56 protein-coding genes (2 of these 56 running past the window's edge) are annotated in these 55,920 nt (G+C 63.8%); 34 read left to right on the forward strand and 22 right to left on the reverse strand.

The window, feature by feature from the left end:
• From V2L18_RS11250 to V2L18_RS11310, 13 genes are all read right to left on the reverse strand, one after another.
• On the reverse strand, positions 1–1,002 hold the 5' portion of the coding sequence (locus tag V2L18_RS11250) for a D-alanyl-D-alanine carboxypeptidase family protein (RefSeq protein ID WP_336178343.1). 180 nt of this gene lie to the left of the window's left edge; the window shows 1,002 of its 1,182 coding nt (coding positions 1–1,002); the start codon lies at positions 1,000–1,002; the stop codon falls past the left edge of the window.
• Positions 1,003–1,231: 229 nt separating this feature from the next.
• The gene (locus tag V2L18_RS11255; RefSeq protein WP_336178726.1) at positions 1,232–2,200 is read right to left on the reverse strand and encodes a septal ring lytic transglycosylase RlpA family protein; all 969 of its coding nucleotides are present in this window, start codon (positions 2,198–2,200) and stop codon (positions 1,232–1,234) included.
• 587 nt (positions 2,201–2,787) lie between these two features.
• Positions 2,788–3,327, reverse strand: coding sequence for an SRPBCC family protein (locus tag V2L18_RS11260; RefSeq protein ID WP_336178344.1), 540 nt, complete (start codon positions 3,325–3,327; stop codon positions 2,788–2,790).
• Positions 3,328–3,351: 24 nt separating this feature from the next.
• Positions 3,352–4,344 (reverse strand): VWA domain-containing protein, encoded by a 993-nt coding sequence (locus V2L18_RS11265; RefSeq protein ID WP_336178345.1) that lies wholly within the window; start codon positions 4,342–4,344, stop codon positions 3,352–3,354.
• Positions 4,341–4,856: a hypothetical protein gene (locus V2L18_RS11270; RefSeq protein ID WP_336178346.1), complete on the reverse strand. Its 516-nt coding sequence runs from the start codon at positions 4,854–4,856 to the stop codon at positions 4,341–4,343. Before V2L18_RS11270 ends, V2L18_RS11265 begins: the two co-directional genes overlap by 4 nt.
• An 86-nt stretch (positions 4,857–4,942) precedes the next feature.
• Positions 4,943–5,980, reverse strand: a complete 1,038-nt coding sequence (locus V2L18_RS11275; RefSeq protein WP_336178347.1) for a vWA domain-containing protein — start codon at positions 5,978–5,980, stop codon at positions 4,943–4,945.
• The gene (locus V2L18_RS11280; RefSeq protein ID WP_336178348.1) at positions 5,977–6,897 is read right to left on the reverse strand and encodes a hypothetical protein; all 921 of its coding nucleotides are present in this window, start codon (positions 6,895–6,897) and stop codon (positions 5,977–5,979) included. Before V2L18_RS11280 ends, V2L18_RS11275 begins: the two co-directional genes overlap by 4 nt.
• Positions 6,894–7,760 (reverse strand): hypothetical protein, encoded by an 867-nt coding sequence (locus tag V2L18_RS11285; RefSeq protein WP_336178350.1) that lies wholly within the window; start codon positions 7,758–7,760, stop codon positions 6,894–6,896. The genes V2L18_RS11280 and V2L18_RS11285 overlap by 4 nt, the downstream gene beginning before the upstream one ends.
• Positions 7,757–8,779: a MoxR family ATPase gene (locus V2L18_RS11290; protein ID WP_336178727.1), complete on the reverse strand. Its 1,023-nt coding sequence runs from the start codon at positions 8,777–8,779 to the stop codon at positions 7,757–7,759. The genes V2L18_RS11285 and V2L18_RS11290 overlap by 4 nt, the downstream gene beginning before the upstream one ends.
• A gap of 147 nt (positions 8,780–8,926) precedes the next feature.
• Complete coding sequence (locus V2L18_RS11295) at positions 8,927–9,238, reverse strand: methanol dehydrogenase [cytochrome c] subunit (RefSeq protein ID WP_336178351.1); 312 nt, start codon at positions 9,236–9,238, stop codon at positions 8,927–8,929.
• Between the two features lie 69 nt (positions 9,239–9,307).
• Positions 9,308–9,835, reverse strand: coding sequence for a cytochrome c(L), periplasmic (gene moxG, locus V2L18_RS11300; protein WP_336178352.1), 528 nt, complete (start codon positions 9,833–9,835; stop codon positions 9,308–9,310).
• Between the two features lie 28 nt (positions 9,836–9,863).
• Complete coding sequence (gene moxJ / locus V2L18_RS11305; protein ID WP_336178353.1) at positions 9,864–10,718, reverse strand: methanol oxidation system protein MoxJ; 855 nt, start codon at positions 10,716–10,718, stop codon at positions 9,864–9,866.
• Positions 10,719–10,797: 79 nt separating this feature from the next.
• Complete coding sequence (locus V2L18_RS11310; RefSeq protein ID WP_336178728.1) at positions 10,798–12,642, reverse strand: methanol/ethanol family PQQ-dependent dehydrogenase; 1,845 nt, start codon at positions 12,640–12,642, stop codon at positions 10,798–10,800.
• Positions 12,643–13,140: 498 nt separating this feature from the next.
• Here V2L18_RS11310 and V2L18_RS11315 point away from each other — a divergent pair, with 498 nt between their 5' ends.
• Genes V2L18_RS11315 through V2L18_RS11325 form a run of 3 tightly spaced genes read left to right on the forward strand, consistent with a single transcriptional unit; the run spans position 13,141 to position 15,745 of the window.
• The gene (locus V2L18_RS11315) at positions 13,141–13,665 is read left to right on the forward strand and encodes a hypothetical protein (RefSeq protein WP_336178354.1); all 525 of its coding nucleotides are present in this window, start codon (positions 13,141–13,143) and stop codon (positions 13,663–13,665) included.
• Positions 13,662–15,080: a LapD/MoxY N-terminal periplasmic domain-containing protein gene (locus V2L18_RS11320; RefSeq protein ID WP_336178355.1), complete on the forward strand. Its 1,419-nt coding sequence runs from the start codon at positions 13,662–13,664 to the stop codon at positions 15,078–15,080. The genes V2L18_RS11315 and V2L18_RS11320 overlap by 4 nt, the downstream gene beginning before the upstream one ends.
• 41 nt (positions 15,081–15,121) lie before the next feature.
• Entirely contained in the window at positions 15,122–15,745 is a 624-nt protein-coding gene (locus tag V2L18_RS11325; RefSeq protein ID WP_336178356.1) for a response regulator transcription factor, read from the forward strand.
• Between the two features lie 46 nt (positions 15,746–15,791).
• Here V2L18_RS11325 and V2L18_RS11330 read toward each other — a convergent pair whose 3' ends face one another.
• From V2L18_RS11330 to V2L18_RS11345, 4 genes are all read right to left on the reverse strand, one after another.
• Entirely contained in the window at positions 15,792–16,445 is a 654-nt protein-coding gene (locus V2L18_RS11330; RefSeq protein ID WP_336178357.1) for an HAD family phosphatase, read from the reverse strand.
• Positions 16,442–17,926: an FGGY-family carbohydrate kinase gene (locus V2L18_RS11335; RefSeq protein ID WP_336178358.1), complete on the reverse strand. Its 1,485-nt coding sequence runs from the start codon at positions 17,924–17,926 to the stop codon at positions 16,442–16,444. Before V2L18_RS11335 ends, V2L18_RS11330 begins: the two co-directional genes overlap by 4 nt.
• A gap of 354 nt (positions 17,927–18,280) precedes the next feature.
• A complete protein-coding gene (locus V2L18_RS11340; RefSeq protein WP_336178359.1) occupies positions 18,281–19,081 on the reverse strand; it encodes a BtpA/SgcQ family protein in 801 nt (266 codons plus the stop codon).
• Positions 19,082–19,135: 54 nt separating this feature from the next.
• On the reverse strand, positions 19,136–19,909 hold the full coding sequence (locus V2L18_RS11345; RefSeq protein WP_336178360.1) for a DeoR/GlpR family DNA-binding transcription regulator: 774 nt from the start codon (positions 19,907–19,909) through the stop codon (positions 19,136–19,138).
• 202 nt (positions 19,910–20,111) lie between these two features.
• On the opposite strand from V2L18_RS11345, the gene V2L18_RS11350 reads away from it, so the two are divergent.
• The 14 genes from V2L18_RS11350 to V2L18_RS11415 all read left to right on the forward strand — a co-directional run bounded on the left by V2L18_RS11350 (position 20,112) and on the right by V2L18_RS11415 (position 34,062).
• Positions 20,112–20,912, forward strand: a complete 801-nt coding sequence (locus tag V2L18_RS11350) for an SDR family oxidoreductase (protein ID WP_336178361.1) — start codon at positions 20,112–20,114, stop codon at positions 20,910–20,912.
• A gap of 91 nt (positions 20,913–21,003) precedes the next feature.
• The gene (gene ugpC / locus V2L18_RS11355) at positions 21,004–22,134 is read left to right on the forward strand and encodes a sn-glycerol-3-phosphate ABC transporter ATP-binding protein UgpC (protein WP_336178362.1); all 1,131 of its coding nucleotides are present in this window, start codon (positions 21,004–21,006) and stop codon (positions 22,132–22,134) included.
• 4 nt (positions 22,135–22,138) lie between these two features.
• Positions 22,139–22,936 carry a carbohydrate ABC transporter permease gene (locus tag V2L18_RS11360; RefSeq protein ID WP_336178363.1) on the forward strand — a complete coding sequence of 266 codons (798 nt, stop codon included), beginning with the start codon at positions 22,139–22,141 and terminating at the stop codon, positions 22,934–22,936.
• A gap of 59 nt (positions 22,937–22,995) precedes the next feature.
• A complete protein-coding gene (locus V2L18_RS11365; protein ID WP_336178364.1) occupies positions 22,996–24,264 on the forward strand; it encodes an extracellular solute-binding protein in 1,269 nt (422 codons plus the stop codon).
• A gap of 88 nt (positions 24,265–24,352) precedes the next feature.
• On the forward strand, positions 24,353–25,234 hold the full coding sequence (locus tag V2L18_RS11370; RefSeq protein ID WP_336178365.1) for a sugar ABC transporter permease: 882 nt from the start codon (positions 24,353–24,355) through the stop codon (positions 25,232–25,234).
• Between the two features lie 205 nt (positions 25,235–25,439).
• A complete protein-coding gene (locus tag V2L18_RS11375; protein WP_336178366.1) occupies positions 25,440–26,348 on the forward strand; it encodes a LysR family transcriptional regulator in 909 nt (302 codons plus the stop codon).
• A 164-nt stretch (positions 26,349–26,512) separates the two neighbouring features.
• Positions 26,513–27,718, forward strand: coding sequence for a pyridoxal phosphate-dependent aminotransferase (locus V2L18_RS11380; RefSeq protein WP_336178367.1), 1,206 nt, complete (start codon positions 26,513–26,515; stop codon positions 27,716–27,718).
• Between the two features lie 20 nt (positions 27,719–27,738).
• A complete protein-coding gene (locus tag V2L18_RS11385; RefSeq protein ID WP_107990496.1) occupies positions 27,739–28,365 on the forward strand; it encodes an RraA family protein in 627 nt (208 codons plus the stop codon).
• An 89-nt stretch (positions 28,366–28,454) separates the two neighbouring features.
• Positions 28,455–29,111, forward strand: a complete 657-nt coding sequence (gene pxpB / locus V2L18_RS11390) for a 5-oxoprolinase subunit PxpB (RefSeq protein WP_336178368.1) — start codon at positions 28,455–28,457, stop codon at positions 29,109–29,111.
• Positions 29,108–30,052: a biotin-dependent carboxyltransferase family protein gene (locus V2L18_RS11395; protein ID WP_336178369.1), complete on the forward strand. Its 945-nt coding sequence runs from the start codon at positions 29,108–29,110 to the stop codon at positions 30,050–30,052. The genes pxpB and V2L18_RS11395 overlap by 4 nt, the downstream gene beginning before the upstream one ends.
• 52 nt (positions 30,053–30,104) lie before the next feature.
• Positions 30,105–30,866: a 5-oxoprolinase subunit PxpA gene (locus V2L18_RS11400; protein WP_336178371.1), complete on the forward strand. Its 762-nt coding sequence runs from the start codon at positions 30,105–30,107 to the stop codon at positions 30,864–30,866.
• A 293-nt stretch (positions 30,867–31,159) separates the two neighbouring features.
• Complete coding sequence (locus V2L18_RS11405) at positions 31,160–32,137, forward strand: TRAP transporter substrate-binding protein (RefSeq protein WP_336178372.1); 978 nt, start codon at positions 31,160–31,162, stop codon at positions 32,135–32,137.
• Positions 32,138–32,236: 99 nt separating this feature from the next.
• On the forward strand, positions 32,237–32,758 hold the full coding sequence (locus tag V2L18_RS11410) for a TRAP transporter small permease subunit (protein WP_336178373.1): 522 nt from the start codon (positions 32,237–32,239) through the stop codon (positions 32,756–32,758).
• A gap of 8 nt (positions 32,759–32,766) precedes the next feature.
• Positions 32,767–34,062: a TRAP transporter large permease subunit gene (locus V2L18_RS11415; protein WP_336178374.1), complete on the forward strand. Its 1,296-nt coding sequence runs from the start codon at positions 32,767–32,769 to the stop codon at positions 34,060–34,062.
• Between the two features lie 63 nt (positions 34,063–34,125).
• Here the strand turns inward: V2L18_RS11415 and V2L18_RS11420 are convergent, their stop codons facing one another.
• The gene (locus V2L18_RS11420; RefSeq protein ID WP_336178375.1) at positions 34,126–34,746 is read right to left on the reverse strand and encodes a GntR family transcriptional regulator; all 621 of its coding nucleotides are present in this window, start codon (positions 34,744–34,746) and stop codon (positions 34,126–34,128) included.
• 217 nt (positions 34,747–34,963) lie between these two features.
• Here V2L18_RS11420 and V2L18_RS11425 point away from each other — a divergent pair, with 217 nt between their 5' ends.
• The 12 genes from V2L18_RS11425 to V2L18_RS11480 all read left to right on the forward strand — a co-directional run bounded on the left by V2L18_RS11425 (position 34,964) and on the right by V2L18_RS11480 (position 47,771).
• Positions 34,964–36,391: an amidohydrolase gene (locus tag V2L18_RS11425; protein WP_336178376.1), complete on the forward strand. Its 1,428-nt coding sequence runs from the start codon at positions 34,964–34,966 to the stop codon at positions 36,389–36,391.
• A 128-nt stretch (positions 36,392–36,519) separates the two neighbouring features.
• Positions 36,520–37,236: an ABC transporter permease subunit gene (locus tag V2L18_RS11430; protein ID WP_336178377.1), complete on the forward strand. Its 717-nt coding sequence runs from the start codon at positions 36,520–36,522 to the stop codon at positions 37,234–37,236.
• 4 nt (positions 37,237–37,240) lie between these two features.
• A complete protein-coding gene (locus tag V2L18_RS11435) occupies positions 37,241–37,996 on the forward strand; it encodes an ABC transporter permease (RefSeq protein ID WP_336178378.1) in 756 nt (251 codons plus the stop codon).
• Entirely contained in the window at positions 37,993–38,754 is a 762-nt protein-coding gene (locus tag V2L18_RS11440) for an ATP-binding cassette domain-containing protein (RefSeq protein WP_336178379.1), read from the forward strand. Before V2L18_RS11435 ends, V2L18_RS11440 begins: the two co-directional genes overlap by 4 nt.
• Before the next feature lie 44 nt (positions 38,755–38,798).
• Positions 38,799–39,641 (forward strand): transporter substrate-binding domain-containing protein, encoded by an 843-nt coding sequence (locus V2L18_RS11445; protein ID WP_336178380.1) that lies wholly within the window; start codon positions 38,799–38,801, stop codon positions 39,639–39,641.
• A 161-nt stretch (positions 39,642–39,802) separates the two neighbouring features.
• Positions 39,803–41,200 carry a guanine deaminase gene (gene guaD, locus V2L18_RS11450; protein ID WP_336178381.1) on the forward strand — a complete coding sequence of 466 codons (1,398 nt, stop codon included), beginning with the start codon at positions 39,803–39,805 and terminating at the stop codon, positions 41,198–41,200.
• A 528-nt stretch (positions 41,201–41,728) separates the two neighbouring features.
• On the forward strand, positions 41,729–42,625 hold the full coding sequence (locus V2L18_RS11455) for a fumarylacetoacetate hydrolase family protein (RefSeq protein ID WP_336178382.1): 897 nt from the start codon (positions 41,729–41,731) through the stop codon (positions 42,623–42,625).
• Between the two features lie 9 nt (positions 42,626–42,634).
• Entirely contained in the window at positions 42,635–43,810 is a 1,176-nt protein-coding gene (locus tag V2L18_RS11460; protein WP_336178383.1) for a hypothetical protein, read from the forward strand.
• 73 nt (positions 43,811–43,883) lie between these two features.
• Positions 43,884–44,657, forward strand: coding sequence for an SDR family oxidoreductase (locus V2L18_RS11465; RefSeq protein ID WP_336178384.1), 774 nt, complete (start codon positions 43,884–43,886; stop codon positions 44,655–44,657).
• A gap of 130 nt (positions 44,658–44,787) precedes the next feature.
• Positions 44,788–45,588, forward strand: a complete 801-nt coding sequence (locus V2L18_RS11470; protein ID WP_336178385.1) for a crotonase/enoyl-CoA hydratase family protein — start codon at positions 44,788–44,790, stop codon at positions 45,586–45,588.
• A gap of 1 nt (position 45,589) precedes the next feature.
• Positions 45,590–46,369: an enoyl-CoA hydratase-related protein gene (locus tag V2L18_RS11475; RefSeq protein WP_336178386.1), complete on the forward strand. Its 780-nt coding sequence runs from the start codon at positions 45,590–45,592 to the stop codon at positions 46,367–46,369.
• A gap of 70 nt (positions 46,370–46,439) precedes the next feature.
• Complete coding sequence (locus V2L18_RS11480; RefSeq protein ID WP_336178387.1) at positions 46,440–47,771, forward strand: MFS transporter; 1,332 nt, start codon at positions 46,440–46,442, stop codon at positions 47,769–47,771.
• A 139-nt stretch (positions 47,772–47,910) separates the two neighbouring features.
• On the opposite strand, the gene V2L18_RS11485 is transcribed toward V2L18_RS11480, so the two are convergent.
• The 3 genes from V2L18_RS11485 to V2L18_RS11495 form a co-directional block, all read right to left on the reverse strand.
• Positions 47,911–48,849 (reverse strand): LysR family transcriptional regulator, encoded by a 939-nt coding sequence (locus tag V2L18_RS11485; RefSeq protein WP_336178388.1) that lies wholly within the window; start codon positions 48,847–48,849, stop codon positions 47,911–47,913.
• A gap of 211 nt (positions 48,850–49,060) precedes the next feature.
• On the reverse strand, positions 49,061–49,699 hold the full coding sequence (catB, locus tag V2L18_RS11490; RefSeq protein ID WP_336178389.1) for a type B chloramphenicol O-acetyltransferase: 639 nt from the start codon (positions 49,697–49,699) through the stop codon (positions 49,061–49,063).
• A gap of 287 nt (positions 49,700–49,986) precedes the next feature.
• Positions 49,987–50,487, reverse strand: coding sequence for a MarR family transcriptional regulator (locus V2L18_RS11495; RefSeq protein ID WP_336178390.1), 501 nt, complete (start codon positions 50,485–50,487; stop codon positions 49,987–49,989).
• A 103-nt stretch (positions 50,488–50,590) separates the two neighbouring features.
• On the opposite strand from V2L18_RS11495, the gene V2L18_RS11500 reads away from it, so the two are divergent.
• Both V2L18_RS11500 and V2L18_RS11505 read left to right on the forward strand, forming a co-directional pair.
• Positions 50,591–51,502 (forward strand): DMT family transporter, encoded by a 912-nt coding sequence (locus tag V2L18_RS11500; RefSeq protein WP_336178391.1) that lies wholly within the window; start codon positions 50,591–50,593, stop codon positions 51,500–51,502.
• On the forward strand, positions 51,502–52,650 hold the full coding sequence (locus V2L18_RS11505) for an MFS transporter (protein WP_336178392.1): 1,149 nt from the start codon (positions 51,502–51,504) through the stop codon (positions 52,648–52,650). Before V2L18_RS11500 ends, V2L18_RS11505 begins: the two co-directional genes overlap by 1 nt.
• Before the next feature lie 46 nt (positions 52,651–52,696).
• On the opposite strand, the gene V2L18_RS11510 is transcribed toward V2L18_RS11505, so the two are convergent.
• Entirely contained in the window at positions 52,697–53,446 is a 750-nt protein-coding gene (locus V2L18_RS11510) for a substrate-binding domain-containing protein (RefSeq protein ID WP_336178394.1), read from the reverse strand.
• Positions 53,447–53,779: 333 nt separating this feature from the next.
• Here V2L18_RS11510 and V2L18_RS11515 point away from each other — a divergent pair, with 333 nt between their 5' ends.
• The 3 genes in view from V2L18_RS11515 to V2L18_RS11525 are tightly spaced (at most 4 nt apart) and all read left to right on the forward strand, a layout consistent with a single transcriptional unit that may run on beyond the window.
• Entirely contained in the window at positions 53,780–54,844 is a 1,065-nt protein-coding gene (locus tag V2L18_RS11515; RefSeq protein ID WP_336178395.1) for an ABC transporter substrate-binding protein, read from the forward strand.
• 4 nt (positions 54,845–54,848) lie between these two features.
• Positions 54,849–55,898 carry an iron ABC transporter permease gene (locus V2L18_RS11520; protein WP_336178396.1) on the forward strand — a complete coding sequence of 350 codons (1,050 nt, stop codon included), beginning with the start codon at positions 54,849–54,851 and terminating at the stop codon, positions 55,896–55,898.
• A protein-coding gene (locus V2L18_RS11525) for an ABC transporter ATP-binding protein (protein WP_336178397.1) crosses the window boundary here: on the forward strand, positions 55,895–55,920 show its beginning. The gene runs 793 nt beyond the window's last position; 26 of the gene's 819 nt are visible here — the first part of the coding sequence; its start codon is at positions 55,895–55,897; the stop codon falls past the right edge of the window. The genes V2L18_RS11520 and V2L18_RS11525 overlap by 4 nt, the downstream gene beginning before the upstream one ends.

The following is a 55,920-nucleotide window of genomic DNA, read 5'->3' on the forward strand; positions in this document are numbered from 1 at the left end:
GACCACGCGCATCCGGTACGCTTCTCGTCCGTCGCGGGGCAGCGTCATCTCGACGGGGGCATAGGAGACAAGCGGGACATAGCCGTCGCTGCCGCCGAAAACGCGGGCCTCCGCAACCGTCTCGTTCGCGGCGAATATGGTGACTGTCTCGAATTGCTCATAGCCGTCGCGAAGCAGATTCACGGCGGCCGCATCGCGCTCTTCAGCGTCGGACAACCCGGAGACGACGGCCACCAGCCTGCGCCCGCCATTGAGCGAGGAGGAGACGAGGCCGTGGCCCGCGCCTTCGGCGAAGCCGTCCTTCAGGCCATCGATGCCAAGGGAATTGCCCAGCAGCGGTGTACGGTTGCGCTGATAGATCCGATTCCAGGTGAAGGCTTCTTCGGAGAAGATCTTGTAGAGCTGCGGATGCGCCTTGACGATGTGAGCCGCAAGGATCGAGAGATCGCGTGCGGTGGTCTGCGTCTCGGCGCCCGGCAATCCAGTGGAATTGCCGAATTTCGAGTGGGTCATTCCCAGTTCTCGCGCGCGCGCGTTCATCGCGGAGGCGAAGGCTTCTTCCGATCCCGCCAGTCCTTCGGCGACGATGATGCAGGCGTCGTTGGCATTCTGGATCATGATGCCGCGGATAAGGTCGGCAACCGGAACCTCGGAATTGAGAGCCGCGAACATGGTCGTCGTGCGCGCCGGAGCCCCGCCCGTTCGCCACGCATGCTCGGAAACCGGAAAGGTCGTCTCCAGCGACACGGCGCCCTTGTCGAGCGCCTCGAACAGCACCTCCAGTGTCATCAGCTTGGCCATCGAGCCCGGCTCGAAGGGGATATCGGCCGCCTTCTCGAAAAGCACGGTGCCGCTGGCAAGGTCGGTCAGGATCGCTCGCTTGGCCTTCGTCTCCACCGCGGCCAGCGCCGGCGTGCAGACGAGCGAGGAAAGAACCGCGCCCAATACCAGCAGGAATGCCGTGGTATGGAAGACTCGGGCCGCGATTGCCCTCTTCATCATGAGCTGGTTCCCGAACAACCGATTCCCGCCAGGCGGACGATCCGCGGCGTCTCGTTTTGCGAAAGGACGCAAGAAGACCGCGCGTTTTCCCGATCCTCGGCGAAAATACGGCAACGTCCGGCCGATTGGAAACGGCCGCGCCATCAAAAACGCTACATATGTTCATAAATCGAGAGGCGCGTGGTATCGGGGTCACGCAAATCCGTGCGCGACCTCCGATCGCTTCTCGTCAGCGCCGGTCTTGCGCGACAGCCGCAAGCTGGCGGGGCGACACGCCGCCCTGCATCTGCGTCAGAACACCGTAGGCCGCATCGATTCGATGCTCAGGTGCAAAGGATGCCTTCGCTGAGCTCGGCACCGGCGGCAGGATTTCCGTCTTGTAGGACGCGGGCTGGACGAGGGACTGATAGCCCATCATCGTCTGCGCGCCACCCTGGATCCGCGGTTCGAATGTTCCGCCCGTGCCATAAGGACCGCTGTTGGCGGCCAGTGTGACATTCGCATCCGCCGTCTCGTAGGACTGGGCCGGATCGAACGCGACCTCGAAGCTCTCCGGGCCCGTCAGCATGGGACGATCGGGGGGAAGCGGCGCTGAGCCGACAATCGCGGCCGGCTGCTGTGCCATCGCCAGCATCGTGCCCGGCATCGTGGCGCCCGGCGACACGGCACCCGGCCCGCTGTAGGAGGCAAGCAGGTATTGCTGGTCGTGTCCGTCCATCCGCGCCCGACCGACGTACTGAACGCGCACCTTGGCCGTACCGGAGGACTTGAAGTCCAGCATGTCCGCCACGCGGCTGGAAAGGTCGATCACCCGGTTACCGTGGAACGGACCGCGATCGTTGACACGCACGATCATCGAACGGCCGTTCTTCAGGTTCGTGACGCGCGCATAGGAAGGAAGCGGCATCGTCGGGTGGGCGGCGGTCAGGGCGTTCTTGTCGAAAATCTCGCCGTTCGCCGTCATCCGGCCATGGAAGGTCGGGCCGTACCAGGAGGCGAGACCCACCTTGTCGTAGTCGCTATCAAGTTTCGGGCGGTACCACTTGCCGGCGATCTTGTAGGGCTTGCCGACAAGATATCGGCCGCCGCCCTTAGGTACCGGCTTGCCTTCGGAGACAACGCGAGGACTTCCCTTCACGCCGTACTTCTTCGGGTCGAACTTGTTTTTTGAGGTCGGGGTCGAGGCGCAGGCAGCCAGGGCAAGGCAGGCCGCGAATATCGTTGCGCCGTTCAAGATTTTGCGGAGGCCCGCAGAACGCGTATTCGCGCGGCCGTTCGCAGTCCCGTTCAGGGCGTCGTTCGCATCCGTCATGCCGTCATACTCGATACACATTGTCGGCTGGGGGACGTCGCGGAGAAAACAGAGGTCTCGCGCTCCACGCGCGAGCGCAAGGTCTGCCGCACACGAGCGGCGCAAGCACGTTTCCGGAGCCGTCCCCACAAACTCCAGTGCGCATTATCGCGCCGATGTCTTAACCGACGGCTAAGTCCTGACCGCATGCGGCTTTTCCGATTATCCCCGATATCACGAAGTCCGTATGGACCATCCGCGGGTCTTAATACAACCCTCAAGTCGAAAAAGACCACGAAGGCAATTGCACGCTTCGTGTGGCGAAGAGAAGATCGAACAAAGGCGAAAAAGTGACGAAGGCCTCAACCTGCGTCCCTTTGCCCCGGGAGCGCGGCCTCCGCGGCATGGGCCCGATCGGGGCTTGGCGGGCTTTTCCGGCATTTTCCATGTGTTTCGAAAAGCACGTCGAAGCTCCCCCACAAGGGGAGATTCCTCTATTCGCCTGTCTCCGCCAGCTTCTTGAGGCCCGACAGCCCTTTCTTCACATAGGTCTCCATGACCTCCACGGCGGCATCATCGCTGTAGCGACCTTCGGGTTCGTTGGTCGTGTCGGCACGAAAGAAACTCGCGCGCCACTCCACCGTCGCCCCCTCCCCAGCTGCCGTCACCGTGATGTCGTTGGTGTAGTAGCTCACCGGTATCACGTCGATGTTCTCTCTCGAGAGGCGCCAGCGGATCGTCATCGTCTCGTCATTCACGTCGTCGATGCCGTCGATCACGCTCCCGCCAGAGGCGAGCACGACCGTCCGCTTCGCCCCGCGTGCCTTGCCGTCGGTCCTTGCGCTCTCGACCATCGGATGCCAGGCGGCGAGCAAAACCGGATCGCGCACGATTCCCCAAACGGCTTCGGCGGAGGCTGCAATCCGGACCACATGAGACACACGCTGGGGCGTCGGACCGTGCGCCGTGGAAGGGCCCGTCAGTGCAAGCATCAGCACAGCGGCGACAAGGGCAAAGAGGTGGCTTTTCTGCATCGGATCACTCCCATTGTTTCTGTATCAGACGGGCTCTCGGGTTGGCTTTGCGCCTCCTGACCGAAGCTCGAACCGGAGGCCTCGCGGCGGGCCGATCCAGGCGAGCACAAGCAGTGCCAGTGCGACGCCTCCCAGATACGGCGCCGTTCCGCGGCGGACGACAACGTCGCGCCCGCCTCCCTGGGCATCGAGCGCTCTGGTCATCGCGTCGGGCCCGGCGGCCAGCCGCTCAAAGGCGAGGCCGCATGGTGCCGCGAGCGTTTTCAGGTAGTCCGCGCGCAATTCCGAGAGATGTTCGTGACCCGCCAAGTCGGCTTCGCCATAAGGGTTGTTGCGCGCATGATAGCCGGGCCGTGAGGCTGCGTCGGCCGGCGGGGGCCCGAGCCGCGCGGGCGCGTGCTGAACATCATCGGCATCGTAAAAGCCGATCTCGCGGCCCGTCTCGTCGAATTTGGGGATCGGCGCGGGTGCGATACCGCCGACACCGAGAATGAGACCGCGCGGGCATGAGCCGCGATAGGCATCTGGGCCCGAATAGGGCAACGGCGGCGCTTCCTGTCCGTCGGTGACGAAGACGAGGGCAACGCCGAGTTCCTGCGCCCGCGCCAGTGCATGGTTGAGGCCCTTGGCGATTCTGCTGTCGCCTTCCCAGGCCATGCGCCAATCGAGGGCGTCGAGCGTCGCAGTGAGGCTTTCGAAATCGTCGCAGACATCAATCGGCGTAAGCAGGGTCAGGCTGCGACGTTCGGTAAAGAGCCCGAGCCCGACCCGGGTGCCGCAGGGCTGGGCGGCGATCCATGCGCGCACCCCCCGCTTCGCGGCCTCAAGCCGCGCCGTCCCGCCCATATCGCGCACGTTCATCGACCGCGTGATATCGACGATCACCAAAGCGTCCTGCATCTGGCGACGCACGGCCATCGATGGATCGAAAACGGCGACAAGCGCCAGCACCGCCGCGACAGCGGGGAGCAGGATGCTGCGTCCCTTTCGCGCTTTCCGGCCCGCTTTCCGGTTCATGGCGCCCCCCGCGGCAGTCCCGGCAGATCGGTCCACACCCGGCGCGGCCGCGTGTCTTGCTCCTCTTCGTTGGCCTCCCCCTCGCGCGGCATATCGCGCACCAGCCGCATGGCAATATCGAGATTGACCTTTGCGTCGAAGTCACCCGGATCGGCATGGAGGGCGGCGCGATAGGCCCGCTTAGCGAGTGCCACCTCGGGGATCGCGTCTGAAGGCTTTCCCACGTCGATGAGTTCGTAAGCTGCGCGCATCCGGGCATTGCCGATCGCGAAATGGTAGGCTGAACGCAGCCTTTTGTCGGTGTTCGCGAGGCTGCCTTCAAGCGCTTCTGCCTCCATGACGTGGTCCCGCCATGTGAGAAACAGGGCACGTGCCAATATGGCGCGCGGATCTGCTCCTGCCCGTGGCGCGACATCGTGGCCTGCATGAAGTGCGCGGATCGTGCGGTTGTCGCGCATGTCGCCGTAGAGGTCCCAGGCCGCATCAACCATGCCTGCCGCCATCGCCAGCACCGTGACTACGAGCGCCGGGAATATCGCCCTGCGGCACCGTCCCCCCCAAGTTACGGCCCGGTCGCTTGGTATGGTCCCCTGCCCACTCATGAGCGCACCAGCAAGGGCAGCGGCGCGCGTGGTGCGTAGGACCGCTCCAGCCAGCGTGCCAGGCCCAGCAGCCCAGCACAGACGGCCGCGAGTGCGAATCCCAGCCAGGCGAGATTCCGCCTTGGCACTGGCCGCTCCGTTACGATCGGGCGTTGTTCGAGCTTGCCAATGGCCTCTATCGCCTGCAAAACCGCGTCCGGGCTTTCTGCCTCGAAGGCGCGATAGGGAATCCCGAGACGCTGGAGAAACAGGTGGAGGTGACGCTCCGGGCGCAGATGCGGGGTGTCGGCCTCGCCCGGCGCCGGCACCTCGAAAATGCTCTTGGCCCCTTGCGTGCGCAAGTAAAGCCAATAGAGGTTCACGGGTTGTCGTCTGGCGAGCGTTTCCAGCGCCTGCTGGACCTCCGGCGCGATGACACCGGCCCCGTCCGACACCATCAGGATCGCACGGGAACCGGTTACCGTGGCGTCGTCCATCATACCGAGTGCCAGCGCCAGGCCCCTGCCGACATCGGTTTGCGAGAGCCCGCGCTCATCAAGCGCCGAAATCGCCGCGGCAACGGCACTTCGGCTGTTCGTCAGCGGCAGCACCTCCATGGGCGCGGTGGAAAACGCCGCGATGGCGATACGGTCGTCCGGCCGGCCTGCGATGAATTCGGAAAGGATCCGCCGTGCGGCGGCGGATTTGCTTTCTTCCTCCGTGTCCGATTGCGCGCCTTGCGCAGATCCCGGCGCGCGCCCGGCGAAGGTTTCCTCCATCGAAGAGGAGCGGTCGATCAGCAACACCAGATTGGTTCCGATGCCGGTATAGGTCTCACTACCGCCGCGCAGGCACGGTTCCGCCAGCGCGACTATGAGCGCGGATATCGCCAGGACGCCGCAAGCGGTCAGCCCCCGGTCGATCACCGCGGAAGCGGGGTTGGTCGGACGGAGATCAAGCCTCGGCAGATCCCTCTCCTGCAACCAGCGGCGCACGAGCGGCAAAACCGCCAGCGGCAGCGCCAGGAGCACCAGCGGATGCGTGAAGGCAATCATGCCCGCCCCCGTTCGATCGCCGAGAGGCGGCGTGCGAGCGCGGCGATCTCCTCGGTTGCACGGGCTTTTGCCTCTGTGTCCGGTTCCTGCGAGCGGGCGAAAAAGACAGCGTCGGATTTTTCAAAGAAGACATGAAGCTCGTTCCGTAACGGATTGAATTTTATATTTTCCTTCAGAAATATTGACAACTCCGCACCAATCAGGCTTCGCCCGAAGGCGTCATCGAGAGCGCGATGCAGGATCTGCCGCCGTGCCTGCGTTTCGCTTTTCGGCAGGAGGCTGATACGGCGCGCAGCTATCGTGAAGGGACGAACCGGACGTGTACGGAACGGCCCCCACGCCTGATGGTAGGCGAGGAGCCCGGCCACGAGCACGAAGCCCGTCCCGAAAAGAACCAACCGTCGCCGGTCGCCATCTGTAGCGACCAGTTGAAACGCCGGATCGGGCCGGAGCCGATCTTGTGTCGAAGGGGCCATGATCGGACGGATCGGCGAGGTCACGAACTCGAAACCCGGCAGACGAACTTCACGTCCGTCGGAGAGGCGGATCATGTGCGCCGGGACAGTGCGACGGCTCGGCTCCAGCGCCGCATAGAACGTCTGCCAAGTGAAGGTCAGCACGACGCCGCCGGAAGTCTCCTTCTGCGAAACCTCGCGCAGATCGAGCCAATAGTCCACGGCACGCGGGCGCGGCAACGAAGCGGGCTCGATCGCCACGCCTTCGGGCATCCTAATCTCGACGTGTTGCAGCAGGGTGTCGCCGAGCCACCAGCCGTGGACGCGCGGTGCCTGTGACGCCACGGTCACCTCCCCTACCAGGCCCACCGGCTCCGCCGCGCGAGGCACCTCCGATAGCGCACTTGCCGGCCAAAGCAGTGCGAGCAGGAGCGCGCCGGCACGGATGACTGGCGCGCTCACAGCGGGGCCTCATCGAGTGCCGTCGCGAGTGCCGCGACATCGATCTGATCCCGGATTTCGACCGGCCGCAATCCAAATTCCGAAAAAACATCGCGCAGGACCTTTCGATGCCAGGCATGGGTCTCCGTTTCGGCCGCCGCCCAGCGTCTGGTGGTCAGGACAGCCCGCCGGCGGCCCGTTTCGGGATCGCGGATTTCGGCGATGCCGAAATGTCCGCGAGGCGTCTCGAGACCGCTGTCGCGCAGCCAAAGCGGCCAGACCGGTCGGGGGTCGAGCGCGGCCAGAAGCTGACGCAGTTCCGTGCTGTCATGCTCGAAATCCGAGATGAGAACGACGAGGATGCGGTCACGGGGCAGGCTGGTCGCAATCCGCACAAGTCCTTCCACGCCGCGCCCCTTTGGCACAAGTGTGGCCACGGCCTCATAGACTTGCGAAGGCATCGAGCGGCTTCGCGAGGCGCCAAGCGAAAGCAGCACGTCGTCCCCGCCAATCGCGGTGATGGCGAAGCGGTCGCGCCCACGCCACGCGGCTTCTGCAATTCCGGCCGCCAGCATGCGCGCGAGCCCTGCCCGGTCCGACCGGGCACCGGTGCAAAGCGAGGCAGACGCATCGAGCAGCAGGTGGACGGTCAGGTCGTTGCGCGCCTCGAAACGGCGCACGATCAGGCTTTCGAAAGGATCGGTCAGCGAACGGCGAAGGTCGATCCGTCGGGGATCGGGATGGGCAAGGAAGGCTGCGGTGTCGGCGAAGACGTCGCCTCCTCCGCGCAGGCGGGCCCGATGGGATCCCGCGCGAACGCCCGGAAGCGCGCGTGCCAGTTGCCAGGCGAGCATGTCGAAGAGGTGGAGCGCCTCGCCGGTCACTGTGCCGGTACCGGGGTGGCGTCGAAAATCGCCTGGATGAGAGCCGGCAGGATCGTTTCCCGACGCGGTTCGTGGGCCGGCGACAGGAACGTGCGGTGCGCCATGACGGGTTGGAACACCTGGCGCAGGTCCTGCGGCAGAACGGCATCGCGACCTGCGACCCATGCGGCAGCGCGGGCCGCGCGCACCAGAGACTGCATGCCGCGCGGGCTCGCCCCGCCGCGCACGAGCCTTGCGGTGTCCATATCATCGAGGGAGATCCCGGCTCCGGCCGGGTCGCGCAGGGCCCGGCAAAGCCGGAAGGCATACCGCTCCAGCGCCTCGCTTGCGTAAACCTCTTCCTGAATGCGGCGGGCGAGGCCGTTGAGTTCGGAATAGGGCAGCAACGCCTCCGGCAGCGTCGCGATCAACGCGTCCGTGTCGTGAAACCGGGTCTGGAAGGCGAGCGCGCGGCCGAGCGTCTCGTCCTCGGGCGCGGACACCGCGATTTCCATCATGAAGCGGTCGCGCGCCGCCGCAGGCAGTTCGAAGGTTTCGTCCCGTTCGATCTGGTTGCGATCGGCAAACACCTGAAGATGGGGGAAAAAACGGGTCTGGCGGAAGGCTTGCAGCGATCGTTCCGCCATCAGCCTAAGGAGCAGCGCATGAACCTGCGGTCGTGCCCGGTTGATCTCGTTGAAGAAAAAGACCGCGAGGTCGTCTCCCGTGGCCAGCACGGGGCCAGGTTCGATACGCGGACGTCCGGCCTCGTCGATATGGGCCTCGTAAAGCAGGTCGCTCGGCAGCAGGTCGACAGTGCCCTCGATACGCGCGAAAGGCCCGCCGATGATGCGCGCGACGGCGCGCAGGAGCGTGGTCTTGCCCGTGCCGACGTCGCCGGCGAGCAACACATGCCCCCGACACAACACCGTCAGCAGGATGAGGCGCACCGCATCGCCCTGCCCCAGGATCGTCTCGTTCAGCGCGGCCTGCGCTTCCTCGAAGCGCGTGCGCCAGTGTTCGTTGTCGTCAGCTCGCATCAGCACCGCTCAACCTCCAGAGTTGGCGCCGCGCATGTTGCTCGTTGACGCCCGATTGCCCGCCCGCTCCGGCAGCCCCCGATGCGGGAGCTCTCCGAGGGATGGAATGGCAACTGGTTGTCCATGCGCGGCGCCGACCGCCCTTCCTCAATCGACGGGAGGCGCGGCGGTATCGTCGTAGCCGGCGATCTTCTTGACGTCGTACTCGAAAGCGCCGGTCTTCTTCATGTTGTAGACGCGCCAGGCGTTGCGATGCTCCATCGCAGCAAGCGATTCTTCCTGCTTGGACAGCTCGGCCGGATCGTGCTGCGGATCGTATTTCGAACCTTCGACCTTCTCCGGGTAACCGGGTTTGGGTTCCCAGCACACGCCGGGTTCCTTGCAGTTGGTTCCGTCATAGGCGAGTGCGGAACCGGCGATCATCATGGCGGCGCCCGTCAGGGCGATCAGACGTTTCATCTTGCGTTTCCTCCTCTTCGTTGTCGGGACGGGAACCGGATTTGTCGCCCCTGCCCGTCTCGCCCGGGCTCAGGAACGGTCCTGGCCCGATTTCTTCGGTTCGTAGGGCGTGAAGCTCTTCCGCTTGTCCTCTTCGAGCCAGGTGGCCGTCGACGGTTCTCCGGTATAAAGGTGCCGAACCCACGCCATGACCTTGAGCATCTCGTCGAGCGTCAGGCTGCCCCACATCGGTCCCATCTGCCCCGTCGCTCCGCCGAACATGGTGGAGAACAGGCCCACGTCCTCCGCGTTGCGCGGATAGGTCCAGTAGTCGTCGTTCAGACCCGGTCCGATCTTGCCCTCGCCGTAATGGCCGTGGCAGCCGGAGCACATGGAGGCGAAAAGGTCCTCGCCTTCCGGCAACACGTCCGGGTCCTCGTTGTAGATGTTGACGCCGGTGTCGAAGAACATCCTGACGGCCTCCGTGTCCCGGCCCTCTTCCATGGCGAGGTCGAAATCGAGCGGCGTGCCGTCCACGGTGTTGTAGAATTGCGGGCTCGCCCAGGCGGCGAAGGCCGTCGCGCAGACGGCGGTGAGGGTCAAAGCGAAAGACTTCATCTTTTTCTCGTTTCAACTGGGCAATGCATCAACTGAGCGGCACGGTGGGAATGCCTTCCTCTTCCAGGATGGCCTTGATGCGCGCGCGGCCGGTCTCCAGCGCCTTCTCGATCCTGGCTTTCAGCTCCGGCCGGTCTTCCGCCACGCCGACCGACTGCGCGTAGGTGAGCGGAATTATCTTGCCGTCGGAGCGCTCGATGTCGTTGGAGATGAGCGTGATTTTCAGCGGCTGGCGCGACTGGCGCACATAGCGTGCGGCTTCGGGCGCGAACAGGATGCCGAGATCGGCGTTTCCGGCCGCGACCTCGTCCACCACCCGCTTGGCCGGCACCTGCGTGTAGCGGTTGCGCCGGTCCTCGAAACCGATGAGCGAGGACTGGTAGATGAGGTTGTATTCGTAGCGCCCGGTGTATTTCAGGATCGTCTCGGCCGGACCGTAATACCGATAGGCGAAGGTCTTGAAGCCCTCGCGATCGACATCCTGCCAGGTGTTGCCGTCAAAGGCCCGGTCCATGCGGCTGACAAAGGCATAGGAGGTCTTGTAGTAGGGCTTGGTGGTCAGCAGCCGTTCGTCGCCGGAATCGACGCCGATGATCACCTCGCAGAGATCCTTCTCGATCCCGTCGCGGACGAGGAAGATCGCATCCTTGTCGATGAGCACGGTTTCCAGCTTGAGTCCGGCCTCCTCCGCGATCACTTCCGCGATCCGGTTCTCGAAGCCCTTCAAGTCCTTGTCCGAGTAAGGTGCGTCCTTGGTGGACGCGCAAACCCGCATCGTGTCGGATGCGGCCGCCCTCTTGTCCGTCGCCAGCGCATGGCCCGTCATCAAGGGTGCAGCCAGCACGGCGGCGCCAACAGCGGCGCAATACATGCGTCGAGCCATCGTCTCTTCTCCGCAATTGGGTGTTCGGAAAATGGACGGGCGGCGGTCTCGCGCCGCCCGTCTCGCGTCAGGCCGGGTGTCACAGATCGCTGCCGGCCACGTACTCGCCGACGTTGGGATCCGAATAGGGGCTCTCGCCGTCGAGCGAGAACACCATCACGCCGCCGCCCATCTGGGTGTACTCCTGCAGCCGCTTGAAGGCGCCCACCGAACCGAGGCCCGCCGTCGGGTCCTTCAGGTCGAAGACGAGGCCCACGCCCGGCCAGCCGCCGACGCCGTAGTTGATGGCGATGTACTGGCGCCCGTCATGGCGATAGGTCATCGGATGGCCGATCACGCCGGAGGGCAGCTTGAACTTCCACAAAAGCTCGCCCGTGTCGGAATCGCGTGCCTTGATGAAGCCGTCGAGCGTTCCGTAGAAGGTCAGCCCACCGGCCGTCGCCATGGTGCCGCCCCACACGGAGAAACGCTCCATCGCTTCCCACTTCATCTCGCCGGTGATGGCGTCGTAGGCCTTCACCTGACCGAGACCCAGCGCGTTCTGCCGGTCGCCCTTCGGTCCGGGATACATGTTCAGCGTCGCGCCGACGAAGAACTGTCCCGCCCGGTAGGGAAGCATGAACGGCTCCCAGTCCATGCAGATGTGGTTGATGCCGAGCATGAAGACCTTGCGCTCGGGATCATAGGAATCGTGCCCCTGATTGTGGTAGCCCATGGCCGAGGGACAGATGTCGCGGGCATTGTGGTCCATGCGCGTGCCGTATTCGGGATCGCGCACCGGCAGGCCGGTGTCGAGCTGGACTTCGCGCACCCAGTTGACCGTGTCGTCCATCTTGTCGGCGGAGATCAGGTCGCCGTTGGTACGGTCGAGCGTGTAGACGATGCCGTTGCGGTCGGGATGGGTCAGGAGCTTGCGCATGTTGCCCTCCTTGTCCTCCTGCTCCGACAGCATCATCACGTTGACGCCGGCATAGTCCCATTCGTCATGCGGGGTCTTCTGGTAGGCGAACTTCGCCTCGCCGGTATCGGCGTCGCGCCCCCAGATCGCCATGGTCCACTTGTTGTCGCCCGGCCGCATGGTCTCGTTCCACGGCGCCGGGTTGCCCGAACCGTAATAGAAGAGGTTTTCCTCCGGGTCGTAGGCATACCAGCCCCAGTTGGTGCCGCCGCCGATCTTCCAGGCGTCGCCCTCCCAGGTCTTCGTGCCGAGGCCGAACTGACCATAATGCGGGTTGGGGGCGTTGAAGTCCTTGGCGAGCAGGAGGTCCTTGTCGGGCCCCGTGGCAAACGCGCGCCAGCGGCGCTCTCCGGTCTTTACGTCATAGGCGGTGACGTAGCCGCGTACGCCCAGCTCCGCGCCGGACGAACCGACCAGAACCATGTCCTTGATGACATAGGGAGCGATCGTGAGGGTGGCGCCGACCTTGATGTCCGCGTTCTCCATATTCCAGCGCGTCTCGCCGGTGTCCGCGTCGATGGCGACGATGTGGCCGTCGAGCTGCGTGCGGAAGATCAGGGGACCAACGTCGTCGTCGCCCGGCCAGTAGGCGAGCCCGCGATTGACCACGTCGCAGCATGCGACCGTGCGCGCGGTCGGGTTCTGCTTCGGCTTGTTCTGCCAAAGGATGTGGCCGGGCTCGTTGAGGTCGAGCGCGAAGACCGTGTTGGGATAGGGCGAGTGGACGAACATCCGGTCGCCGACGACAAGCGGTGTTCCCTCATGGCCGTGCAGAACGCCCGTGGAGAACGACCATGCCGGCTTCAGGTTCTTGACCGTCTCCTTGTTGATGTCGGTCATTTCCGAATAGTTCTGCTCGTTGTAGTCGCGCCCGGTCATGACCCAGTTGGCCGAGTCCTTGGCGAGTTCCACGAGCTTGTCGTTGGCGCCGGCTGTCGTCGATGCCAGCAACGATGCCCCGAGCATCGATCCGCCCAGGGCGGTGGTGAGGACGAGCCGCGACAACCGGGCCCGCCTGGCGGTTTTGAGCGTCATGAATTCCTCCCATGATTGCCCGCTCATTTGGGTGTCGGGCAAGACAGCCCCCGGAGGGCGATGACGTGATGATCCGGGTCTGATTGGGGGACTGTGCGCCGGTTGCGAGCGGGTTGTCTCTGGGTGTTTTACCCAAAACTATTCGGGGACTTTTCCTCTCCTCTTTCGGGAAAGAGTCCCCATTGCAATGGGTTAGGTGGATTCGGCATAGCACCAAGGTCTGAGAACCAGTACTTTCGTGCTATGTCCTCGTTATTGCTCCCAAACTGCCCCGGGACTACGATTCATTACGTAAAGGCAGATCGACCGCCCCGGCTCTCGACAGGCCGACGCCGGGCGCGCGCCTGAACGGGAACCTTTGCATGGCGTTTTCTCGCCCTGCGCGGGTCTTGGGAAAGGCCTCCACGGGTCTTGGGAAAGGGAGGAGCCATGACGGAAGACGCCACGTTGCGAACGTCTGCGCTGGCCGTCGCTTTCACCGTCGTTTTGCTTGCGATTGCCGGTTCGCTAGCGCTTGTCGGATGGGACGATGGTGACCGCACGCTTCCGCCCAATTCCCGAAACGGGGGAAATGCCGATGGGCGCTCTTTGCCGGCCGGCCCGGAAAAGGCCGGTAGCTGGCTCGAAATCGATGGTCAAGAAAGCCCGTCCGCCTTTCTCGCGCGCATGACGCAAAGCGACCTCGCCGCCGTCGGTGCGGCTTTCTCCGTCCTCGCCACCCGGTACCGCGAAAGTCCGCGCATGATCGCCAATCGCACGCTGCAGATCTGGCAGATTGCGCGCGAAAGCAGGGACGGCCCGGCGCTGCCGGATCTCCTGCGCGATCTTGGCCGGCTGCCGGATGCGGCGAGCCGCCTGAGCCTCGGTTCGGTGACCCAGCTCTACCGCGTGCAGCGCGACAGTGGCGTCGGCCATTCCCAAGCCTTGAAGGCAGCGTTGGAGGAAGCGCATTGACCCTCTCGGGCGACATGCCGGCCCACCTGACCGGAGCCGCCGCCTCTGCGGAAGCAGATATCGGCAGGCGCCGGATCTCGCTTCGCGCGCTCATTCTTGCGGTGTCGTTGCTCGTTTCCGTTTCGTTGTGCGCGGCAGTTGCCAGCATCCTCGTGTTCAACGCCAGGCTTGCGGTCGACGATGAGATCCGTTCTGCCTTCGAGTTCGCCAGGGCCTCGATCACCGCGGGGCTGCCCAACCGCTTCGCGGATGCAAACATAATGTCGCGCGCCCATACGCTCGCGAGCGAGATCGACGCACGCCGCCATGTCGCCGTGACCATTGTGCCGATCGGCGGCCAGAACCAAACACCATCCGCGCCGATAGCCGGCAATGACAAGCCGGTGCCCGCCTGGTTCGCCGCCCTCATGGAGCCGGAGCAACTCATCGACCGGTTTCCCATCACCCAGTACCCGAATGTGCTGGGCAGCCTCAGGCTGGTGTCTGACCCGACCGACGAGATTGCCGAAGTCTGGGAGGATTTCAGCATCATCCTGCCGGTGCTGTTGGCGACGGGACTGGCATTTGTCGCGATGAGCGCGTTTATCGGCCAGATACTTGGCCGACGCCTGTCCAGCGTGCTTGTCGCGATGAGCGAAATGCGCTGCGGCCGGCTGGAGGTGCGGGCGCCGGACGATCGCCTTGCCGAGTTTTCCGCATTGGCTGCGGGCGTCAACGATCTCGCGGTTCATCTCCAGCGCGAGCAGGCGGAGAACAGCCTGCTGCAAACGCGCCTTCTCAGCCTGTGCGAGAACGAACGCGCGCGCATCGCACACGATCTCCACGATGAGATGGGGCCCGAGCTCTTCGCACTGAACGCCGCTGCCGGCCAGGCCCGCAAGAGCGTTGCCGTTCTGCGTGAGATGAGGCCGGGCGTGGCGGAGACCGAAGTGCTCGGCGATGCCGTGCAGGCGATCCTGCGTCACACGGCTGAGATCCAGCGAAGCGCCCGGGCGGCCATAAACGATCTGCGCCCGATGATCGCCGGTGCCGCATCGCTTTCCGAACTGATCGAGGAACTGGTTGCCGGGTTCGGCGAGACGGCGGGCGAAACGCGGCTCATCGTGCGGGCCGATCCCGCCGTGCACGCCGACGAGATGGGAGAGATCTCGATCTACCGGTTCGTGCGCGAAAGCGTGCTCAATGCGTTGCGTCACGGCAATCCCGATCTGGTGGAGGTCGCGCTCTGGCGGGAGGGAAACATGATCGTCGCGCGGGTCGCCGACAGCGGACGCAGCGGCGACATCGCCGCTTTGGCCCCGGGTTTCGGCCAGCTGGGGATGCGCGATCGCGCCCTCGCGCTGGGAGCTCTCTACAAGCCTCCATGGCGCGAGAATGGTCACACGGTCACCGAACTGAGGGTCCCTGTCAGATGAATGCTACAGCCCGTACCATACGTTCCGACCGGGACAAACGCGTGCTCATCGTCGATGACCATCCGGTGGTGGCCGAGGGCTGGGGCCGGATCATCCGCGACCGCATGCCATGCGAAATCCTGTCGGCGGGAACCACGCTCGCCGGATGGCGGGCGTGGCGCAATCACAAGCCGGACATGATCGTCGTGGACCTGAGCCTCGGCGACAACAAGGTGGCGGGACTGAAATTGATCGAGCGCCTGCGGCGCGTCGATCTCGACGTGCCGATCCTCGTCTTCACGATGCACTCCAGTGCCATTCTGGCGCGCCGGGCCCTGCGAACCGGGGCCCAGGGCATCATCAACAAGGACGCTCCGCCCGACGAGATCTGCCATGCGTTTGCGGAAGTCGCCGCCGGCCGCCATTACATGGACAGCCGCTTCGCCCGCCAGATCGCCCTCATGGAGGTCAAGGGGGCGAGCTCGGCGCACGTCGCCCTCACCCACCGCGAGGAGGAAATTCTGGCGATGCTGGCGGAAGGCCTGTCCTACCAACTCATTTCCGAGCGCGCCTGCATAAGCTACAAGACCGTCTCCAACGTGGCGCTGACCCTCAAAACCAAGCTCGGTGCCCGCAACCTCACGGATCTTGTCGTGAAGGGAATCCAGTATTTCGAGGCCGTTTGAGGCAGAGATCGAGAACCGTCAGCCTCGACCACATCAGCCCCTCTTCTCAGCCCGCGAGAGCCGGGAGTTCGAGAAGCTGGCGTAGGTCCGTGATCTCGATATCGGCCTCCGCGAAATGGGGCGCGTCGGGCTCGGGCCGGTAGAAGGCGACATTCAGCCCCCCTCGCCTGCCGGAAAGGGCGCCGGTTGCCGAATCCTCCACCGCCAGCACGGTTTCGCGCGCAACGCCCAGGGCGCTGACGGCGCGGACATAGGGTTCCGGATCCGGCTTGCCGCGTTTCACGTCGGAAAACGAGATCGAGCCCAAGAGATACGGCGCGATGCCGAGGGTGCGGATGTTCGTATCGACGATCTTGCGCGATGAGTTGGAAACGCAGATCTGCACGATCCCGCGTTCCGCCAGGGTCTTCACCGTCTCCAGCGCGCCGGGCATGGCCTCCAGCCCTTCGGCATGGGCCACGTACCAATCCATGATCTGGCCGTTCCACGCCTCTTCCGTCAGGTCGTCAGGGTACTGTCCAGCAAGCGCGCGCCAGACATTGGACATGTGAACGCCCCGGAAGCGGGCATCCGGTTCGCCGGAGAGGTCGAGGCCGTACTGCTTGCTCACCGCGATCAGCGCGCGCAGATGCAGCGGCTCGCTGTCGACCAGGGTTCCGTCGATATCCCAGGCAACAGCCTTGATGTGCGACGCCTTCACGCGTGAAACCCCTTCAGTCTTTCATAAAGCTCCCGGAAACGCGCGTACCCGCTTTCGTAAGTTTCTCGGTTTTCCGGCTTTGGCGCGATCTGGCCCGCGTCGGAGACGAAGGCGGCGATGCCGTCCCACTCCGCCAGCCCGACACCGACCGCCGCCGTCCACGCGGCTCCGAGGCAAGAGCCCGGATGGCCGCCCAGCCGACGTACCGGGGCACCCATCACGTCGGCGACGATCCCCATCCAGACCGTGCTCTGAGAGCCGCCGTCGGAGACATAGAACGTGTCGGCCGGGTGGCCCATGTCGCGCAGCACCTCCACGTGATGACGAAGGGCATAGGCATAGGCTTCCAGCACCGCACGCCAAAGGTGGCCGATATCGTGCGAAAGCGTCAGCCCCTCGATGACGCCGCGCGCCGAAGGATCATGCAGCGGGGTCTTTTCACCGAGAAAATAAGGCAGCACCGTCAGGTCGTCGGACCCGGCGGGACGGTCGGCTGCAAGATCGTCGAGCCAGGCGTGGGCGGACTTGCCACCGGTCTCGATATTCGCGGCGAATGTCTTGACGAACCAGTTCAGTACCGAGCCGCCCGTCGACATGCAGCCGTTGGGCATGTAGAGGCCGGGGATCAGGTGATAGTCGAGATAAAGCCGCGCATCGGGCACCACCCGGTCGGTCGCGGTCATGACGTCGACGGCACCGCCGAACTTCAGCAGCACATCGCCCGATTTCGTCACGCCCGCCCCGAGGGCCGATGCGATCATGTCCGCGGCACCGCCGACCACGGGCGTGCCCTGCGCAAGTCCGGTCGCCTCGGCGGCTTTCGCCGTCACCTTGCCGAGGATCTCGTGCGAACCGATCTTGGGCGGGACCGCGGCTTCCGGTACGCCCGTCATGCGGGCGAGTTCCGGGTCGAGCCGGTCATGCTTGACGTCCACGAGCCCGGCTTCCAGCGCCCAGTTCTGCTCGATCGCCTTCACACCCGTCAGACGCCAATTGATGAAGTCGTAGGAGCCGAACGCGGTCGCCACGCGGGCGAAGTTCTCCGGCTCGTGCCGCTTGATCCAGCGCATCTTGGCGCCGACGAGCTGCTGATTGACGCCGTTTCCCGCCCGCTGGAGAAAGGCCTTCTCGTCGATCTCGGCGCGCATTTCCTCGACTTCCGCGCCGCAGCGCCCGTCGCTTTGCTGGATGGAGGGGCGGATCAGCCGGTCCTCGCCATCGAGCAGCACGACCGCCGGCAGCATGCCGGAGACGCCGATCGCCGCGATCTCGTCGGCCTTGCGGCCGCTTTGTGCAAGCAGATCGGGAATGATCGCGCAGACATTGCCCCACCATTCCTCCGGATCCTCCTCCGCCCAGCCCGCGCGCGGCGAGTTCAGGTTCACGGGACGCGAGGCCATGGCCAGCACCCGATCGGGCAGTTCGATCAGAATACCGATGGTCGAGGTCGTGCCGATATCGAGGCCGAGGACGAGCGACATGTCATGCTCCGTCAAAAAGCAGCGCGGGAAAAGCAAATCGCCTTCGCGGGGGAGACGCGAAGGCGGGAGAGGGTTTGGCTCTTTGGCGGGAACCAGGATGGGGCCACGTGACATGCCGCCGACCGGGCCCGGGGTTTGAGGAAACCCCGGATCAAGGTTGATCGTGCCGCTGCATTTTGTCTGCCTTGCGGCCGATATCCCTTCCCGACCGGTCTCGCGTCGGGTTTCGGGAAGGATGACGGCAGGTTTCCGCCAAAGAGCGAAACTCTCGATGGGAGGCCTCCGCTGCCTGCCCGGCCCCCCATCGCTTCGAACGGAGGCCGGGGCTGACAGCGAAAGCGGCTGCGCCGGTGTTCAGCGCAGGGAGTTCACCTTGTCCATGAACCGGGTCACGCGGTCGGCATCGACCTTGTTCCAGGTGTTGCCGTCCACCTTGAAATGCGTGCCGATGACGCAACCGGAGGCAACCGACATGACGTCGGCGACATTGTCGATGTTGACGCCGGTGTTGGCGAAGACCGGCACGTCGGTCACCGTCTCGCAGACCTTGCGCAGGTCGGACTGGTTGGCCGGCTGACCGGTGATCGGACCGGAGACAAGGACGGCGTCTGCGAGCGAGGAGAAGACCGCGCTTTTGGCACGCAGCTCGATCGACCGCTGGTCCAGCGAATGGGCGAACTCGGCGTTGATGTTGAACAGCATCTTCATGTCCTGGCGCTTCAGGTTGGCGCGCAGGCGCGAGGCGGACGCGCAGTCCGGCTCCCAGATGCCCATGTCGGAGGCGAAGACACCGGTGAAGATCTCGCGCACGAAGTTGGCGCCGGTGATCGAGCCGATGGCGATCGAGCTCATCGGATCCCACAGGTAGTTCACGCCAAAGGGCACCTTCAGCATCGGCTTGATCGCCATCACGACGGCCGTCATCGCAGAGATGCTTTCCGGCGTGCCCTTGAAGACGTACGGGCGGTCGTTCTCGTTGCCGAACATGATGGCATCGACCCCACCTGCCTGCAGCTTCTCGACATCCTTCGAAACGTCCTCGATGAGACCATCCATGCCACGGTCGGCGTCATAGAGCGGCGAGCCGGGCAGCGCGCCGATATGTGCCATGGCGATCACGGCCTTCTTCTTCGAGCCGAAAAAGTCGAAAATCATCGATTTCTCCTGATGGGGTTGCCCTTTTGGGTCTGCTTGAGGCCGAGAGTTTGCTCAAAGGCCGGTGATCTGAACGTCGACATTGGCCGCCGCGAGCGCGGAGGCGATGTCGACGGGAGGTGGCGCGTCCGTGATGATCATGGACGCGGCCTGGAGGGCTGCGACGCGCGCGGTCGACATGCGGCGAAACTTCGACGAGTCGCACAGAACGATCCGTTTGGCCGACCGTTCGATGTAGACCCGCTTCATCTCGATCTCCTCCAGCGAGTAATCGAAAAAGCCTTCGCTCGTCATGCCGGAGGTGCCGAGCACCGCGACGTCGAAATAGAACTGGGAGAACTGCTCGACCGCGACCGGGCCGGTCATCGACATTTCATCGGGCCGGATCCGGCCGCCCGGCACGTAGACCTCGGCCTCGGTCTCCGCCAGGGTCTCGGCGATGCGAAGTCCGTTGGTGAAGACGCGCTTGCGGTGCAGCCGGCCGGCCGTCGCGGCCATCTTCTGGGCCGTAATCTGCGTGCTCGTGCCAACGTCCATGGCGATGGTGCGATAGGCCTGAAGCACCTCCGCCGCCCGCGCCGCGATGCGCTCCTTGAGGCCTGCATTGTGCTTCAGCCGGGCCTTGAAGGTCGGCTCGACGTCGTCGATCACCTGCAGCGGCCCGCCCGCCGGCGGCACCGCACCGCCGTGAACCCGCTCCAGAAGCCCCTCACGCTCCAGCTCGCTCAGATCCCGGCGTACCGTCATGTCCGAAATCCCGAAATCCCGCGCGATCTCCGCAACGGTGATCGACCCGCCCTCGTGCAGGCGCTTCAGGATTTCGTTCATTCTTGCCTGCGCGGGCGTTCTGGGCTTTTCCAACAAGCTCATGGCAGCTCTCTGTCCAGGCGACGTCGCGAATTCGAATGTGGGGCGCCGTCGGTTGGGGGCTTTGTCATGCCCACGGTACAGATTGCGACGGACCAAATCAAACATTTATGTTGTTTTTTGTGTTCGTTTTTGTTTTGTTGGTCCGGCAAAGGAGTATGCGATGTCCCCTAACGACCTTCCCGTCCAGTCCTGTCCCGACCTCAAGTCCAAGAAGGCCATCGTCACCGGCGGTGCCGTCGGTATCGGCTATGCCATCGCACGCGCGCTGGCCGCGCAGGAGGTCACGGTGACCATCGCCGACCTCAACGAGGACGCGGCGATCAAGGCGGCGGAGAGTCTTCCGGGATCTCATCACGCAGTGGCGGTCGACGTTCGCGAGCGCGGCTCCGTTGATCGCGCCTTCACGGACGCCGTCGAGAAGATAGGCGGACTTGACATCCTCATCGCCAATGCGGGCGTCTCGACGATGCGTCCCGCCGTCGATCTCACGGACGAGGACTGGGACTTCAACATGGACGTCAACGCGCGTGGCGTCTTTATGTGCAACCAGTGGGCGGCCCGGCGTTTCCTTGAGCAGGGGCATGGCGTCATCACCAACACCGCCTCCCTCGCGGCGAAAGTGGGCGCTCCGTTCCTGGCCCACTATTCGGCGAGCAAGTTCGCGGTCGTCGGCTGGACGCAGGGGCTCGCGCGCGAGCTTGCGCCCAAGGGCATCCGCGTCAATGCCGTCTGCCCCGGCCTGGTCAAGACGTCGATGCAGGACCGCGAGATCCAGTGGGAAGCGACCTTGCGCGGCATGACGCCGGAAGAGGTCTTCCAGGACTATATCTCCCAGACACCGCTCGGACGCATCGAGACGCCGGAGGATGTGGCGGGCGTCGTGGTGTTCCTGTGCTCCGACGCAGCACGGTTCATGACCGGACAGGCGCTGAACGTGACCGGCGGAATTTACACGACGTGATCAAATTTTGTTCGAATGCAAGCTTGTGCAGTTTGTTTGTGTTCGTTTAGTCTGAAAAAGAAACGTCTCGATCAGCCCATCGGAAGAACGCATGGCAAGCATCCAGTTGCAGACGGTCAGTAAGGCCTTCGGATCCAACGTCTACGGGGTCCGGGACGTTGACCTGACGATCGAGGACGGCGAGTTCATCTGCTTTCTCGGTCCGTCGGGATGCGGCAAATCCACCACCTTGCGCATGATCGCCGGGCTTGAGGATGTGACCAGCGGCTCGATCCTGATCGGCGACAAGGACATGACCCGCGTGGCCCCGCGCGACCGCAATGTCGCCGTGGTCTTCCAGAGCTATGCGCTCTACCCGCACATGACGGTCCGCCAGAACATGGAGTTCGGGCTCAAGATGCGGGGCCTTGAGCCGGCAAGGCGCGACGAGAGGATCGACACTGTCAGCGAGATCCTCGGGCTCACGCCCTACCTGAACCGCAAGCCGGCCGCGCTTTCCGGTGGCCAGCGCCAGCGCGTCGCGCTCGGCCGGGCGATGGTGCGCGAGCCTGACGTCTTTCTGATGGACGAGCCGCTGTCCAATCTCGATGCGAAGCTGCGCGCGGAAATGCGGCTGGAGCTGATCAAGCTGCACCGCCGGCTCGGGCGCACGACCATCTTCGTCACCCACGACCAGGTCGAGGCGATGACGATGGGCGACCGGATCTGCATCATGCGCGACGGTCACCTGGTGCAGGTCGGCAAGCCGCTGGAGGTCTATGCCAATCCCGTCGATACGTTCGTCGCGCAGTTTCTGGCCTCCCCGGCGATGAACCTGCTTGATGCCGAACTCCTCGACGATACGGACGGGGGAAAGGTCGTCGTATCCGCCTTCGGCCGGTTCCCGCTTTCGCCAACGCAGGCCAAAGCCTATGAGGCGGCGCGCGGTCGAAAGCTTCTTGTGGGACTGAGGCCCGAAGACATCCACGAGGAGGCGGGCCCCGATCGGGTCGCCTTCCACGCGGAGATCGTTGCCGTGGAAGCGCTGGGGACGGAGAACATCGTCGTCTTCACCGTCGCCGGCCGGGAGTACACCGCACGCCTGGGCCGGCACTACATTCCAGCGGTCGGCACCGCCGTCCCGCTCCATGCGGATCCGCGGCAGCTGCATCTCTTCGACGCAGAAACCACGCGGGCCTATCCCCGCCCCTCCTTCGAACCGCATTCCGGCAAGGAGGTCTAGGCCCATGCGCAAGGCTGTCTCCCACCTCGGACTGATCTTCTTTTCCGCAGTGGTGCTGCTGCCGATCCTCTGGGTCCTGCGAACGAGCCTCGTTCCCGAACATCTTTCCTACAGCTCCGAGATCCTGCCCGAACTCACGTTCGACAATTACCTTGCGCTCTTCACCACAAAGCATTTCGGCAACAACTACGTGAACTCGATCCTTGTTGCGGTCGGTTCGGTCGTCGTCGCCATGCCGCTCGCCTGCACCACCGGCTACGCCTTTGCCCGGTTCCGCACCAGCGGGCGGGCGGGACGCTTCGCGGTTCTCGCCACCCAGATGCTGCCGCCGGTGGCCCTCGCCCTGCCCACCTTCATGTTCTACCGCACGGTCGGCCTCACCAATTCGTTGACCGGCCTGACGCTGGTCTACGCCGCGCTGAACCTGCCTTTCCTCACCTGGATCCTGATGGGCTTCTTCGAATCCGTGCCCTCCGACCTCGAGGGTGCCGCAATGACAGATGGCGCAACCGCGTGGGGCGCCTTCTGGCGCATCGTGCTTCCGGTCGCAGCTCCCGGCATCGCGGCGGCTGCCGTGCTCGGCTTCATCCTGTCGTGGAACGAGTTTCTCTTCGCCCTGATCCTTGGTGGGCCAAGGACCGCGACCGTCCCGGTTGCGCTGGCCTCGCTTCAAACCTCCAACGGCGTCGAGATCGCGAAAGTGTCCGCCGGCGTTTCCCTTGCCATTCTGCCCCTGATGATCGCGTCGCGCTTCATTCAGCGCTACCTCGTCCAGGGCCTTTCCTTCGGCAGCGTCAAATGACTGTCGTTTCGGGCCAAAAGGCCATCCCCGCATCTCCTTGCCAGAGAGGTTTGCCCCGCATGACCGCATACAAGTTCGCAGGCACCTTCGCCGCCGCGCTGCTCGCATCCACCACCTTCGCCAGCGCCGAAGGCATCACCCTCCACGCCCTCATGGAGGACGTGCCGGAAACCACTATCATCGAGAAGATGCTGCCCGAGTTCACCAAGGAAACGGGCATCAAGGTCGAGTTCGAGAAGGTCGGCTACGGCGACATGCACGACAAGCTCGTCGCCCAGCTCGTTTCCGGAGAGAGCTATTACAACCTTCTTTCCGTCGATTTCCTGTGGGCGGGCGAGTTCCCGGCCGCCGGCTGGCTGACGGACCTGAAGCCCTATGTCGAGAAGTCCGGCTTCGACCTGAAGCCCTTCATCCCCTCCACGCTGGACCTGCTCGGCGCCACCGACAAGGCCATGCCCATCCTGCCCATGTACAACTACTCCATGGGCGTGATCTACCGCACGGACCTGCTGACGGACGAGAAGCTCGCCAAGGCCTATGAGGAGAAGACCGGCAAGAAGCTCGAACTGCCTGCCACGCTTGCCGACTATGTCGAGCTCGCCAAGTTCATGAAGGCCAACGCGGGCGTCGCCGGTGCGGCCATGCAGGGCCAGAAGGGCGACCCGAACGCGATGGAGTTCTCCAACTACCTCTTTGCGGCCGGCGGCGAGTATCTTGACGGCGACAAGGTCGTCCTTGACAGCGAGGCTGGCGTGAAGGCGCTGGATCTCTACGTCGATGCGATCCAGAACGCGGCGCAGACCGGCGCGCTTTCGGCAACGCTTGACGACACCATGCGCCTGATGTGCTCGGGCAATGCCTTCTCCATGGTCACCTACTGGTGGATGCTGCCGCAGCTCGACAACAAGGACGCCTGCCCGGCGGTTGCCGGCAAGCTGTCGCTCGGCGTGATGCCCGGCGGCCACGGCGAAAGCGGCGGCTGGGGCTGGGGCATTCCGGCCAATGTGCCCGATGATGCCAAGGATGCGGCCTGGACTTTCATCACCTGGGTTCAGGGCAAGGAGATCGCCGTCAAGCGGGCGCTGGAAGGCCATGCGCCGGTGCGCTCCGACGTCTTCGAGGACAAGGCCGTTCTGGAGAAGTATCCGTTCTATGCCGACGGCATGGACATCGTCGCCAGCGGCAAGTCCTTCCCGATCTTCACCTACTCCGCGCAGTATGAAGACGTCCTCGGCACGCAGGTCTCGCTGGCCGCAAGCGGCGATGCGACGACGAAGGATGCGATCAAGGCAGCCTCCAAGGGCCTGACCGATCTGCTTTCGAAGTAAGACAAGACCGTCTGAAACCGCTCCCAGACCCCGCGCACCGGTCGGTGACGCCGGGGCCTGGGAGATCTTCCCGCGCAGGAGAGCGTGAATGTCACTTTTCAGCTCGCTGGACAGACGCAGACGCACCGGGTGGGCCTTCGCCGCGCCGGGGCTTTCCGCGCTTGCCATCACCATGGGCTTTCCGCTTCTCTATGCGCTGGCGATTTCCCTTTCCTCCATGACGCTGCTCAAGCCGCACCTCTCGCCCTTTGTCGGCTTTGACAATTTCATTTCGATCATGGGCGAGAGCCTGTTCTGGCATTCTCTGTTCCTGACGATCCGATATTCGGTGGCGACGGTGGTCGGCGAGTTCGTGATCGGGCTCGCCATCGCGCTCATGCTCCAGCGCACGTTCCACCTGCGACCAGTCTATTTCGCGATCCTCACCCTGCCCATGGCGATGTCGCCGGTGGCCGTCGCCCTGATCTGGCGCATGCTGCTGCAGCCAAATCTCGGTATCGTCAACCAGATGCTGGTGGGAATGGGCCTGCCTGCGGTGGACTGGCTCGGCAGCTCCGATCTTGCCCTGTCGACGATGGTCGGGATCGATATCTGGCAGCAGACCTCGTTCGTGGTGCTGCTGCTGTCGGCCGGTCTTGCCTCGCTGCCGAAGGATCCTTACGAGGCGGCGGAAGTCGATGGCGCAAGTGCTTTCCAGCAGTTCTGGTACATAACCCTGCCGCTGCTGCGCCCGATCTCGGCCATTGCCATCATCATCCAGCTCATCAACGAGTTCCGCACCTACGACCTGATCTACGTGCTGACGAAAGGCGGGCCGGGCGTGTCCACCGAGCTTCTGTCCTTCTTCGCCTACAAGCGCGCCTTTCAGGGCCTCTCGCTCAACGAGGGCAATGCGGCGGCCTTCATCCTTCTGCTGATCGTGCTGGTGATCACCGTCGTGTTCTTCGCACGCCTGGAACGCAACAACTGAGCGGCGCCTCGCAAGCCTGCGTTGCCGCCCTGCCCCCTCCGAGGGCGCGATGAGATGTGTGTGATCGCCCGGCGGGGCGGCCGGTCGATGCGCTTATGCGAGCATGCCGGGCGCTTGCAGGCGTTCTTTACGTATCCTTCGCTCCTATGAGCTAGTCTGCGTGTGTTCGCCCGACGAAGATCCACCCGCCGAGCAGCGCCGTACCATGAACAGCCAGATCACCCTCAAGCAGCTCGAAACACTCTACTGGATCGCCCGTCTGGGGACGTTCGAGCGTGCCGCGTCGCGGCTTGCAACCTCTCAGTCCGCCGTTTCCAAACGAATGCAGGAACTGGAACGCGCCTCCGCCATCGAGATCTTCGATCGCAGCCAGCGCGGCGCCCGGCTGTCGGCGAAGGGGGAGGAACTGCTCGCCATTGCCGAGAAGATGCTCGTCCTGCACGATCAGATCGCGGACGTACGGGCGAGCGAAACCGGTCGGCCGCGGCTGCTGCGCCTGGGCGTTACCGAACTCACCGCGATGACCTGGCTGCCCCGTCTTGTCGGCGTGCTTCGCGAGCATTATCCCGCGCTGAAGATCTCGCCGGCTGTCGACATGAGCCGGACCCTTTTCTCTGCACTTGAAGACGATCACCTCGATCTCATCATCGTTCCCAGCGCCTTCCGCATGCCGGAGTTCTTTTCGCTGCCGTTGGCGGAGGTCGAGAACGTCTGGATGGCGAAGAAAGGGCTCATCGATACGAGCCGGCCCCATTCGGTCCGCGATCTGGCGGAATATCCGATGCTGATGCAGGGCAGCCAGTCGGGTTCCGGCATCCTGCTCAACAAGTGGCTGCAATCGCAGGGCATAGCGGTACAAGAGGCATTGACCTCCGACAGCATGACGGCGCTGTTGGGGCTCGCTGTCGCCGGGCTCGGCGTCAGCTACCTTCCCGGACACTGCTTTTCGCATCTGGTTGACAGCGGTCAACTCGAGATCATCCGCACCGAGGAAAGCCTTCCACCCGTTCCCTACGTCGCCATGTACCGCGAGGACCGCCCTCATTCGTTGATCCACCATGTGGCCGAGATCGCCGCGAGTTGTGCGGATTTCGAATGCAGCTTTCAAAGCTGACAGTCTGCCGTGACGGGAAATTGCCACGGGTGCCGCCCCCGCCCGGACCTGCATGGCATGACATATTGGAATGAATTGATAGTCGCTAATATCTCTTTTTATTGATTATTCCCCCGTCTTACCTTGAGGCCTCGTCCTTACGCGGTATCGAGGTTTCTCCCATTATGGCGATTGCGCTTTCGAAGAAGGTCCAGGCTCTCAAGCCGTCGGCAAGCATTGCTGCAAAGCAGCGCGTGACGGAACTTCAGGCCCAGGGCCGCACGATTCTCGATTTCACGCTGGGCGAGCCGGATCAGGACACCCCGGAGGCGATCATCGAGGCCGGCGTTGCCGCACTTCGCGGCGGGGACACCCATTACACAGGCTCCGCCGGCAAGCTTGAGCTGCGCAAGGCGATCTGCGAGAAGCTCGCGCGCGACAATGCCGTCAGCTATTCGCCCGACGAAATCGTCGTCGCGGCCGGGGCCAAGCAGATCATCTACGAGGCCTTTGCCGCGACGCTGGAAAGCGGCGACGAGGTTGTCATTCCCGCCCCCTATTGGGTCAGCTATCCCGATATCGTCCGTCTCAACGGCGCGGTCCCGGTCATCGTCGAGTGTCCGCCGGAGGCGGGCTTTCGCCTGACGCCGGAGGCGCTTGAAGCCGCGATCACGCCGAAGACGCGTTGGCTTATCGTGAATTCCCCATCGAACCCCTCGGGCGCGGTGCTCGAAAGGGAGCACTGGGCGGCTCTCGTCGAAGTTCTGGAGCGCCATCCCCACGTCGCCGTCATGACGGACGAGATCTACGAGAAGATTGTCTTCGACGGCATCCGCAACTGCTCGCCGGTCTCCCTGGCCCCCGGCATGAAAGACCGCTGCCTGATCGTCAACGGCATGTCCAAAGCCTATGCGATGACCGGCTGGCGTATCGGCTATGCGGCCGGTCCGGCGAACCTGATCAAGGCGATCATCAAGCTGATCGGCCAGTCGACGACGTGCACCACGGCCTTTGCCCAGACGGCGGCGACAGAAGCGTTGCGCGGCGACCAGAAGCCCATCGCCGACATGGTCGCGATCTACCGGGAACGCCGCGATCTCATCGTCTCCATGCTGAACGACATTCCAGGCGTAACCTGCTCGACGCCCGGCGGCGCCTTCTATGTTTTCCCGGACATCCGTCCGCTTCTGGGCCGCAAGGGGCCGGATGGCGCCATCGATAGCGATCTCGAGCTTGTCAGCTATCTGCTCGACGAGGCCGGTGTCGCGGTGATGGACGGCACGTCCTACGGAATGCCGGGTTTCCTGCGCCTGTCGTTTGCGACTTCCACGGCCACCATCCGCTCCGGTTGCACCGCCATCGGCGCTGCCATCGCCAAGCTTTCCGACTAATTATCAGGAAAACCAGTCAGATGACGTCTTCCACTCCCGACAAGGAAACCGTTGACCGCCTGATCGCGGCGTTCAGGGAATGCCCTGTTCCCAACATCAGCGACAACATGGAACGCGCGGTCGGCGCGCGGGGAATCCGCCCTTTTCACAAGGGAAGCCGCATGGCGGGGCGCGCGCGTACCGTGCGCACCAATCCGGGTGACAATCTCTTCATCTACAAGGCCTTCGAGCTTGTCCAGCCGGGCGATATCGTGGTCGTCGATGGCGGTGGCTACGAGGACCGGGCCCTGATCGGCGAGATCATGTCTGCGATCGCCAGGTCCAGGGGCGCGGCGGGCATGGTGCTCGACGGCGCCGTTCGCGATGCCGATGCCCTTGCGGCCGATGACTTCCCGGTCTTCGCACGCGCCGTCTCTCATCTCGGCCCCTACAAAAACGGCCCCGGCAAGCTCGACATTCCCGTCAGCATCGGCGGGCTCGTCATTTCTCCGGGAGATATCGTCGTCGGCGATTGCGATGGTATCGTCGCCTTCCCACCTTCGATTGCGGAAGACCTCCTTGCCGCGACGCTCAGGCAGCAGGAGAAGGAGGCAGACATTCTCGCCTCCATCGCCAACGGCACCTACGCCGGGGCCTACGGCAAATGATCCGGTAGCCGCGCCTCGGCACGGCGCCTCCCCGGTCCTTCCGGACACGACGAGTCTCGCGCCCTGCCCCAACCAAGATGAAGCCTGCCATGACCGACACGACCTTCCGCATTTCCCATCTGGGCGAACGGGCGCTGCTCTTCGAGGTGCCCGGCCCGATGGTTCTTGATGTTCAACGCCGCATCTGGGCCTTCGCCCGGGAGCTCGATGAACGCAAGGAAGTGCGGGAGACGGTGCCGGGCGTGCACAGTGTCCTGGCGATCCTGCACGATGAGGTGGCCACGGAGCGGTTCGCACCACGGCTTGCGGCGCTGTGGAACGAGATCGAGCCGCTGCGCGAACCTGGCCGCCTGATCGAGGTGCCGGTCGTCTACGGTGGGGAGATGGGCGAGGATCTCGGCTGGATCGCCTCCAGCCGTGACCTGACGGTTCGCGAGGCGGTCGAAATCCACTCCGCTCCCGAATACACGGTCTATGCGCTGGGCAGCCAGCCCGGTTTCGGCTATCTCGGCGGCCTGGATGCCTGTCTCGCCACGCCGCGTCGCACGACGCCCAGGCTCAGCGTCGTCGCCGGCAGCATCATCATCGGGGGCGCCCAGGCCGGTGTGCTGTCGCGCACGTCTCCATCCGGCTGGCACATCATCGGCCACACCGAACTCGATTTCTTCGATCCCGCGGCCGACCAGCCTTCGCTCATCGCGCCGGGCGATCGCATCCGTTTCCGTCCCGTGGAGGTTCTGAGTTGATCGAGATCGTCAATCCGGGGCCACTCGCCTCGATCCAGGATCTGGGACGAACAGGCCTTCGCAGCATCGGCGTCGGGTCCTCCGGCGCGATGGACCCACGCGCGCTCCGCATCGCCAACCGGTTGATCGGCAATGACGATGCGGCAGCGGGTATCGAATTCACCTACGGCGACTTCGAGATCCGGTTCACGCAAAGCCTCGACATAGCGATTTCGGGCGCCGCGGCCGAGATATTCATCGATGACGCCGCCACCCCACGATGGTGGGCGCAGACGGTTCACGCCGGCCAGTGCCTGCGTGCGGGCTTTTCGCAAAGCGGCATGCGGATCTATCTTGCGGTCGGCGGCGGCATCGACGTGCCGGTGGTGATGGGCGCACGCGCAACCGATCTCAAGGGCGCCTTCGGCGGGCTCGACGGGCGGATGCTGCAAGCGGGCGATCGCCTGCAGGCCCGAAGGCCGAGGCTTGGCGCGGAAATCACCGGCTTCGGACTGAGCAAGGCCCATCATCCCGGTCTTTTCGCCGAAGGCGCGGAAGAGCGCGTGCTGCGCTTCGTGCCCGCGGCGGAGTGGGACGACTACGACGACGCCAACCAGCAGCTCTTCGTGGAAACCGACTGGACCGTTTCCTACGACAGCAATCGCAACGGCAGCCGACTGGAAGGTCCGCAGCTCGTGCCCATGCATCGGCGCGAACTGCTTTCCCACGGCATCCTGCCGGGAACCATCCAGCTGCCGCCGTCGGGCCAACCGGTCGTGCAGCTTCAGGAAGCCAATACCTGCGGCGGATACCCGAAGCTCGGTGCGCTGATTGCCGCCGATCTTCATCGCTTTGCCCAGGTACCACTTGGCGAGACGGTCCGCTTCAAGCCAGTCATGCTCGACGAGGCACGCGCGGCGGACGCCGTCGAAGAACATCGCATCCGCGCCATCGCGCGCTGAGTGATCCGGTTTGCACCTTTGCGCCGGGCGCATAGACGAGAAGATCGAACGAATGAGAGAAATCGACGTCAATTCCGATCTCGGGGAGGGCTTCGGCCCCTATGTCATCGCCGATGACGCGGCACTGATGCCGCTTGTGACTTCCGCGAATATCGCGAGCGGCGGCCATGCGGGCGACCCTCAGACCATGGACAAAACGCTGGCGCTTGCAGGCGCGAGCGGCGTCAAGGTGGGCGCCCATATCGGCTACTCTGACCGTGAGGGCTTCGGCCGGCGCAAGCTGCAGATGTCGGCGAAGGAACTTGAGTTGATGGTGATTGCCCAGCTCGGCGCTCTGGCGGCCCTGGCGGCTCATCGCGGCTTGCGCCTCACCCATGCGAACTTCCACGGCGCGCTCGGAAATCTCTCGTTTGCCGACACGGATGTCGCGAAGGTTCTCATTGGCGCGATCAAGGCGTTCGACGCGAACCTGAAGTTCATCGGGCTCCCCGATACCGAAGCCTCCCGCGAGGCCGAACGGCAGGGACTGACCGTGATCTGGTCGTTCCTCGCCGACCGTGGCTATACCGCACCCGGCCGGCTTGCGCCGCGCGGAGTGGAGGGGGCGGTCATTCACGACCCGGAAGCGGTGCGTCGCCGGGTGGCCGAGGTTCTCTCCAGCGGACGACTTGCTTCGGTAACGGGAGAGGAGATGACCATCCCCGTGGATTCAATCCTGGTCCACAGCGATACCGCCGGCGCGCTCGATCTCGCGCATGCGATCCGGGCGGGAATTTCGGACGCGGGTTGCCAGATCGCGCCTTATGCGGATTAACCCCGGTTCTGGCGCCGACGCGGGGCTCCAGGAGTGACTAAGAAGCCTTGGCCGTTCCGCCAGTCTCGCGGGGCGCTCGCCGTCAGGGGCACTCCACGCTCCGCCTTTTGCGTATGTGACCGAAACACGCGATAGCCCGTTCATACATTCCAAATTGTAATGATTGGACGTAACAAAATATCGCTATTTCGAGCCGTGCGGCAATGCCACACTCTTTTGTACCCGTCGGCATAAATGCCGCTTCTTCCATAAAGAACAACAAGAAAAAATTCACCCATCGGAGTCTACCCGAGATGCTAAAATCTGCAACTGTCGCCTTGGCCGTCTTGTCCGGAGCCATGATTTCCGGCGCCGCTCAGGCTGAGAACTGGGATCTTCCTCTCGCCTGGCCCGACACCAACTATATCAGCGTCAGCGCCCAGAAATTCGCTGACGACGTCAAAACGGCGACTGACGGCCGCCTCGAGATCACCTTGCACACGGGCGGCTCGCTCGGCTTCAAGGGACCGGAGATGCTCTCGACCGTCGGCGACGGTCTCGTTCCCATCGGCGACATGCTCCTCAACCAGCAGGTCGGCACCGAGCCGCTGCTCGGCATGACCTCCCTGCCCTATTTCCTCAGCTCCTTCGAGCAGCTGAAGCAGTTCAACGACTACTTCCGCCCGACGCTCGAAAAGCTGATGAAAAAGAACAACCAGAAACTTCTCTACACGATCCCCTGGCCGCAGCAGCAGATCTGGACCAAGACCGAGGTCACCGATATCGCCTCGCTCTCCGGCATCAAGATCCGCAGCTATGACCGCGCCTCCACCGACGTCTTCGCATCCGCAGGCATGACCCCGGTCCAGCTGCCGTGGGGTGAAGTCATCCCGTCGCTGGCCGCCGGCGCAATCGATGCGGTTGCCACCTCCTCGCCTTCCGCCGTCGACGGTTCGTTCTGGGAATTCATCAAATACGGATACCCGACCCGTCAGACGTGGAATATGAATGCGATGACAGTCAACCTCGACCGCTGGAACGCGCTCAGCGAGGAAGACCGGAAGGCGATCATGGATATCGCCACCAAGCTTGAGCCGGCCTTCTGGCAGGCGGCGCAGGACGAGGACGCCAAGAATTCGGCAATTCTCGAAAAGCACGGCCTTACGCTTGCTCCGATTTCCGACGCACTGCGCGCGGAACTCGCAAAGCGTGCGGAGCCTCTGCGTGCGGCTGCCCTTGAGAAGATGGGCGGCGATGCCAAGGCGATCGTCGACGGTTTCAAGCCGGAATAGCCCCCGTCAAACCGATCTGGCCGGCCCGGGCGACTGATCTCGCACGGGCCGGTTTTTCAACAGTCCGCCCCGCCGAACGATTGATAAGGAAACCGGGAGATGTTCTTTCTCAATCTTGTGGACCGGTTGTCACGAGCGTTGGCGTTTCTGTCGGGCGCCGTGATCATCGGCATTGCGCTTCTCGTCGCATCCGAAATTTTCCTGCGCAACATCGTTGGCGTGAGCCTCTCCTTCGTCTGGGAAGTCTCCGTCTACCTGCACATGTGCGCGATCTTTCTGGGCGCCGCGTGGACGCTGCGCACCGGCGGGCACATCCGCGTGACGCTGCTGCGCGCCGTCATGCCGCGTCTGTTCGAATGGTTCGCGACGCTGATCGGCCTCGTCATCTCCGCCTACGTGACCAACGCCCTCACCCTGCTCGCCTGGGGGTATCATGCGACGGGTCGCACCTCCGGCTCGACCACGGATGTGCCGCTGGTCTACCCCGCCGCCTTCATCGCTTTCGGCTCCCTTCTTCTCACCGTTCAGATCGCCCTGCGCCTCGTTCATCTGGCCATGGGACGGCCGGTCGAACTCGACAGCGCGCGTGAAGAAGGCGTCAACGCGCCGATCATGGATTGAGTTGCTGTATGCCCCTTCCCTCCATCGTCGCCATTCTCTCGCTTCTTGCCATTCTCGCGTCCGGTGCCTGGGTCGCTCTTGGGCTGATGGGCGTCGGCATCTTCTCGCTCGAGGTCTTCCGCACGATCCCGGTTGAAAAACTGCTCGCCCAATCGATCTGGAACGGCATTTCCTCGCCCGAGTTGCTGGCGCTTCCGCTCTTCATCCTTATGGCGGAGCTGCTCTTTCGATCCCGCTTCATAGACGGGATGTTTTCAGCGCTCGAGCCATGGGTTCGCCGGCTCCCGGGTGCGCTGCTTCACACAAACATACTTGCCTGCGCCTTCTTCGCGCTCGTCTCCGGCTCATCGGCCGCGACGACGAGTTCGGTCGGCCGCATCACGATTTCCGAGCTCGACGCGCGCGGGTACGACCGACGACTGACCCTCGGCACGCTCGCAGGTGCAGGCACGCTTGGCTTCCTCATTCCGCCGTCGATCGTCATGATCGTCTATGGCGTGATGTCTCAGACCTCGGTCCTCAAGCTGTTCACAGCGGGCCTCGTCCCCGGGTTTCTGCTTACCGCCTGCTTCATGACGTTCATCGCCGTTCTCTCGAAACTGCGTCCCGGCATCGTCCCTCAGGGCACGAGCGACAATTCGAGGATCTGGCACGAACGCCTGCAGGGCATGCCGAGCCTGCTCCCCTTCGTCGTCCTGATCGGCTCCATCCTCGGTTCCATGTACGGCGGGCTTGCCAGCCCGACGGAAGCCGCGGCGGTCGCGGTCATCGTCACGATTGTGCTGATGGCGCTTGAGCGCTCGCTCAGCCTTGCCGTTCTCAAGGCTGCGGCCGTGGGAACCGCCCGCACCGTTTCCATGCTCGGTCTGATCATCGCGGCCGCGAGCTTCCTCGCGTCGGCCATCGGATTTCTCGGCATGCCGCAGGCGGTGGCCGCCTTCATCAACGGCATGAACCTGCCGCCGCTTGGCCTCATCGTCCTGTTGATGCTCGTCTATATCGTGCTCGGCAGCTTTCTGGAGGGCATGTCGATCATCGTCATGACGATCCCGATCGTCATGCCCTTGGTGGTGCATGCGGGATACGACAAGATCTGGTTCGGCGTGTTCCTGATCCTGATGGTCGAACTGGCGCAGATCTCACCGCCGGTGGGAATGAACCTCTTCGTGCTGCAGGGCCTGACAGGCCGACCGCTTTCCTCCGTGGTTCGCGCCGCCTTTCCCTTCTTCCTGATCATGCTGTGCTTCGTGTTCTTTCTGGCGGTCTTCCCGCAGGTCGTCAGCTTCCTGCCGCAGCTGCTGTAGAGAGAACCGGACGACGAACGGGTCCGATACACCGCGCCCACGTATATCGGCGTCTCCATCCTGCTATGGCGCCGGATCCGGCCTCTGCTCGATATGAACGCGGATCAGTCGGGCAAGCCGCGCGGCATCGCGCGTCTCGAGCGCCTCGACCATCGCAATGTGTTCGGCGGCGGAGCGCTCGATTCGGGCCAGGTTATGCCATTGCGCAACGGGGGCGGGCGATGTCCTGAGCCGTAACTCGTCGACCAGATTGACCATCGCCGCATTTCCCGCGCACGAAAGCAGCGCGCGGTGGAACCTCAGATTGGTTTCATAGAGCTGGTCGTAGGCGCCGCGCCGCACCATGTCGTCGAAGGCCCGGGCGAAATCCCTGAGCCGTTCGACGTCTTGCGTCGTCGCACCCTCGACAATCGCCGCGCAGAACCCCGTTTCGATGGCGAGGCGGATGGCGAGGATGTGGTCCGTTTCAGGCGTGTCGGCGGGATGGACCGAATAGCCTCGGTTTGGTTCGTAGCGGATGATCCTGCGACCTGCCAATGTTTCCAGAGCCTTGCGGACCTGGGCACGATTGACGCTGTAACGCTCCTGCAGGTCGACCTGCTTGAGCCAGGTTCCAGGCCTGAAGGCACCGGACCGCAGATCATCCGACAGTCGGCGGATTACGTCCTCAGCCGAAACCGTCATTATCACCTCCCCCTCTCCAGCCGACAGAACCCGCCTCCCGATCCCCCGGCTCCTGTCCGACGGCATTGCCGTCTGCGTATTTTTTACGCATCCGCGGATACTTCAACAGGTCTGACGACTTTTTCGCCACGGCTTTCTTGCCTGTCATCTGGTTTGGTGCCAATTTCGGCACCAATCCGTAGCGCCCCTCCCTCCACTCCCCGGAGTTCCAAGAAGAATGTCGAACAAGAATAGCGATCCCGTCTGGCAGGAGGTTGATGAGCGCCGCGAGGCCTTTGCCGCACTGTCCGACCGCATATGGGACAAGCCCGAACTCAATTTCGCCGAAACTGCAGCTTGCAGCGAACACGCGACGATGCTTCGGGCGGAAGGTTTTGAAGTTCGAACGGGAATTGCCGGCCTGCCGACCGCCGTCATGGGCGAAGCGGGAACGGAGGGGCCCGTCATCGCCATTCTGGGCGAATACGATGCCCTGCCGGGATTGAGCCAGGAAGCGGGCGTGGCCGAACACAGGCCGATTGTCGAGGGCGGCAATGGCCACGGTTGCGGTCACAACCTGCTTGGCGCCGGCTCCCTGCTCGCAGCGGCGGCGCTGAAGGCATGGCTTGAGAAGACAGGTACGCCCGGGCGCGTGCGCTACTACGGCTGCCCGGCCGAGGAAGGCGGCTCGGCCAAGGGATTCATGGTGCGAGAAGGTCTGTTCGACGACGTCGATATCGCGATCTGCTGGCACCCTGCCCCGCTCGCCGGGGTCAATCCGCCGGATTCGCTCGCCTGCAACGAGATCCTGTTCGAATTCGACGGCAAGGCCTCGCACGCCGCGTCGTCGCCCGAACTCGGCCGCTCCGCACTCGATGCGGTGGAGCTGATGAATGTCGGCGTCAACTACATGCGCGAGCACATGCCCTCCACCGCACGTATCCATTATGCGGTCACCGATACCGGCGGGACGGCGCCCAACGTGGTTCAGGCCCACGCCGCCGTGCGCTATCTCATCCGGGCCCGTGAACTCGACGAGCTCACGCCGCTGGTGGAACGGGTCCGCAATATCGCGCGCGGCGCCGCGCTGATGACCGAGACCCGGATGAGCGAGCGGGTGGTATCGGGCGACGCCAACCTCATCGGCAACGATCCGCTCGAAGAGCTGATGCACGCCGAATTGTTGCGCCTCGGGCCTCCGCAGTTCGACGATCAGGACCGCGAATTCGCGCAAGCCATCCGCGCCACCCTCTCCCCTCAGGACATCCGCGCCGCCTTCGGCCGTTTCGGCCTCGAGCCGCGCATGGATCTTCCGCTGGCGGATGACATCCTGCCGAGGAGCCGCGGTCTGGGAACCTCGATCGGATCGACCGATGTCGGAACCGTTAGCTGGGTCGTTCCGACCGTCCAGATGCGGGGGGCGACCTGTGCGGTTGGCACGCCCGCCCATTCCTGGCAGCTCGTGGCGCAGGGCAAGTCCGGCATCGCCCACAAGGGCATGACCCATGCGGCAAAAGTGATGGCGGCAACGGCGAAGGCGCTTTTCGAGGATCCGGAAAGGATCTCGGCGGCGAAGGCGGATTTCGCCAAACGCCGTGCAGGACGCCCCTTCGTCAACCCGCTGCCCGACGACGTCGCACCGGATCTCCCGGAGGCGGCGGAGTGAGGGCGCGCCCGCCCGAGACCGGAGCGACTTGTTGCCGAGCGGCTTGATTCACTCTAATCGGACTGAACTCCAGTGAATGCCCACCCCCGGACCGGACGAAACGGACCGCCCGGCCGCAAGGACTGTTCATGAATTCTCTCGGTTTCTTCGAGCTGATGGGTTTCGGCCCCTTGGGGTGGGGCCCTGCCCTGCTGAAGGCGGCGTGCATGACGCTCGCCATCGCGGGCACGGGCTACATCATCGGCGCCACGCTTGGAACGCTGCTCGCCTGGGCCAAGATCTCAGGCCGGCGGTCGCTGCGCATCATGGCGGAAACCTACACCACCGTACTGCGCGGCATTCCGGACCTTCTGGTGATCTATCTGTTCTATTTCGGCGGGTCGTTGGCGCTCACGAAAATCGCCAAGCTGTTCGGCCACGACGGCTTCGTCGACCTGCCCGGCTTCGCGGCCGGTTCCATCGCCATCGGCATCGTGTCTGCGGCGCAGCACACAGAAGTGTTTCGCGGTGCCTACCGGGCGGTGAGTGCGGGTGAGATCGAGGCCGCGCAGGCCGTCGGCATGGGGCGCCTGCTCATGTTCCGCCGCATCCTGCTGCCGCTGGTCGCCCGCCATGCGCTGCCGGGCATGGGCAATGTCTGGCAGATCACCTTGAAGGAGAGTGCGCTCGTCTCGGTCACGGGCGTCGTGGAACTTGTCCGCCAGGCGCAGATCGCGGCCGGCTCGACGCGGGAGCCTTTCTACTTCTTCTTTGCCGCCGCCATCCTGTTTCTCGTCATCACGTCGCTGTCGGGCCTCGTTCTGGGGCGCGCGGAGCGGTACTTCAACCGCGGCGTGAGGAGATAGACGGATGGATTTTCCTTTTCTCCTTGAAACGGCGCGGACACTCTCTTCCGGCATTCCGCTGACGCTCGTGCTCGCCGTCCTCTCCGTATCGCTCGGCATCGTGCTGGCCGTGTTGCTTGCTTCCATGCGGCTCTGGGGCCCGCGGTGGCTGAGCCTTTTCGCCCGCGCCTACGTGTTCGTCTTCCGGGGAACGCCGCTGCTCGTGCAGATGTTTCTCATCTACTATGGCCTCGGCCAGTTCGAGGCCGTGCGACACAGCTTCCTCTGGCCTGTTCTGCGCGAGCCGTTCTGGTGCGCGATCCTGTCCCTGTCGCTCAATACGGGCGCCTATGGATCGGAAATCGTGCGCGGGGCGTTTCTCGCCGTGCCCTTCGGCCAGATCGAGGCTGCCAAGGCCTGCGGCATGAGCACGACGCTCGCGTTCCGCCGCATCCTGCTGCCGCAGGCCGTCCGGCTCGCCCTGCCTGCCTACGGCACCGAACTGATCCTGCTGGTAAAGGCTACATCGCTCACATCCATCATCACGCTGATGGAGATCACCGGCGTTGCGGCGCGGCTCATTTCCGAGACCTACCGCGTCGTCGAGGTTTTCGTCGTCGCCGGCGCCCTCTATCTCGCCATCAATTTCGTGCTGACGCGCATCGTCGCCTTCGCCGAGCATCGGCTGACCGCGCATCTGCGCGCGCGCCCCGCGACAAGGGGCGTCGCTGCCGGGGACGCGGAAGCGGAGGATGTCGTCATTTCAGGAGAACGAGCATGACCGAAGACGCTGTCCGGCTGCGCGGCTTGCGCAAGTCCTTCGGCGACCATGAGGTCCTCAAGGGAATCAACCTCGCGGCCGCCCAGGGCGAGGTCGTGTCCATTCTCGGATCGTCCGGATCGGGCAAGTCGACGATGCTTCGCTGCATCAATCTTCTCGAGATCCCGACGGCGGGCGAGGTCTGGGTGGGAAACGAGCGCATCGAACTCGTGACCGACAAGAAGGGCATCTCGCGTCCGGCCGACCCGAAGAAGGTGCAGGCCATCCGCGCCCGTGTGAGCATGGTCTTCCAGTCGTTCAACCTGTGGTCGCACAAAACCGTTCTGGAGAATGTCGTGGAGGCACCGATCCACGTCCAGAAGCGAGACCGCGCCGAGGTGATGGAGGAAGCGCGCGCGCTCCTCGACAAGGTCGGCATCGCCGACAAGCACGACTTCTATCCCTCGCATCTGTCCGGCGGCCAGCAGCAGCGCGCCGCGATCGCCCGTGCCCTGGCGATGCATCCGGACGTTCTGCTCTTCGACGAGCCGACATCGGCTCTCGATCCGGAACTCGTCGGCGAAGTGCTCCGCGTCATGCGGGCGCTGGCCGATGAAGGTCGCACGATGCTGGTCGTGACCCATGAAATGAGCTTCGCCCGCGACGTCTCGAACCGCGTCGTGTTTCTCCACCAGGGCGTCATCGACTGCGAAGGTGCGCCCCAGGACCTGTTCAACGGCGGCGGCAGCGAGCGTTTCGCCCAGTTCGCCTCGTCGTGATCTTCCCCAAAATCCTCCCCGACTACCTCCAGGAGACTGAATTGATGAAACGCTTCCTCAAGATCGCAGCCCTGTGCGTCGCTGCGGCGGTGGCCACCCCGGCCGCGGCAAAGGACTGGTCCCACGTCACCATCGCGACCGAAGGCGGCTTCGCGCCGTGGAACTTCACGGCCGCCGACGGCACGCTGACCGGCTACGAGGTCGATCTCTACAAGATCCTGTGCGAGCGCATGAAAGTGGAATGCACGCTGATCGCGCAGAACTGGGACGGCATGATCCCCGGCCTGCTGGCCGGCAAGTACGACGCGATCATGGCGGGCATGTCCGCGACCGCCAAGCGCGAGGAAGTCATTTCCTTCTCCGAGCCCTACGGCTCCACCGGCCAGACCTTCGGCGCGCTCAAGGGCTCCGAGATGGCCAAGCTGCCGATGGCCGGCGAGCTCTTCAACCTCGTCAACAACCCGGAAGGCTCCAAGAAGGCGATCGAAACCCTGCGTCCGCTGCTGAAGGACAAGACCGTCGGCGTTCAGAGCTCGGCGATCTCCGCCCGCTTCATGCAGGAGAATTTCGGCGACGAGATCACGCTGCGCGAATACAAGGCGACCGAGCAGCATGACCTCGATCTGCTCGCCGGCCGTATCGACCTCATCGTCGCCTCGCCGGCCTATCTGAAGACCGTCAGCGAGCAGGAAGCCACGGCCGACATCGTTATTGCCGGACCGCGTTTCCAGGGCGGCGTGCTCGGCCGCGGCTCGTCGGTCGGTCTGCGCAAGGAAGACAACGATCTGCGCGAGATGTTCAACAAGGCGCTTGAAGAAGTGAAGGCCGACGGCACGGCCAAGAAACTGTCGGAAAAGTGGTTCGGGTTCGACGTCACCGTCTACTGATCCGCGGGCCCGAACGGCCGAATGCATGGCCGAATGCATGGAAGGCGCCGGATCATCTCCGGCGCCTTCTTGCTGTGTGGGGCAATGCGTCGTTGCCCGGAAGCGACGGCCGGGCCACAAACAAGACGACGGTTCGCATCGAACAGGAAAGCGGTTGCGCGATGACGGAGACATTGAGGGGCAAGGTTTTGCAGGCGAGCGGCTTTCATTCGCCCAAACGCGGCGCGATCGAAGCCTTTTGCGATGCCCTGATTTCGATCGGCGACGATGGCGAGATTCGCGATTTCTCGCTACCGGGAAGCGCGGGCCACGATGCGCTCCTTGATGCGGCAAGGCGGGATGACCGCCTCGTCAGCGCGCCCCGCGGCTCAATCCTCCTTCCGGGCTTCGTCGATCTCCACATCCACGCACCGCAATATGCGCAGCTCGGCAGCGCGCTTGACGTGCCTCTGGAGGTCTGGCTGCAGAAATACACCTTCCCCATCGAGGCGCGCTACGCGGATGCCGCCTTCGCCCGTCGCGCCTACGCGGTTCTTGTCGACGATCTGCTCGCGGCCGGGACGACGACGGCGATGTATTACGGCACCATCCATGACGAGGCGAACCGGCTGCTCGCGGATCTCTGTATCGCCAAGGGACAGCGTGCCCTGATCGGCAAGGTCGCGATGGACGATCCTGACCAGTGCCCCGACTATTATCGCGATGCCGATGCGGCAGCGGCGGTCGCAGGAACCGAAAGCCTGATCGATTACATCCGCACCCATCCCGACAACCGGGACCGGCGCGTTCTGCCCGTCGTCACGCCGCGTTTCATCCCGTCATGCACCGATGGCCTTCTGGAAGATCTGGGAGCGCTCGCGCGCGAGCGCGATTGCCATATCCAGACCCATTGTTCGGAAAGCGACTGGGAACATGGCTATGCGTTCACCCGTTTCGGCGCGAGCGATACGGAGAGCCTCGACCGCTTCGGACTTTTGCGCCGCGGCGCGGTGCTCGGGCACTGCAACTTTCTCTCCGCAGCCGACATGGAGCGCATCCGCGTGCGCGAAGCGGCCGTGGCCCATTGTCCGTTGTCAAATGCCTATTTCTCCGGCGCCGTCTTCCCGCTCAGGGCGGCGCTTGAAAAGGGCCTGCACGTAGGCCTCGGCACCGACATGTCCGCAGGGTTCGCTCCCAGCATCTTCGATAGCGCGCGCTCCGCGATTACAGCCTCGCGCATGCTGGAATCGGGCACCGACCCCGATTTGGCGCAAGACACCCGATCGCGACACGCGGGCGTCCGCATCGATTTCCGCGATGCGTTCCATCTCGCAACGGCGGGCGGGGGCGCGGCTCTGGATCTGCCCATAGGCGTCTTCCGGCCGGGCTTCCGGTTCGATGCGATGCTGATCGATCCGCAGGCACCTGCAGGGTCGATCCGGCTCTGGCCGGAGATCGATGACGGCGAACAGATCCTGCAGAAGATTCTCTTCACCGCCAGCCGCGCGAATATCGAACGCGTCTGGGTGGATGGCCTGGCCCGCTCCGGCACCGCGACGGCCGCAGTCGGCCTGGGCTGATCACCGCCCCCGATCTTTTGCCTCGTGGTCCCGGAGCGCTCTCCCGGGCAGCCCGACGGATGGTGCCGCCTTCCTCCTTTGTGGCCTGCGCGTCTGGTGCGGAGTTGGGCCTGAAATCGCTTATGTCCCCCCAGCGTCGCCGACGCTTTGAGGCGCGAAACTGAATCGCGCACTGCAACGCTGTATCTGCGGGAACGCGAACATGAGCCCGTCACGGGCCTGCCCGCTTGTCTTGCCTTGCCTTGCCAAGAGACGTCTGAGAATGGCGTGCCCGGCCGGCGCGGCCGCCTCGTTCCATAAGCAAAACCAATACATACCTGAATTTATAATATTATACGCCATCTACGTTATGACTTATATGTCTTTTGCCGATCCGGATCGTATTGAACGCATGTAAACAAATATCAAAAACAAAGATACACCTATACGCAAATAGGAACACTAATATATAATATTTATATATATAATTTCATTCTGTAAATATTTCCCCTTGATAGAAAATGGAACGTCGAAAGAGGAAACTCGGCAATGAAACTTGCGACATTTGAAATAGACGACGAAGAACACGTTGGAGCCGTCGAGGGCGAAGAGATTGTAGTTATCGATGTTCCTTCCATGCGCGCCCTTTTCGAACTCGGGACGCCTGTTCAGGAGAAGGCGGAGGAGCGCAAGACATCCCGTCGCTACCCTCTGAAGGACGTCAGGCTTCGGGCGCCGATCATCCCGAAGAAGATCTATCATTCTGCCGGCAACTACGCCGAACACGCTCAGGAAGGCGACCGTTCCAATTGGGTGGCCGCGATCAAGCCATGGATCGTGTTCTTCCAGAACGTTGACGCCATCATCGGCCCCGAAGATCCGATCGTCTATCCGGAGCATCTGACCAAGGAACTCGACTACGAACTGGAACTGTGCGCGGTTATCGCCAAGTCCGGGAAGTTCATCAGCGAAGAGGAAGCCGAAGACTATATCGGCGGCTACGTCATCTTCAACGACATCACCGCCCGCGACATCCAGCGCCGGGAAATGCAGTCGTCCAACTTCGTCTTTTCCAAGTCGATCGACACCTTCTGCCCGTTCGGCCCGTGGATCGTGACGGCTGACGAAATTCCCGATCCCTACAATCTCGCCCTCGAGCTCCGGGTGAACGGAGAGAAGCGGCAGATCTCCAACTCCAGTCACATGTCGGTGACGATCCCCCAGCTCATCGCAAAGTTCTCGCCCACAGGCTTTTCTGCCGGAGACATCCTCACCACCGGCACCGTGTCGGGCGTGGCCGCCTTCAGCAAGGATCCGCAGGCCTGGTACCTCAAACCCGGCGACCAGATAGAGGCCGAGATCGAGAAGATCGGCGTTCTGCGCAATCAGGTCGTGTCCTGGAAAGACGCCCACGGTGTGGACGCTCCCGAATTCGTAGGTTTCTGAGAGGTCGTCATGATTGATCGTTCCAAGGTCTGGACCGGCACGCTCAACGAACTGGCGCTTGCTGACCAGCCGAAACGGAAGGCGGGCTTCTACGACACGACGCTTCGTGACGGCGAACAGGCTGTCGGCGTGGTGTTCGAGCCCGAGCAGAAGCTGGAAATCGCCAAGATTGTCGACGGTCTGGGCGTGGGCCGCATCGAAGCCGGCTTTCCGCGTGTCTCCGAAGACGACAGGGAGGCCATTCGGGCCATCGCACAGGCCGGATTGAACGCCGAGATCTGGGGCTTCGCACGTGCAATGATCCCGGATGTGGAGGCGGTGGCCGAGCTCGATCTGAAGTATTGCGTCATCGAGGCGCCGATCTCCGACCAGAAGCTCTCCGCCCTCGGCGTTTCCCGCGAGACTGTGCTCGAACGCATCCGCAATGCCGTCAGGCTCGGCGCCGAAAGCGGCATCCACGTGGCTTACTTCGGCGTCGACTCCACCCGTGCCGATCTCGATTTCTTCGAGACCGTCTACAAGACCGCACTCGAGGCCGGAGCCAAGGAACTGGCCATCGTCGACACGTTGGCGATCGCCTGTCCAGAAGCGGTGACTTACCTGGTCAAGCGGGTCAAGTCATGGGCCGGCGATGTGCCGGTGCATTTCCACGGCCATAATGACTTCGGTCTTGGCACCGCGTGCGCCATCGCCGCGATCAACGCCGGCGCGGAATGGATCCACGGGACCATTGACGGTATCGGCGAACGTGCCGGCAACGCCAACATCCCCGAAATCGCGCTGGCGCTGGAACTCCTCTACGGCATTGACACCGGCATCGATCTGACGCGTGTCCGCTCCGCCTCCGAGCGGCTGCGTGACGTCGCAGGCTACGAACTGGAACCCTGGAAGGCGGTTGTCGGCCAGAACCTGTTCATTCGCGAAACCGGCGCAGTCGCCGCGCAGTTCCACCTCCCCCACGCCATCGAGCCCTATTCGTCCGAACTGCTCGACACGCCGCGCGGCATCCGTCTGGGCAAGAAGAGCGGTGCGGCCTCAATCACGATCAAGGCCAATGATCTCGGTCTGGAGGTCGCCGAAGACAAGGTGCCGGTGCTGCTCGAAGAAGTGAAGAAACTGGCGATCTCGAAGCGCGGCCTCGTCACCGACGACGAGTTCACCGCCATCGTCCAACGCCACGCATAGACCATGGGCTGCCCGGGTTTCCGGCACACGCGCCGGAGACCCGTGGCGCGATTAGAATGGGAAGGAAAAGCGCATGTCCAGGTTCGAGAACAAGAAGGTCCTTGTCACGGGATCCGGTCGCGGTTTCGGCCGCGTGCTCGCGCTCGCTTTTGCCAGGGAAGGCGCCGACGTCGTCGTGCATTACAACAGCTCCGGTGCGGGCGCCGAGGAGACGGCGGCCGAAATCCGGGCACTGGGCCGCAAGGCCATCACCGTCCAGGGCAACATCGCCAACTATTCCGAGGTTCAGGCGATCACCGAGGCCGCTTTTTCCGAATTCGGCCATGTCGATGTCCTCGTCAATAACGTTGGCGACATGGCGCTGAACCAGACGTCCTGGCGCGAACTCGATGAGAAGGTCGTGGACCACACGCTGGCGGTCGACGTCAAGGGCACGATGTTCATGATCCATGAGGTCGGCTCGCGCATGATCGAGGGCGATGCCCCCGGCGGCGTCATCGTCAACATCGGCTCGCAGGTGGTCATCGCCGGCAGCCCGCGGGCACCGCAATACGCCGCCGCCAAGTACGGCGTCATCGGGCTCACCAAGTCCTATGCCCGCGCGCTGGCGCCCAAGGTGCGGGTCAACACGCTCGGTGCCGCTTTCATGGAAACCGAGGCCCTCAAGAACCGCTACGACTGGACGCACGGCCGGCGGGAACAGGTGCTGAGCCAGACGCCGCTCGGTCGCATCGCCACGCCGGAAGACATGGTGCCGCCGACGCTGTTCCTGGCAGCGGAGGACTCCCGGCACATGACCGGCCAGTTCCTTCTGTGCAACGGCGGCCTCGCGATGGTCGGCGCCTGACGTCTCCCCAGGCTGGCGCGCGGGCCCCATCCCCAACGTCGCGACCTGCAGCAGTGCAGGTCGCGCCCCCCGGCCCCACAGCCGCGCGGCCCGATCAGCAAATTTGCGTTTGCGAAGAGGAATCCGAGACATGGGCACCAAGCTCCACGCCTCGCGGACCGGCCATATCCTGGTTCTGCAAATCAGCGATCCCGAGACGCGCAATGCGCTCAACGGAGACGTATTCTACTCAGCCCTCGAAGAGACGGTCCGCTCCGCCAATTCTGACCTTTCGGTCCGCGCCGTCGTTGTGACCGGCGAAGGCCGTGCCTTTTCCTCCGGCGGCAACGTCCGCGACATGCGAGACAAAAAGGGCATGTTCGGCGGTACGCCCGAGCAGATCGCCGAGCAATACCGGACCGGCATCCAGCGCATTCCCCGAGCCTTCTGGGAGCTGGACGTGCCATGCATCGCCGCGGTCAACGGCCCGGCGATCGGAGCGGGGTGCGACCTCGCCTGCATGTGCGATATCCGGATAGCCTCCGACCGCGCGATCTTCGCAGAGAGCTTCGTTCGGGTGGGGATCGTCGCGGGCGACGGCGGCTCCTGGCTGCTGCCGCGCATCATCGGATATTCGCGGGCAGCCGAAATGGCATTCACCGGCGAACAGATCGATGCCGGGACAGCCCTGTCCATCGGTCTTGTCTCCCGGGTCGTTCCGCCCGACGATCTCATGCCCGAGGCCATGGCCCTCGCCGAGCGCATTGCGGCAAACCCGCCGCATGTTCTGCGCTGGACGAAACGTCTAATGAAGCAGTCGCAGCACGAGCGTCTGGACACGATCCTTTCGCAGGCCGCTACATATCAGGCGATGGCACACGGGACGCAGGACCATGCCGAAGCGGTGGCTGCGCTCCTGGAAAAGCGGCGCCCCGAATTCAGGGGCTCGTGAGATGTCCGCTACACCCACGCCTTCGCTCCTGATCGAACGGCCGGCTGCGGGCGTCGCCCTCATACGGCTGAATCGCCCCGACGTGCGCAACGCACTCAATCTGGAGCTGCGGCGATCGCTTGCGACCACATTCGAAACCCTCGGGCGCGCCGAAGATGTGCGCTGCATCGTGTTGACGGGCGACGACCGCGCCTTCTGCGCCGGCGCCGATCTCAACGAATACGTCGAGGCGACGCCGACCGACATCATCGCCCGCAACATGGATGTGCTTTGGGGCGCGATCGCCGATTGCCCCAGGCCCGTCATCGCGGCGGTTCGCGGCTATGCGCTTGGCGGTGGCTGCGAACTGGCCATGCATGCGGACATCATCGTCGCCGGCCGATCTGCAAAGTTCAGCCAGCCCGAAATTCTCATCGGAATCATGCCCGGCGGTGGCGCCACGCAGCGGCTCACCCGCGCCGTGGGCAAGTTTGCCGCGATGCAGCTGCTGCTGACGGGAGACATGATCGCGGCGCAGGAGGCGAAGGCCATCGGCCTCGTGAGCAGCCTGGTCGAGGACGAGGCTGTCCTGGACGAGGCTATGGCGCTTGCGTCGCGGATCGCTGCGCAATCGCCGCTGGCCATCCGACTGATCAAGGAATTGGTGCTCGAGAGCATGAACGTACCCCTCGACGCCGGACTGCGCGCTGAACGCAAGGCGTTTCAGCTGCTTTTCTCAACCCCCGAAAAAACCGAACGAATGCAAGCATTTCTAAAGAGGAAGTCACCCGGAAAACAATGAAGGCTGCGGTCGATCCTCCGGCTGACTGCCGGCCGGTCTGATCTGACCGCTACGTCCAATGGAGGATAACATGCAGGAAGCAAGGGCTATTCCCGTCAATTCGCCGCCGGCAGATGCGGACCCGGGAAAGACAACACCAGCCTACCGCCGGCTCGTCGTGGCATCAGGACTGGGATCTGCGATCGAGCATTACGACTTCTTCATATACGCCTTCACAGCACCGATCGTCTTCGATCATTTCTTCTTTCCCAAAATGGACTCCGTCGCGAGCATGCTCGCCGTCTATGCCACCTTCGCGCTGGGGTTCGTCGCCCGGCCGCTGGGCGGTATGGTCTTCGGCCATTATGGCGACAAGCTCGGCCGCAAGGCGATGCTCATGATGACCTTCCTGCTCATGGGGGTCTCGAGCTTCTTCATCGGCTGCCTGCCAAGCTACGATTCCATCGGATTATGGGCCCCCATCGGACTTATCATCCTGCGCTTCATCCAGGGGTTCGCCTTCGGCGGCGAATACATGAACGCCGTCTCGCTCACGATGGAAAACGCCCCGGCCGGCCGGCGCGGCTTCTTCGCTTCGTGGGTCAATGCTTCCGGACCGATCGGCATCATCGTCGCCTCCGGCCTTATCGCGCTGCTTGGCTGGGCTTTCAGCCGCGAAACCTTCGCCGCCTGGGTCTGGCGCGTGCCGTTCCTGCTCAGCTTCGTGCTGGTCCTGATCGGTACCTGGCTGCGCTACAACGTCGATGAATCGGTCCTCTTCAGCGCCGTGAAGGACAAGGCCCGTTCGCACCGCGCACCTTTGCTCCAGGTGTTCTCGGCCCACAAGAAGGCCACCATACTCGGTTGCCTGATGAACATGGTTCACAGCGCCTTCCAGTACATGAGCACGGTCTTCGTGCTGGGCTACGCCATCCGCAAGCTCGGCATGGCCCCCTCCTCGATCACGTCGGGCACGATGATCGCCAACATCGTGGAAATGTGCCTGGTGCCGGTAATCGCCGCCTACAGCGATCGGCTGGGCCGTCGGCCGTTCCTTATCGCCGGCATCGTGCTGGCCGCCATCTGGTATCCGTTCTTCTTCCAGATCGTGCTCATGAAGGATCCGCTGCTGCTGATCGGCGGTCTGGTGGTCTCGGTCGGATTGATCCACGCCCTGATGTTCGGTCCCGAAGCCGCGTTCACCGCGGAACTGTTCCCCACGAATGTTCGCGTCAGCGGCAGCTCGCTTGCCAAGCAGTTCGGCATCATTCTGGGCGGCGGTCTGGCGCCGTTCGTGGGAACGGCCTTGATGGGATCCGGTCAGGACTTCCATCTGGTCGTCATCTACTTCGAAGTGATCGCCGTGCTCGCCTTTGTCGGTGTTCTGATTGCGCCTGAAAACGCAAAGCGGGCCCTCAACTGACACGCCTTGCGCCCGGGCCAACCGCCCGGGCGCATACTCCCGCCATTGGCTGGGAAATACCCCTTTGGACCGGCGCCGTACAAAACGGCAAAACCGGCCGCGGCCATCAGTCGTGAACGACGCCCCCCTGCCCGCTTCCCTATCTTTTCCGGTCGACCGCATCCGATGCGGCGCCTTCCGGGTTGGCGATCTGTCGCACGATCTCGCGGAAGCGGGTGGCGATCGGCGACAATCTGTCGGACCGCCTCCAGGCCAGCCCCACTTCGCGCAGCGAGCCGATGTCCTCCAGCGGAACCGCATGGAGCCGTCCGGCGGCGACCTCGACCTCCACGAGCCGCGGCGAGATCACGGTTATGCAATCGGTGTTCATCACGATCGCCTTGATGGTCAGGATCGAGTTGGTGATGATGGAACGTACGGGCCAACCGGTGCCGGCCTTGTTGAACACAAGCTCCAGTTGTTCGCGAAAGGCGCTTCCGCTCGCCGGCAGAACCCAGTGTTGATCCTCCAGCCCGTTCAGCTGCAACGACCGGCTGTCGCACAGCGGATGTCGCGGCCGCATCACCACCGCCCAGTCGACCGAGAACAAGCGCTCTTCGGTGATGTCCGTGTAGCGCGGCTGCGTGCCCAGCCGGCTGAGAACCAGATCCAGCTTGCGGGTACGCAGGAGCCGGATGATTTCCGTATCAAGGCCCTCGACGATGGAAACCGACACTTCAGGCGCTTCGTGCAACATGACCTGCAATGCCTCCGGCAGCAGGCCCGAGGAGGTGATCGGCGTGATCCCGATCGCGAGCGAGCCCTGCATCCCGCGCGCCTGCAGCTCCATCTCCTCGCGAGCGCGCCCGAGAAGCTCTGCTAGGGCTTCGGCATGAAACAGAAGGACTTCGCCGGATTTGTTGACCTTGGCGCCGTGCCGGCCGCGGTCGAGAATGCGCATGCCAAGTTCGCGCTCCAGCAGGGCGATGCTCTGGGACAGCGCGGGCTGGGAGACGTTCAGGGCTTCCGCCGCGCTGCTGAACGAGCCGTGTCGCGCGACAGCCAGGACCTCGAGCAGACGGCGCGGATCGATCTTCATGACGGCTTGGTCCTCTTAGCGGGGGGCACGCGGATGTTCGATACCACGCCCCATCCCGTCGCCGGAAGGGCTAGTCGCAATGATGATGTCGCGGGATTGGCGGTCTCCGACTGCGGGCGTGTCGCTTGCGGCTCCGCGTGCCTGGCCGTCGGGACGCCCGCCCGTCCGCTTCGCAAATGCGGACGGGCAGAACCCGACGGCCAGAAGCCCGTCACTTCGCGGTTTCGACAATCTCACGCCAGTATCGATGGAGGGCGGGAATGTCTCCGCTGGTCAGGATCGGCATGGCCTGCTTCAGCTGGTCTTCTTCCCAGTCCCACCAACGAAGTTCCAGCAGCATTGCGATGTGTGAATCGTCAAATCGCTTCCGGATGACCTTGGCCGGGTTGCCGCCCACGACGGCGTAAGGCGCGACGTCCCGTGTCACCAGCGCTCTGGTTCCGATCACCGCGCCATCCCCGATCGTGACGCCCGGCATGACGATCGCCTCCGAGCCGATCCAGACATCGTTGCCGATCACCGTATCGCCGGCCGGCAGATATCCGTTCTGAGCTCCGGCGAACGCGGCGACCTCGGACATCCAGTAGAACGGAAACGTGCTGATCCAGTCGTTTCTGTGGCCCTGGTTACCGGCCATGATGAAAGCCGCACCGGAACCGATCGAACAGAACGAGCCGATGATGAGCCTGTCGACACCCTCGTCCGGCACAAGAAACCGGGCGCATTCGTCGAAGCCATGTCCGTGATAGTAACCGGAATAATAGCTGTAGCGACCGACCTGAATGTTCGGATTCGTGACCAGACGATCAAGCGTGATGCCCCTAAAGGGGCTTTCGAAAACATTATTCATGGGAAGCACCGTACAACACCAGAACGCCGCACAAGCGGCAACGCGTCGCCTGCATGTCGGCAGGCGACGATCGGCCAGCAATCTTCCGATTGCTCGCCAGACGCTTCTGACGTCAAAGACGACGAAGCGGTATGCTGGTGGTACTGTCTGCGGACTTCATGGCCTGACCATGCACGAAATAGCTTGATGATTTCAAGGCGGGTTTGACCGAGTTTCCACCAGGTTCCCCCGCTCAGAACGACCCGCGCCGCAGGCCGAACGCGCGCAAACGGGTCGTAATCGTGGCTTCAGTCCCGAAGCAGTTTCGTCAGCAGCCCGTTGAGCGCGATCTGTTCCTCACCGGTGAGGTTTGCGAGCATCGCCTGCTCGTTCGCCACATGAGCCGGAAGCATGTCGTCAATCAAGGTCTTGCCCTTGTCGGTCAAGGCGACCAGCGTTCCGCGTCTGTCGGTCGGATGCTTGCGCCGCTCGATAAGCCCGGCCTTCTCCAGTCGGTCTATCCTGGCCGTCATACCGCCGGACGAGATCATGGCCGCTTCATAGAGAACGGTCGGCGTCAGCGCAAAGGGCGGACCCGACCGGCGCAGCGTCGCAAGCACGTCGAACTCTCCATTTTGCAAGCCGAAGCTTGCGAAGAATGGATTGAGACGATCTCGCGTCAGGACCTGCGCCAGTTCGGTGAGCCGACCGATGACTTCCATGGGAAAAGGGTCGATGTCGGGTCGCTCGCGGCGCCATTGGAGCGCCGCGAGTGCGGCGCGATCTTGGGGTGTGTCGCTTTCGGTCATGCAACTCTCTTGACATCAAGATACTTTACAACAAGATTATAAATCGCAAGATGCTGACCGGCAATGGCCGGATGCATCGATCTGGAACCTCGGGATGAGAATGATGAACGCACCCGTCCAGGGTGCGGGAGGCGCTGCGGCGTCTACCGCACCAACGGCCTTCCTTTGCCTTCTTTCCACCGGCTGCCTGCTCGGGCTCATGACGGTCGTTGCCGGCGTTTCCATTCGCCACGGCTGGCATCCGCTCGCCTTTCTGTTCTGGTCGGCGCTGGGCGGGGGGATGATTCTCGCAGTCGTCGCGGCCCTGTCGGGAGCAAGGCCGAAACTGTCGCCGTCGCTGGTGCGCTATGCCTTGCTGTCGGGACTGCTCAGCTTCGCTCTGCCGAACATGCTGTCCTTCGCTGCCATCCCTCATGTCGGCGCGGGCTTTATCGCCATCTGCCTCGCTTTCCCGCCATTGCTTACCTACGGACTGGCGTTGCCGCTCAAACTGGACCGCCCTTCCGTCAAGGGCATTGCCGGCATCTTGCTAGGTCTGGGCGGAGCGGTGCTGCTTGCAGCCTCACGGCCGGCCGGAGGCGATTTCGGCGGCGTATGGATCGCGTTTGCCCTGGTTGCCCCGGTTATCATTGCGGTGGGCAATATCTACAGAACCATCGACTGGCCGGACGATACGTCGCCGCGCCTGTTGGCTCCGGCGATGCTGCTGACGGCCGCCGCCATGATCGGGATCGGCGCGGTTGCCATTCATGCGCCGCTTGCGCCCGCGACAGAGAATATCGGCATGCTGCTTCTTGGCGGGCAGATCGTCATCATCGCGCTGACCTATATTCTCTATTTCGCGCTCCAGAAGCTCAGTGGCCCGGTCGGTCTCAGCCAGATCGGATGGGTTGGCGCTGCCGCCGGCCAGATACTGGCGGTCGCATGGCTGGGCGAAGCAGTTCCCTCTGCCCTGCCGTATGCCTTCGTGCTGATCCTCGCCGGGGTCGTGCTGGTCAGCCGGAGGGCCCGGTAATGCAAAAACGTCCTCTCGCACTCATCGTCATCGTGTTGGTGGCGCTCAACTTGCGTCCTGCAATGGCGGGACTTGGTCCCTTGCTCGACCTCATAGAGCAATCCACCGGCATCAGCTCTGCGGGTGCCGGCATGCTGACAACCTTGCCGGTGTTCCTGATGGGGATCGGAGCGTTTGCGGGTCGGACTTTGCGCGTCTGGCTCGGCAACCGGCGAGGCGTTTCGGTCGGCATCGTCCTGATCGCCGTCGCCTGCGCCGCGCGATGGGTTTGGAATGATGCATCCGGCATGTTCGCAACCGCCGCATGCGCCGGCCTCGGCATCGCCATCGTTCAGGCGATGGTTCCGGCCGTTGTCAAGAACCTGTTCGGGGCAAGAACCGGCAGAGCGATGGGCCTCTACACCACGGGCATCATGGGCGGTGCCGCTCTGGCGGCTGCAACTGCCGCTGGCCTTGCACGGGCCGAAGGCTGGCCGTTTTCGCTGGCGGTCTGGTCTCTGCCGGCCGTGGCGGCGCTGGTCTGCTGGCTGGTTGTCCTGGATGCAGATCAAGCTGTGAAAACCGGGCACACACCGAAGACATCGCTCCATAACCAGCGTAGGGCGTGGCTGCTGCTGATCTTCTTTGGCATTGGAACAAGCGCTTACACACTTGTTCTGGCCTGGCTTCCTCCTTTCTACATGGGCCTTGGCCAAAGCCGTGACGTTAGCGGATTTCTGTTGGCTGGGATGACGGCGACACAAGTGATCGCCGGGCTTGGCGTCTCAACCTTCATCGGTCGCTTCCCGGATCGTCGCGCACCGTTGATTGCCGTCCTGCTCTGCCTGCTCGCGGGCCTTGCGTGTCTCGTCCTTGCCCCGGTCGCGCTGGCTTTCCCGGCCATCATCCTCCTTGGCCTTGGCATCGGCGCGCTGTTTCCGCTCTCGCTGATCGTGACGCTGGATCATGCGGACGACCCTGATTCAGCCAGCGATTTGGCGGCATTTGTTCAGGGCGGTGGCTACATGATCGCCAGCGCCATGCCGTTCGTCGCCGGGCTTATTCGGGACCAGTTCGACGATCTCGCCAAGGCGTGGATGCTGATGGGCGCGGGCGTGTTGGTCCTCCTTGCCATGACCATGCGCTTTTCACCCGTCAGACCCGATTGATGCCAAATGACGTTGCTGGGCAATAAGACCATGCGCAGCGCCGGCGTCACGGGAGAAGAAAGCCCGCCTCCTCCAGGATCAGCCCGCCCGCGGGCCCCAAGAACCAATCCGCGAACCGCTCGGCCGCAGGAGCCGCCTGCATGCCCAGCGCCATGGTGTATCTGATCTCCGGCGCTAGCGCCGTGGGTACCTCGACGCTGGTAACACGGGGAAGAACCCGCCGGACCGCGGGCAGCGTCGTGGCGTAGGAGAAAAAGAGATCGGCCTGACCGGTCGCGATCGCCGCGACAAGCGGGCTCTGCCGGCCGGCTTCGCGAGCGCCCGGCTGACCGACCACCTCGCGCCTGCGCAGACGCGGATCTCTCCGGCCCGGAAATCGCTCGAAAAGCAGGCTCAGAACGGCAAGCGCGTAGTCTCCCGCAGGGTCGGTCAGCGGGGTCGACGTGCCAATCGTCAATCCAGGGTCGAGCAACCGGTCAACCAGCGTCGCCTCGCTTATCTCAAGCCCCGGACGCGCGATAACCACGAGCCGGTTGCCGCACACGTGCCGCAGATCGCGACAGAGGCCGCGGTCAACGAGATCCGTCGGCCCGGCCGGACTGGCCGACAGGTAAAGATCGGGCCGCTCTGCGGAAAGGATGCGCCCGTGCAGCCAGCCGGCCGGCCCGCCCACGAGCCTCCCCGCCTCGCCGCCATCTGCGGCACGAAAGGCTGCCATCGCCCGGACCATCGCCTCCATGATCGATCCGGCCGCAAAGACCAGCCATGACCGATCCGTGCCCGTCGTTACATCCATGGGGAGGCGCTCCTTGGCGGTGCCGCAAGGCATGGTCGGGACGACGCAATCATACTGAATTATGCGGCGTCGCGTCGCAATTCGATATGTACCACTGGCTATATCGATTGTCCTGTGGCAATTCATCGTATCTGGAGCATTCGGGTCGCCGAAAGGATCGGGTCCGCGCTCCGCCTCCTCCCGAACGCGTCGGAGTTTCGAAGGACGAGCCGCTTTTCGAAATCCGATGCTCCCGAACGCCAGCCGGCCGATCGCCCCCAAGGGCTCACCTCAGGGTGCGTGGCACAACACCGGCCTCGGTTTTCCCGAGCCCGCTCTGAAAGGGATGACATGATGCGCAGTCCGCTCATGATCGCGAAGGCGACGCTGGTGGCATTGCTCGCCGCCACCGCCACCACTGCCGCCGCACCCCAGGCGCATGCCCGCGTCGTGGTCGACCAGCTTGGTCGCGAAGTGACCGTGCCCGACGAGGTGAACCGGGTCGTCGTGCTCCAGCACCAGGCCCTCGATATCATCGTCGAGCTTAACGGACAGGACAAGCTCGTCGGCGTAGTACGGGACTGGCCGAAACTTCTCGGCGGCTCGATTGGCGACTATGCTCCGATCATCAAGACCTTGCCCCAGCCGGGCGACCTCAAGACGGCCAATGTCGAAGAGGTGCTGGCCCTGAAGCCGGACGTCGTCTTCATGACGCACTACGCGCCGGCCGCGACCGTGGAGAGCCTCGAGAAGGCGGGTATTCCGGTGGTGGAACTGTCCTTCTTCACCGCGCCTGCCTCCGAAAGCGCCAAGCTCAATCCCTCGCTCGACGACGAGAACACGGCCTACACGGACGGCCTCGTTCAGGCGGTCAGCCTGATTGGCGCTGTTATCGGCCGTGAGGGGGAAGCAAACGCGCTCAACGACTACGTTCTCGCATCCCGCAAGATCGTCGCCGACCGTCTGAAGGACCTCGACCCGGCAGAGCGCGTCCGGCTCTACATGGCGAACCCCGACCTGCACACCTATGGTCGAGGCAAGTATACGGGCGTCTTCATGGAGGCTTCCGGCGGCGCGAACGTGGCAGCCGACATCAAGGGCTATGCCAAGGTGACGATGGAGCAGGTTCTCGCCTGGAACCCGCAGGCGATCGTCGTTCAGTCACGCTACGAACCGCTCGTCGCCGAGATCAAGTCCGACCCGGCATGGGCGCCGATCCAGGCGGTTCGGGACGACAGAATCTACCTTACCCCTGAATACGTGAAGCCCTGGGGGCACCCCCTGCCCGAAAGCATGGCGCTCGGCGAATTGTGGATGGCCCGGAAGCTTTATCCGGACCGGTTCGCGGACGTGGACTTCGACGCCCGCGTGCAGGACTTCTACGCGAAGTTCTATCGTACCAGCTACACGGGCCGGTAGACGTATGCCGGCTTTCGCCGTATCGCGCGGCAAACCGGGGAGCGGCGGGCTTTCGCTCGCGCTCCTCGCGGTGCTCGTCGCCTCGGTGTCGATCGGGCTCTTCGCCGGCCGCTTCGACCTGCCGCCGCAGGAGGTCCTCGCCATTTGCTTCCATGCCTTGACCGGAAGCTTGACGGAGACAAAAGGCGTGACGCCGACGCCGGCGGAAACCGTCGTCATGGTGGTGAGACTGCCGAGGGTGATGGCCGGCCTCGGCGTCGGTGCCGGGTTGGCGCTCGCCGGTGCCTGCTACCAGGGTATCTTCAGAAACCCTCTCGTCTCGCCTTTCATTCTCGGTGTTTCCGGCGGTGCAGGGTTTGGCGCAGCGACAGCCATCCTGTTTCTCGGCGGCGACGCCTTCATGATCCAGATCTGCGCCTTCGCTGGCGGTACGACCGCAGTGACCCTGTGCCACCTGCTTGCGCGCTCTGCCGGCAACGGCAGCCCCTTGCTGCTGATCCTGTCCGGCATCGTGGTGGGCGCCGTCTTTACCGCCTTGCTCAGCCTGCTCAAATACGGCGCTGACCCGGAGGACAAGCTGCCGCTGATCGAATTCTGGCTGATGGGATCGCTTGCGGGCGTCCACATGAGCGATGTGCGCCTGCTGTTTTGCCTGCTGGTGCCGGCCGGCGTGATCCTGATGCTGCTGCGCTGGCGCATCACGGTGCTGACGCTCGGCGACGAGGAAGCCCGGTCATTGGGCGTCAATGTGCCAGTGCTGCGTGGCACGGTGCTCGTTCTCGCGACGCTGATGGCGGCCGCATCCGTCTCCGTTGCCGGCGTGATCGGCTGGGTCGGCCTCGTCATTCCCCATCTCGCCCGCATTCTGGTCGGGCCCGATTTCCGCCGGCTCGTGCCCGTATCGCTGGTCCTCGGCGGCAGCTACCTCGTGCTGGCCGACACGGTCGCGCGCACGCTGACATCGGCGGAAATTCCGCTTGGCATCGTCACCTCGCTGATTGGCGCGCCGATCTTCGCGCTTTTGATCCGCAAGGGCGGCAGGGGATGGTCGTGACGATTGCTTCCGCGCCCTCCGC

Origin of the sequence: Breoghania sp. JC706 (assembly GCF_037026715.1) — a bacterium.
Taxonomy (GTDB): domain Bacteria; phylum Pseudomonadota; class Alphaproteobacteria; order Rhizobiales; family Stappiaceae; genus Breoghania.

What these genes read in the sequence shown, in the direction of transcription:
- V2L18_RS11425 (WP_336178376.1), top strand. Translation starts at nt 34,964, where the DNA reads ATGTCGAACAAGAATAGCGATCCCGTCTGGCAGGAGGTTGATGAGCGC.
- V2L18_RS11360 (WP_336178363.1), top strand. Translation starts at nt 22,139, where the DNA reads ATGCGCAAGGCTGTCTCCCACCTCGGACTGATCTTCTTTTCCGCAGTG.
- V2L18_RS11315 (WP_336178354.1), top strand. Translation starts at nt 13,141, where the DNA reads ATGACGGAAGACGCCACGTTGCGAACGTCTGCGCTGGCCGTCGCTTTC.
- V2L18_RS11335 (WP_336178358.1), bottom strand. Translation starts at nt 17,926, where the DNA reads ATGTCGCTCGTCCTCGGCCTCGATATCGGCACGACCTCGACCATCGGT.
- V2L18_RS11350 (WP_336178361.1), top strand. Translation starts at nt 20,112, where the DNA reads ATGTCCCCTAACGACCTTCCCGTCCAGTCCTGTCCCGACCTCAAGTCC.
- pxpB (WP_336178368.1), top strand. Translation starts at nt 28,455, where the DNA reads ATGACCGACACGACCTTCCGCATTTCCCATCTGGGCGAACGGGCGCTG.
- V2L18_RS11480 (WP_336178387.1), top strand. Translation starts at nt 46,440, where the DNA reads ATGCAGGAAGCAAGGGCTATTCCCGTCAATTCGCCGCCGGCAGATGCG.
- V2L18_RS11455 (WP_336178382.1), top strand. Translation starts at nt 41,729, where the DNA reads ATGAAACTTGCGACATTTGAAATAGACGACGAAGAACACGTTGGAGCC.
- V2L18_RS11505 (WP_336178392.1), top strand. Translation starts at nt 51,502, where the DNA reads ATGCAAAAACGTCCTCTCGCACTCATCGTCATCGTGTTGGTGGCGCTC.
- V2L18_RS11460 (WP_336178383.1), top strand. Translation starts at nt 42,635, where the DNA reads ATGATTGATCGTTCCAAGGTCTGGACCGGCACGCTCAACGAACTGGCG.
- V2L18_RS11310 (WP_336178728.1), bottom strand. Translation starts at nt 12,642, where the DNA reads ATGCTCGGGGCATCGTTGCTGGCATCGACGACAGCCGGCGCCAACGAC.
- V2L18_RS11380 (WP_336178367.1), top strand. Translation starts at nt 26,513, where the DNA reads ATGGCGATTGCGCTTTCGAAGAAGGTCCAGGCTCTCAAGCCGTCGGCA.
- V2L18_RS11440 (WP_336178379.1), top strand. Translation starts at nt 37,993, where the DNA reads ATGACCGAAGACGCTGTCCGGCTGCGCGGCTTGCGCAAGTCCTTCGGC.
- V2L18_RS11410 (WP_336178373.1), top strand. Translation starts at nt 32,237, where the DNA reads ATGTTCTTTCTCAATCTTGTGGACCGGTTGTCACGAGCGTTGGCGTTT.
- V2L18_RS11430 (WP_336178377.1), top strand. Translation starts at nt 36,520, where the DNA reads ATGAATTCTCTCGGTTTCTTCGAGCTGATGGGTTTCGGCCCCTTGGGG.
- moxJ (WP_336178353.1), bottom strand. Translation starts at nt 10,718, where the DNA reads ATGGCTCGACGCATGTATTGCGCCGCTGTTGGCGCCGCCGTGCTGGCT.
- V2L18_RS11385 (WP_107990496.1), top strand. Translation starts at nt 27,739, where the DNA reads ATGACGTCTTCCACTCCCGACAAGGAAACCGTTGACCGCCTGATCGCG.
- V2L18_RS11420 (WP_336178375.1), bottom strand. Translation starts at nt 34,746, where the DNA reads ATGACGGTTTCGGCTGAGGACGTAATCCGCCGACTGTCGGATGATCTG.
- V2L18_RS11405 (WP_336178372.1), top strand. Translation starts at nt 31,160, where the DNA reads ATGCTAAAATCTGCAACTGTCGCCTTGGCCGTCTTGTCCGGAGCCATG.
- V2L18_RS11400 (WP_336178371.1), top strand. Translation starts at nt 30,105, where the DNA reads ATGAGAGAAATCGACGTCAATTCCGATCTCGGGGAGGGCTTCGGCCCC.
- guaD (WP_336178381.1), top strand. Translation starts at nt 39,803, where the DNA reads ATGACGGAGACATTGAGGGGCAAGGTTTTGCAGGCGAGCGGCTTTCAT.
- V2L18_RS11290 (WP_336178727.1), bottom strand. Translation starts at nt 8,779, where the DNA reads ATGCGAGCTGACGACAACGAACACTGGCGCACGCGCTTCGAGGAAGCG.
- V2L18_RS11265 (WP_336178345.1), bottom strand. Translation starts at nt 4,344, where the DNA reads ATGAACCGGAAAGCGGGCCGGAAAGCGCGAAAGGGACGCAGCATCCTG.
- V2L18_RS11375 (WP_336178366.1), top strand. Translation starts at nt 25,440, where the DNA reads ATGAACAGCCAGATCACCCTCAAGCAGCTCGAAACACTCTACTGGATC.
- V2L18_RS11515 (WP_336178395.1), top strand. Translation starts at nt 53,780, where the DNA reads ATGCGCAGTCCGCTCATGATCGCGAAGGCGACGCTGGTGGCATTGCTC.
- catB (WP_336178389.1), bottom strand. Translation starts at nt 49,699, where the DNA reads ATGAATAATGTTTTCGAAAGCCCCTTTAGGGGCATCACGCTTGATCGT.
- V2L18_RS11520 (WP_336178396.1), top strand. Translation starts at nt 54,849, where the DNA reads ATGCCGGCTTTCGCCGTATCGCGCGGCAAACCGGGGAGCGGCGGGCTT.
- V2L18_RS11345 (WP_336178360.1), bottom strand. Translation starts at nt 19,909, where the DNA reads ATGAACGAAATCCTGAAGCGCCTGCACGAGGGCGGGTCGATCACCGTT.
- V2L18_RS11465 (WP_336178384.1), top strand. Translation starts at nt 43,884, where the DNA reads ATGTCCAGGTTCGAGAACAAGAAGGTCCTTGTCACGGGATCCGGTCGC.
- V2L18_RS11470 (WP_336178385.1), top strand. Translation starts at nt 44,788, where the DNA reads ATGGGCACCAAGCTCCACGCCTCGCGGACCGGCCATATCCTGGTTCTG.
- V2L18_RS11275 (WP_336178347.1), bottom strand. Translation starts at nt 5,980, where the DNA reads ATGATTGCCTTCACGCATCCGCTGGTGCTCCTGGCGCTGCCGCTGGCG.
- V2L18_RS11475 (WP_336178386.1), top strand. Translation starts at nt 45,590, where the DNA reads ATGTCCGCTACACCCACGCCTTCGCTCCTGATCGAACGGCCGGCTGCG.
- V2L18_RS11445 (WP_336178380.1), top strand. Translation starts at nt 38,799, where the DNA reads ATGAAACGCTTCCTCAAGATCGCAGCCCTGTGCGTCGCTGCGGCGGTG.
- V2L18_RS11495 (WP_336178390.1), bottom strand. Translation starts at nt 50,487, where the DNA reads ATGACCGAAAGCGACACACCCCAAGATCGCGCCGCACTCGCGGCGCTC.
- ugpC (WP_336178362.1), top strand. Translation starts at nt 21,004, where the DNA reads ATGGCAAGCATCCAGTTGCAGACGGTCAGTAAGGCCTTCGGATCCAAC.
- V2L18_RS11340 (WP_336178359.1), bottom strand. Translation starts at nt 19,081, where the DNA reads ATGATTTTCGACTTTTTCGGCTCGAAGAAGAAGGCCGTGATCGCCATG.
- V2L18_RS11260 (WP_336178344.1), bottom strand. Translation starts at nt 3,327, where the DNA reads ATGCAGAAAAGCCACCTCTTTGCCCTTGTCGCCGCTGTGCTGATGCTT.
- V2L18_RS11435 (WP_336178378.1), top strand. Translation starts at nt 37,241, where the DNA reads ATGGATTTTCCTTTTCTCCTTGAAACGGCGCGGACACTCTCTTCCGGC.
- V2L18_RS11370 (WP_336178365.1), top strand. Translation starts at nt 24,353, where the DNA reads ATGTCACTTTTCAGCTCGCTGGACAGACGCAGACGCACCGGGTGGGCC.
- V2L18_RS11415 (WP_336178374.1), top strand. Translation starts at nt 32,767, where the DNA reads ATGCCCCTTCCCTCCATCGTCGCCATTCTCTCGCTTCTTGCCATTCTC.
- moxG (WP_336178352.1), bottom strand. Translation starts at nt 9,835, where the DNA reads ATGAAGTCTTTCGCTTTGACCCTCACCGCCGTCTGCGCGACGGCCTTC.
- V2L18_RS11500 (WP_336178391.1), top strand. Translation starts at nt 50,591, where the DNA reads ATGAACGCACCCGTCCAGGGTGCGGGAGGCGCTGCGGCGTCTACCGCA.
- V2L18_RS11365 (WP_336178364.1), top strand. Translation starts at nt 22,996, where the DNA reads ATGACCGCATACAAGTTCGCAGGCACCTTCGCCGCCGCGCTGCTCGCA.
- V2L18_RS11295 (WP_336178351.1), bottom strand. Translation starts at nt 9,238, where the DNA reads ATGAAACGTCTGATCGCCCTGACGGGCGCCGCCATGATGATCGCCGGT.
- V2L18_RS11510 (WP_336178394.1), bottom strand. Translation starts at nt 53,446, where the DNA reads ATGGATGTAACGACGGGCACGGATCGGTCATGGCTGGTCTTTGCGGCC.
- V2L18_RS11485 (WP_336178388.1), bottom strand. Translation starts at nt 48,849, where the DNA reads ATGAAGATCGATCCGCGCCGTCTGCTCGAGGTCCTGGCTGTCGCGCGA.